This window comes from Iodobacter fluviatilis, assembly GCF_004194535.1.
GTDB lineage: Bacteria > Pseudomonadota > Gammaproteobacteria > Burkholderiales > Chitinibacteraceae > Iodobacter > Iodobacter fluviatilis_A.
In genome coordinates this window covers 2,245,145-2,302,815 of sequence record NZ_CP025781.1, presented here as the reverse complement: position 1 = coordinate 2,302,815, position 57,671 = coordinate 2,245,145, and the positions used below count along the sequence as shown (strand labels likewise).

At 49.6% G+C, this 57,671-nt stretch carries 53 protein-coding genes and 1 tRNA gene (1 of these 54 cut by a window edge); 28 read left to right on the top strand and 26 right to left on the bottom strand.

Annotated features, from left to right (window positions below; genetic code table 11):
- From C1H71_RS10355 to C1H71_RS10340, 4 genes are all read right to left on the bottom strand, one after another.
- Positions 1–566: the 5' portion of a fused MFS/spermidine synthase gene (locus tag C1H71_RS10355; RefSeq protein ID WP_130106492.1), read on the bottom strand. Its footprint begins 217 nt before the window's first position; only the first 566 of its 783 coding nucleotides appear in the window; it begins with the start codon at positions 564–566; its stop codon lies off the left edge, out of view.
- The gene (gene ttcA / locus C1H71_RS10350; RefSeq protein ID WP_130106491.1) at positions 566–1,498 is read right to left on the bottom strand and encodes a tRNA 2-thiocytidine(32) synthetase TtcA; all 933 of its coding nucleotides are present in this window, start codon (positions 1,496–1,498) and stop codon (positions 566–568) included. The genes C1H71_RS10355 and ttcA overlap by 1 nt, the downstream gene beginning before the upstream one ends.
- A gap of 211 nt (positions 1,499–1,709) precedes the next feature.
- The gene (locus C1H71_RS10345; RefSeq protein WP_223145842.1) at positions 1,710–2,111 is read right to left on the bottom strand and encodes an OsmC family protein; all 402 of its coding nucleotides are present in this window, start codon (positions 2,109–2,111) and stop codon (positions 1,710–1,712) included.
- A gap of 107 nt (positions 2,112–2,218) precedes the next feature.
- Positions 2,219–3,085 carry a pirin family protein gene (locus C1H71_RS10340; RefSeq protein WP_130106489.1) on the bottom strand — a complete coding sequence of 289 codons (867 nt, stop codon included), beginning with the start codon at positions 3,083–3,085 and terminating at the stop codon, positions 2,219–2,221.
- Between the two features lie 122 nt (positions 3,086–3,207).
- Here C1H71_RS10340 and C1H71_RS10335 point away from each other — a divergent pair, with 122 nt between their 5' ends.
- Positions 3,208–4,113 (top strand): LysR family transcriptional regulator, encoded by a 906-nt coding sequence (locus tag C1H71_RS10335; protein WP_130106488.1) that lies wholly within the window; start codon positions 3,208–3,210, stop codon positions 4,111–4,113.
- A 60-nt stretch (positions 4,114–4,173) separates the two neighbouring features.
- Here the strand turns inward: C1H71_RS10335 and C1H71_RS10330 are convergent, their stop codons facing one another.
- Positions 4,174–4,911 carry a pteridine reductase gene (locus C1H71_RS10330; protein WP_130106487.1) on the bottom strand — a complete coding sequence of 246 codons (738 nt, stop codon included), beginning with the start codon at positions 4,909–4,911 and terminating at the stop codon, positions 4,174–4,176.
- 55 nt (positions 4,912–4,966) lie between these two features.
- Here C1H71_RS10330 and C1H71_RS10325 point away from each other — a divergent pair, with 55 nt between their 5' ends.
- From C1H71_RS10325 to C1H71_RS10310, 4 genes are all read left to right on the top strand, one after another.
- Positions 4,967–6,124, top strand: a complete 1,158-nt coding sequence (locus C1H71_RS10325; protein WP_130106486.1) for a class I SAM-dependent methyltransferase — start codon at positions 4,967–4,969, stop codon at positions 6,122–6,124.
- Positions 6,125–6,172: 48 nt separating this feature from the next.
- Complete coding sequence (locus tag C1H71_RS10320) at positions 6,173–6,706, top strand: heme NO-binding domain-containing protein (RefSeq protein ID WP_130106485.1); 534 nt, start codon at positions 6,173–6,175, stop codon at positions 6,704–6,706.
- A 43-nt stretch (positions 6,707–6,749) separates the two neighbouring features.
- Positions 6,750–8,027: an ATP-binding protein gene (locus tag C1H71_RS10315; protein WP_188053182.1), complete on the top strand. Its 1,278-nt coding sequence runs from the start codon at positions 6,750–6,752 to the stop codon at positions 8,025–8,027.
- 78 nt (positions 8,028–8,105) lie between these two features.
- Positions 8,106–8,182: transfer RNA gene (locus C1H71_RS10310), tRNA-Met, on the top strand.
- Positions 8,183–9,332: 1,150 nt separating this feature from the next.
- On the opposite strand, the gene C1H71_RS10305 is transcribed toward C1H71_RS10310, so the two are convergent.
- The 3 genes from C1H71_RS10305 to C1H71_RS21435 form a co-directional block, all read right to left on the bottom strand.
- Positions 9,333–11,981 carry an AAA family ATPase gene (locus C1H71_RS10305; RefSeq protein WP_130106483.1) on the bottom strand — a complete coding sequence of 883 codons (2,649 nt, stop codon included), beginning with the start codon at positions 11,979–11,981 and terminating at the stop codon, positions 9,333–9,335.
- Positions 11,982–12,731: 750 nt separating this feature from the next.
- On the bottom strand, positions 12,732–12,893 hold the full coding sequence (locus C1H71_RS21030; RefSeq protein ID WP_223145840.1) for a hypothetical protein: 162 nt from the start codon (positions 12,891–12,893) through the stop codon (positions 12,732–12,734).
- A gap of 3 nt (positions 12,894–12,896) precedes the next feature.
- A complete protein-coding gene (locus C1H71_RS21435) occupies positions 12,897–13,031 on the bottom strand; it encodes a hypothetical protein (protein ID WP_262488264.1) in 135 nt (44 codons plus the stop codon).
- Positions 13,032–13,363: 332 nt separating this feature from the next.
- Here C1H71_RS21435 and C1H71_RS10295 point away from each other — a divergent pair, with 332 nt between their 5' ends.
- Positions 13,364–15,238, top strand: coding sequence for a flagellin N-terminal helical domain-containing protein (locus C1H71_RS10295; protein ID WP_188053180.1), 1,875 nt, complete (start codon positions 13,364–13,366; stop codon positions 15,236–15,238).
- A 70-nt stretch (positions 15,239–15,308) separates the two neighbouring features.
- Here C1H71_RS10295 and C1H71_RS10290 read toward each other — a convergent pair whose 3' ends face one another.
- Both C1H71_RS10290 and C1H71_RS10285 read right to left on the bottom strand, forming a co-directional pair.
- Positions 15,309–15,578: a hypothetical protein gene (locus C1H71_RS10290; RefSeq protein ID WP_130106481.1), complete on the bottom strand. Its 270-nt coding sequence runs from the start codon at positions 15,576–15,578 to the stop codon at positions 15,309–15,311.
- On the bottom strand, positions 15,575–15,802 hold the full coding sequence (locus tag C1H71_RS10285) for an SPFH domain-containing protein (RefSeq protein WP_130106480.1): 228 nt from the start codon (positions 15,800–15,802) through the stop codon (positions 15,575–15,577). Before C1H71_RS10285 ends, C1H71_RS10290 begins: the two co-directional genes overlap by 4 nt.
- Positions 15,803–15,979: 177 nt before the next feature.
- Here C1H71_RS10285 and C1H71_RS10280 point away from each other — a divergent pair, with 177 nt between their 5' ends.
- Entirely contained in the window at positions 15,980–17,212 is a 1,233-nt protein-coding gene (locus C1H71_RS10280) for a TIGR03862 family flavoprotein (protein WP_130106479.1), read from the top strand.
- Between the two features lie 816 nt (positions 17,213–18,028).
- On the opposite strand, the gene C1H71_RS10275 is transcribed toward C1H71_RS10280, so the two are convergent.
- From C1H71_RS10275 to C1H71_RS10255, 5 genes are all read right to left on the bottom strand, one after another.
- Positions 18,029–19,381 (bottom strand): efflux transporter outer membrane subunit, encoded by a 1,353-nt coding sequence (locus tag C1H71_RS10275; protein ID WP_130106478.1) that lies wholly within the window; start codon positions 19,379–19,381, stop codon positions 18,029–18,031.
- 2 nt (positions 19,382–19,383) lie between these two features.
- A complete protein-coding gene (gene macB / locus C1H71_RS10270; protein ID WP_130106477.1) occupies positions 19,384–21,336 on the bottom strand; it encodes a macrolide ABC transporter ATP-binding protein/permease MacB in 1,953 nt (650 codons plus the stop codon).
- A 2-nt stretch (positions 21,337–21,338) separates the two neighbouring features.
- The gene (gene macA / locus C1H71_RS10265; RefSeq protein WP_223146063.1) at positions 21,339–22,490 is read right to left on the bottom strand and encodes a macrolide transporter subunit MacA; all 1,152 of its coding nucleotides are present in this window, start codon (positions 22,488–22,490) and stop codon (positions 21,339–21,341) included.
- A 116-nt stretch (positions 22,491–22,606) separates the two neighbouring features.
- Complete coding sequence (locus tag C1H71_RS10260) at positions 22,607–22,951, bottom strand: antibiotic biosynthesis monooxygenase family protein (RefSeq protein ID WP_130106476.1); 345 nt, start codon at positions 22,949–22,951, stop codon at positions 22,607–22,609.
- Positions 22,952–22,962: 11 nt separating this feature from the next.
- Positions 22,963–24,006 carry a cytochrome P450 gene (locus C1H71_RS10255; protein ID WP_130106475.1) on the bottom strand — a complete coding sequence of 348 codons (1,044 nt, stop codon included), beginning with the start codon at positions 24,004–24,006 and terminating at the stop codon, positions 22,963–22,965.
- A gap of 74 nt (positions 24,007–24,080) precedes the next feature.
- On the opposite strand from C1H71_RS10255, the gene C1H71_RS10250 reads away from it, so the two are divergent.
- The 13 genes from C1H71_RS10250 (at position 24,081) to lnt (ending at position 38,120) form a co-directional block, all read left to right on the top strand.
- Positions 24,081–24,767 carry an ArsR/SmtB family transcription factor gene (locus C1H71_RS10250; RefSeq protein WP_130106474.1) on the top strand — a complete coding sequence of 229 codons (687 nt, stop codon included), beginning with the start codon at positions 24,081–24,083 and terminating at the stop codon, positions 24,765–24,767.
- A gap of 286 nt (positions 24,768–25,053) precedes the next feature.
- A complete protein-coding gene (locus C1H71_RS10245; RefSeq protein ID WP_130106473.1) occupies positions 25,054–26,199 on the top strand; it encodes a sugar diacid recognition domain-containing protein in 1,146 nt (381 codons plus the stop codon).
- 289 nt (positions 26,200–26,488) lie between these two features.
- Positions 26,489–27,745 (top strand): GntP family permease, encoded by a 1,257-nt coding sequence (locus tag C1H71_RS10240; protein ID WP_130106472.1) that lies wholly within the window; start codon positions 26,489–26,491, stop codon positions 27,743–27,745.
- A gap of 11 nt (positions 27,746–27,756) precedes the next feature.
- Entirely contained in the window at positions 27,757–28,899 is a 1,143-nt protein-coding gene (locus C1H71_RS10235; protein ID WP_130106471.1) for a glycerate kinase, read from the top strand.
- Positions 28,900–29,145: 246 nt separating this feature from the next.
- Positions 29,146–29,403: a hypothetical protein gene (locus C1H71_RS10230; RefSeq protein ID WP_130106470.1), complete on the top strand. Its 258-nt coding sequence runs from the start codon at positions 29,146–29,148 to the stop codon at positions 29,401–29,403.
- 86 nt (positions 29,404–29,489) lie between these two features.
- On the top strand, positions 29,490–30,824 hold the full coding sequence (gene miaB, locus C1H71_RS10225; protein ID WP_130106469.1) for a tRNA (N6-isopentenyl adenosine(37)-C2)-methylthiotransferase MiaB: 1,335 nt from the start codon (positions 29,490–29,492) through the stop codon (positions 30,822–30,824).
- A 648-nt stretch (positions 30,825–31,472) separates the two neighbouring features.
- A complete protein-coding gene (locus C1H71_RS10220; RefSeq protein ID WP_130106468.1) occupies positions 31,473–32,369 on the top strand; it encodes a substrate-binding domain-containing protein in 897 nt (298 codons plus the stop codon).
- A 319-nt stretch (positions 32,370–32,688) separates the two neighbouring features.
- Positions 32,689–33,306, top strand: coding sequence for a UPF0149 family protein (locus tag C1H71_RS10215; RefSeq protein WP_130106467.1), 618 nt, complete (start codon positions 32,689–32,691; stop codon positions 33,304–33,306).
- Positions 33,307–33,588: 282 nt separating this feature from the next.
- A complete protein-coding gene (locus C1H71_RS10210) occupies positions 33,589–34,605 on the top strand; it encodes a PhoH family protein (protein ID WP_188053178.1) in 1,017 nt (338 codons plus the stop codon).
- Positions 34,606–34,716: 111 nt separating this feature from the next.
- Positions 34,717–35,007: an rRNA maturation RNase YbeY gene (gene ybeY / locus C1H71_RS21430; RefSeq protein ID WP_262488263.1), complete on the top strand. Its 291-nt coding sequence runs from the start codon at positions 34,717–34,719 to the stop codon at positions 35,005–35,007.
- A complete protein-coding gene (ybeY, locus tag C1H71_RS21425; protein WP_262488262.1) occupies positions 34,986–35,192 on the top strand; it encodes an rRNA maturation RNase YbeY in 207 nt (68 codons plus the stop codon). Before ybeY (C1H71_RS21430) ends, ybeY (C1H71_RS21425) begins: the two co-directional genes overlap by 22 nt.
- A gap of 143 nt (positions 35,193–35,335) precedes the next feature.
- Positions 35,336–36,202, top strand: coding sequence for an HlyC/CorC family transporter (locus tag C1H71_RS10200; RefSeq protein WP_130106466.1), 867 nt, complete (start codon positions 35,336–35,338; stop codon positions 36,200–36,202).
- 427 nt (positions 36,203–36,629) lie between these two features.
- Positions 36,630–38,120, top strand: coding sequence for an apolipoprotein N-acyltransferase (gene lnt, locus C1H71_RS10195; protein WP_130106465.1), 1,491 nt, complete (start codon positions 36,630–36,632; stop codon positions 38,118–38,120).
- Between the two features lie 251 nt (positions 38,121–38,371).
- On the opposite strand, the gene C1H71_RS10190 is transcribed toward lnt, so the two are convergent.
- Positions 38,372–38,902, bottom strand: coding sequence for an RDD family protein (locus C1H71_RS10190; protein WP_130106464.1), 531 nt, complete (start codon positions 38,900–38,902; stop codon positions 38,372–38,374).
- Positions 38,903–39,380: 478 nt separating this feature from the next.
- On the opposite strand from C1H71_RS10190, the gene ilvB reads away from it, so the two are divergent.
- The 5 genes from ilvB (at position 39,381) to C1H71_RS10165 (ending at position 44,008) form a co-directional block, all read left to right on the top strand.
- Positions 39,381–41,147, top strand: coding sequence for a biosynthetic-type acetolactate synthase large subunit (gene ilvB, locus C1H71_RS10185; protein WP_130106463.1), 1,767 nt, complete (start codon positions 39,381–39,383; stop codon positions 41,145–41,147).
- A gap of 12 nt (positions 41,148–41,159) precedes the next feature.
- Complete coding sequence (ilvN, locus tag C1H71_RS10180) at positions 41,160–41,651, top strand: acetolactate synthase small subunit (protein WP_130106462.1); 492 nt, start codon at positions 41,160–41,162, stop codon at positions 41,649–41,651.
- A 54-nt stretch (positions 41,652–41,705) separates the two neighbouring features.
- Positions 41,706–42,722, top strand: coding sequence for a ketol-acid reductoisomerase (gene ilvC / locus C1H71_RS10175; RefSeq protein WP_046351916.1), 1,017 nt, complete (start codon positions 41,706–41,708; stop codon positions 42,720–42,722).
- A gap of 123 nt (positions 42,723–42,845) precedes the next feature.
- On the top strand, positions 42,846–43,379 hold the full coding sequence (locus tag C1H71_RS10170; protein ID WP_130106461.1) for a GNAT family N-acetyltransferase: 534 nt from the start codon (positions 42,846–42,848) through the stop codon (positions 43,377–43,379).
- Between the two features lie 44 nt (positions 43,380–43,423).
- Positions 43,424–44,008 carry a hypothetical protein gene (locus C1H71_RS10165; protein ID WP_130106460.1) on the top strand — a complete coding sequence of 195 codons (585 nt, stop codon included), beginning with the start codon at positions 43,424–43,426 and terminating at the stop codon, positions 44,006–44,008.
- Positions 44,009–44,156: 148 nt separating this feature from the next.
- On the opposite strand, the gene asd is transcribed toward C1H71_RS10165, so the two are convergent.
- Complete coding sequence (gene asd, locus C1H71_RS10160) at positions 44,157–45,038, bottom strand: archaetidylserine decarboxylase (RefSeq protein WP_262488261.1); 882 nt, start codon at positions 45,036–45,038, stop codon at positions 44,157–44,159.
- Between the two features lie 73 nt (positions 45,039–45,111).
- Here asd and pssA point away from each other — a divergent pair, with 73 nt between their 5' ends.
- The gene (gene pssA / locus C1H71_RS10155; protein WP_130106459.1) at positions 45,112–45,852 is read left to right on the top strand and encodes a CDP-diacylglycerol--serine O-phosphatidyltransferase; all 741 of its coding nucleotides are present in this window, start codon (positions 45,112–45,114) and stop codon (positions 45,850–45,852) included.
- A 254-nt stretch (positions 45,853–46,106) separates the two neighbouring features.
- The gene (locus C1H71_RS10150) at positions 46,107–47,900 is read left to right on the top strand and encodes a 2-isopropylmalate synthase (protein ID WP_130106458.1); all 1,794 of its coding nucleotides are present in this window, start codon (positions 46,107–46,109) and stop codon (positions 47,898–47,900) included.
- Positions 47,901–48,124: 224 nt separating this feature from the next.
- On the opposite strand, the gene C1H71_RS10145 is transcribed toward C1H71_RS10150, so the two are convergent.
- Positions 48,125–48,499: a DUF2069 domain-containing protein gene (locus C1H71_RS10145; protein WP_130106457.1), complete on the bottom strand. Its 375-nt coding sequence runs from the start codon at positions 48,497–48,499 to the stop codon at positions 48,125–48,127.
- Entirely contained in the window at positions 48,496–49,095 is a 600-nt protein-coding gene (gene wrbA / locus C1H71_RS10140) for an NAD(P)H:quinone oxidoreductase (protein WP_130106456.1), read from the bottom strand. Before wrbA ends, C1H71_RS10145 begins: the two co-directional genes overlap by 4 nt.
- A gap of 63 nt (positions 49,096–49,158) precedes the next feature.
- Between wrbA and C1H71_RS10135 the strand changes: the two genes are divergently transcribed.
- Complete coding sequence (locus tag C1H71_RS10135) at positions 49,159–50,382, top strand: YihY family inner membrane protein (protein ID WP_188053176.1); 1,224 nt, start codon at positions 49,159–49,161, stop codon at positions 50,380–50,382.
- Between the two features lie 263 nt (positions 50,383–50,645).
- Here the strand turns inward: C1H71_RS10135 and aroB are convergent, their stop codons facing one another.
- From aroB to C1H71_RS10100, 7 genes are all read right to left on the bottom strand, one after another.
- Positions 50,646–51,728, bottom strand: coding sequence for a 3-dehydroquinate synthase (gene aroB / locus C1H71_RS10130; protein ID WP_130106454.1), 1,083 nt, complete (start codon positions 51,726–51,728; stop codon positions 50,646–50,648).
- Between the two features lie 221 nt (positions 51,729–51,949).
- Positions 51,950–52,486, bottom strand: coding sequence for a shikimate kinase (locus tag C1H71_RS10125; RefSeq protein ID WP_130106453.1), 537 nt, complete (start codon positions 52,484–52,486; stop codon positions 51,950–51,952).
- A gap of 64 nt (positions 52,487–52,550) precedes the next feature.
- Positions 52,551–54,671 carry a type IV pilus secretin PilQ gene (gene pilQ, locus C1H71_RS10120; RefSeq protein ID WP_130106452.1) on the bottom strand — a complete coding sequence of 707 codons (2,121 nt, stop codon included), beginning with the start codon at positions 54,669–54,671 and terminating at the stop codon, positions 52,551–52,553.
- Entirely contained in the window at positions 54,668–55,213 is a 546-nt protein-coding gene (locus C1H71_RS10115) for a pilus assembly protein PilP (RefSeq protein WP_188053173.1), read from the bottom strand. Before C1H71_RS10115 ends, pilQ begins: the two co-directional genes overlap by 4 nt.
- Complete coding sequence (locus C1H71_RS10110) at positions 55,210–55,842, bottom strand: type IV pilus inner membrane component PilO (protein ID WP_130106451.1); 633 nt, start codon at positions 55,840–55,842, stop codon at positions 55,210–55,212. The genes C1H71_RS10115 and C1H71_RS10110 overlap by 4 nt, the downstream gene beginning before the upstream one ends.
- A 1-nt stretch (position 55,843) precedes the next feature.
- Positions 55,844–56,440 (bottom strand): PilN domain-containing protein, encoded by a 597-nt coding sequence (locus C1H71_RS10105; protein WP_188053171.1) that lies wholly within the window; start codon positions 56,438–56,440, stop codon positions 55,844–55,846.
- The gene (locus C1H71_RS10100) at positions 56,437–57,510 is read right to left on the bottom strand and encodes a pilus assembly protein PilM (RefSeq protein WP_130106450.1); all 1,074 of its coding nucleotides are present in this window, start codon (positions 57,508–57,510) and stop codon (positions 56,437–56,439) included. Before C1H71_RS10100 ends, C1H71_RS10105 begins: the two co-directional genes overlap by 4 nt.
- Positions 57,511–57,671 lie beyond the last annotated feature (161 nt).

Genomic DNA, 57,671 nt, shown 5'->3' with positions numbered 1-57,671 from the left:
AAACGCTCTAAATAGTGATTAAAACGCCGGTCTGCACCCCATAGATTCACCGCCAACACGCCGTTATCTGTAAGCCTTTGCTTGCAAGCAGAGAAAAAATCAACGGTCGCCAGTGGCTCGGCAATGCCCGTGGCAGAATACGCATCCATCATAATTAAATCGCTTGAACCCTCTGCCATATTGTAGACATAGGCCGCGCCGTCTGTGCATAACACTTCTAAGCGATCATCATCTGGCGGCAGGCAAAACATAGAGCGCGCCACCGAAATCACCTGTGGATGCAGCTCCGCACAGGTCAGCTTAGTATCGACTAGCTTGTGATGCACCCATTTGGCAATTGATCCGCCACCCAAGCCAATCAAAAGCGCCGCTTTGGGCAACTCGGTAAACAATAAATAGCCAAACATGCAGCGCGAATACGAAAGAATCATTTCATTGGGGTCGGAAATCCGCATCGCGCTTTGCGTATCGTCCGCACCAAAATGTAGTTTACGAACGCCTTGCGATTCAGACACATCGATCATAATTTCATCGCCACCACGGCGGGGAGTGCGTCTACCCAGCATTAGGCTTCTCCACAGGCGGCTTCAACTTGGATCGGCTTTCGGCTATCCATAATAGAAATTCGCGCCGGATCGCTAAAGACTTCCTTATCAAAAGCCTTATCGCCGTCCGCTCGCGGCTGGCCATCGGCCTTGATATTGGCAAAGTCGTAGCGCTTAGGATCAGCCAAATGCGAAGGCACTACATTGCATACGGCAGTAAACATGGTTTCTAAGCGACCAGGGAAGCGCTTATCCCAATCACGCAGCATGTCCGCAATAATTTGCCGCTGTAAATTCGGCTGAGAGCCGCATAAATTACACGGAATAATAGGAAATTCACGCGCCTCAGCATAACGAACAATGTCTTTTTCTTTACAATAAGCCAGCGGGCGAATCACCACATGCTTACCGTTATCCGACACCAGCTTAGGCGGCATGCCTTTTAGCTTGCCACCGTAAAACATATTTAAGAATAGTGTGCTGAGAATATCGTCGCGATGATGGCCCAAGGCAATCTTAGTCGCGCCAATTTCCTCTGCTACGCGGTACAAGATGCCACGGCGTAAACGCGAACACAGGCTACAGGTGGTTTTACCTTCTTCGATCACCCGAGTCACGATACTGTAGGTGTCTTCCTCGATAATCCGGTAATCAACGCCAATGCCTGCTAGGTAAGTCGGCAAAATTTCTTCGGGAAAGCCCGGCTGCTTCTGATCCAAATTAACCGCAACAATGCTGAAGTTAATCGGCGCAGATTTTTGCAAGCCCAGCAAGATATCCAGCATGGTATAGCTGTCCTTACCGCCAGACAGGCATACCATCACCTTATCGCCCTCCTCTATCATATTGAAATGATTGATCGCATCACCCACATTGTGGCGTAAGCGTTTAGCGAGCTTATTGAAATTGTACTGCTGTTTTTTTTCGACTTCGGAAAGCGTTGAATCAGTCATACGGGGCACCAATGCAGAGCAGGGCGCATCGCGCCCTGCTGTAGATTCTTGAATTAATGCGGATTTTACCCGATTCGGGCCAATTGCCGTAGATTCAGTGCTACTTTTTCCCAATAAATATCAACCGCCAGCACCAATAATCGCAGCCACCCCACCCTATTCAGCACCTGAGTTCTGTGCTTATCCAAGGCTTCCTCACAGCGTGAAGTACTTACTCGCTCAAGCTGCTGCTAATTTCAATCGTGCCCGTCAGCAATTTATGTACCGGACAGGCATTGGCGATTTTTAGCAATTGCTCGCGCTGCTCTGCACTTAAATCCCCCGTCAGGGTGATCTTGCGGCTGATCACACTGTGCTGCGGTGCAGGCTTGCCATCAGGATTAAACTGCAGCTCAACATGCACATCAGTAAGCGGCCACTGCTTACGTTCTGCATACATTTGCAAAGTAATTGCAGTACAAGATCCCAGGCTGGATAAGAGCAAATGAACCGGCGAAGGCCCGGCATTGGCCCCGCCCATTTGAACAGGCTCGTCTGCCAGCCAGTGATGGCTGGACTCATCTGCAACTGAAATGGTATAAGGCGTTTGGCCCGTCCTGGCGTTAACAGTCATCGAGCTTTCCATAGATATACTCCCGTTTTATGTTTTGGATTAAGGGGCAAAGCGCCCCCGTTCCGATTCCTTCGCAGCTAGCTGCCATTGCAAAAAAAGCAGCGCAGTTAAACAGGCATTTGTCCAAATTTACCGCTATTAAAATCAGCCATGGCCTGCATGATTTCTTCCTGTGTATTCATCACAAACGGCCCGTGCCCGACTACAGGCTCATCAATCGGCGCTCCACTTAACAGCAGCACCACGGCATCGCTATTGGCCTCGATCGCCACGCTGCTGCCAGCGCGATCCAGCAGCACCATTTGTGTTTCATTCGCCACCGTATTGCCATTGACCGATATCGAGCCGTGCAACACAAAGAGCCCCGCGTTCCAGCCCTCAGGGATAGCCAAATCACTGATACCGCCCTGATTCAGGCGTAAATCCAAAACATTCATTGCGGTAAACGTGCGTGCAGGGCCCGTTTTTCCATCGTACTGGCCTGCAATGACCCGCAACGTGCCTGCTGCATCTGCCAAGGCCAGTGTTGGAATCTGCTGATTAAGGATGGCTTGGTAGCCCGGTTCAGTCATTTTGTCTTTGGCAGGCAGATTGACCCAAAGCTGAACCATCTCCAGTACACCGCCCGAGCGGGTAAACGCTTCGGAATGAAACTCATCATGCAAAATACCCGAGCCAGCCGTCATCCATTGCACATCTCCTGGGCCAATCACACCGCCACTCCCCGCGGAATCCCGATGCGCCACTTCGCCCTTATAAACAATCGTGACCGTTTCAAAACCACGGTGCGGATGCTGGCCAACACCGGCCGGCTTAGCAGATGCAGGAAACTCTGCAGGCCCCGCGTAATCCAGTAGCAAAAAGGGGCTTAAATGCTTGCCGTGATTTGCATAAGAAAACATGGAGCGCACAGGAAAACCATTACCAACCCAATGCTGACGGGGTGCGCTGTAGAGGCCGAGAATATTTTTCATGTAAATCTCCTTGCTTGCTGGACCAAAGTTGAACGATGCATGAAGCATAAACCGGGCAAGTTTCGCTGAATAGATAGTAAAATCTATACTCATAGTCCTATTTTTAGAACGACAAGGCAGATATGCAGGATTTAAATGACCTTTACTACTATGTGCAGGCTGTAGATCATGGTGGTTTTGCCCCCGCTGGGCGGGCACTCGGCATTCCTAAATCCAAATTAAGCAGGCGGATTGCAATGCTTGAGGAGCGATTAGGAGTAAGGCTGATTCAGCGCTCCACACGGCAATTTTCTGTAACTGAGCTGGGCCAAACTTACTATGAGCACTGCAAAGCCATGCTGGTGGAGGCAGAAGCGGCGCAAGATGTGATTGAGCAAACGCAGGCCGAGCCATGCGGAGTCGTAAGGGTGAGCTGCCCCATAGCGCTACTGCAAGTGAGCGTTGCCCCGATGATTGCAGACTTTATGGCTCAGCACCGCCGAGTAACAGTGCAATTAGAAGCCACCAACCGCCGGGTCGACCTCATCGAAGAAGGCATTGATTTAGCCATCCGAGTGCTGCCGCCCCCCATCAGGGACAGCGATCTGGTGATGCGCATCTTAGGCGAGCGCAAGCAGTGCTTAGTAGCCAGCCCTGCACTGCTGGCTGAAAAAGGGATGCCCGATGTTGCCGCAGACTTATCAGGCTGGCCCAGCCTTGCCTTAGGCGTGCCACAGCAAGAATTTATCTGGTGCTTATTAGGGCCCGATGGCTCAAGAGCCGAAATTCATCACCGGCCTAAGCTGACTTGCAACGACATGATGGCCTTAAGAAACGCCGCACAAGCGGGTATTGGTATTGTGCAGCTGCCCACAATGATGATGCGTGAGCAACTGGCTGATGGCTCTTTAGTTCAGCTGATTCCGGGCTGGGCCCCTAGGCGGGAAATCATTCATGCTGTGTTTCCATCCCGCCGTGGATTACTGCCATCAGTACGCGCTTTGATTGATCACCTAACGCAGTGTTTTGCACAGCTGGACGAGGATTAGCCCTCCAATCATCCAGCAAATGAGCACCGCTAACGGGGATGCAATTCAAACAAACTCCAATTACAGCACCACACTCCTCCCCCCATCCACCGGCAAAATCACCCCAGTTAAATAAGGTGCTTCCAGCAAAAAGTGGATGGCTTGGGCGAGATCTTCGGGGCTGCCATTACGGGCTAAAGGAATGGTATCAATAATGCGCTCGCGCTCGGCTTCATCAAACACCGATTCACCTTCAGGCCAAATATTTGCACCAGGGGCAACGGCGTTCACACGCACTTCGGGGGCCAGATCTCTAGCTAGCGATTTGGTCATGGCAACCAAGCCTGCTTTAGCGATTGTGTAGATCGTGTGATTTTTATAGGGGCGGTCGGCGTGAATATCAGCAATCGAGACAATGGCCCCGCCGGTTTTTTTAAGCTCTGCCGCCGCCGCTTGGGCTAAAAATAAGGGCGCTTTTAAATTAGAGCCGAGTAAATCCAGCCATGCCAGCTCGCTAAACTCCCCCATCGGCGTAGGGAAAAAAGACGAGGCGTTGTTCACGACCGCATCTAAGCGCCCAAAAGCGGCCACGGCCGCGGTGACTAATTCCGGCAATCTGGCCGTATCCAGTAAATCTAATTGCGCCAGTGCAACAGATGCGGGGCGTATGGCGTTTAGCTCATCGGCCAGCTGCTCTGCAGCAAGTGCAGATGAACGATAGTGCAGCAGCACTTTCCAGCCACGGGCGTGCAAATATCGCGCCAAACCTGCGCCTACTCTTTTCGCGCCACCGGTAATCAAAACCACTTTGTGCTGCATATTCTGTCCCTGCCCCATACAATATTGTTTTTATGCCCACGATTTTCCCGCCCCGATGACTAATCCGCAACTCCCCACGCCATCTGATGAGGCGCTGCAAGCCAGCCTGGCTTTAATCTTACATATCCGCCAAGCGATTCATGCCAGCGGTGGCTGGATTTCTTTTGCTGACTATATGCGAATGGCACTCTACACGCCGGGCCTTGGCTATTACAGCGGGGGTGCGGCCAAATTTGGCGGCGCGGGTGATTTTATTACCGCCCCAGAGATCTCACCGCTATTTGGTACCTGCGTTGCCAACACTATCCAACACGTCTTACAGGAATGTGGTGGTGATGTGTTAGAAATTGGTGCAGGTACGGGGCAACTCGCCGCGCAAATTTTACTAGAACTAGAGCGCTTAGATGCCCTGCCCAGCGAATACTTTATTCTGGAGCTATCTGGCGAATTACGCGAGCGCCAGCGTAAAACACTACAAACCCTTGTGCCACATCTGGCCCACAAGGCCAAATGGCTGGATGAGCTACCCAAGCAATTTGTGGGCGTAATAGTTGGAAATGAAGTACTCGACGCCATGCCCTGCGAGCTAGTGCGCTTTGACGGCTATAACTGGCTGCAATGCGGTGTAGTAGAAAACGGCAGCGATCTGGCTTTTGAACACCGTGCCATCGAAAATTTAAAGCTAGAAGTCGCTTGCGAAGGCTTTCCGCATATCCCGCAATACACCACCGAAATCCAGCTAGAAGCACAGGGCTTTATTGCAGCACTGGCTGCCAGCCTGCAGTTTGGCATGATTTTACTGATCGATTACGGCTTCCCCGCTGCCGAGTTTTATCACCCAGAGCGCAGCATGGGTACGCTGATGGGCCATTACCGCCACCACAGCATTCACAATCCTTTCTTTTTGCCTGGCCTGACCGATATAACCTGCCACGTGGATTTCTCCGCGATTTACCACGCGGCCAATCAGGCAGGGCTGAGCCTTGAAGGCTACACCTCGCAAGCTAGCTACCTGATCGACGCAGGCATTTTAGACCGAGCGGCACAAATGGAAATCGGCAGCGTGGAATACCTAAGAATGTCGACCGCATTACAAAAGCTCACCAGCAACGCTGAAATGGGCGAGCTATTTAAAGTCATTGCCTTTTCTAAAGAGCTACAAGGAAAAACTGCCCCAGGACTGGGCGGGCGGGATCGCTCAGGTGAGCTTTAAGTAGAGTTTACTTCTATATTGGGGAGACGCAGCCACGGAGCCCTTCTCATGAAAGGCATTATTTTTACTGAGTTTCTAGAGCTTGTTGAGCAAACTTGGGGCGATGCAATGGCAGATCAGTTGCTAGATGAAACTGATTTGCCATCTGGCGGCATTTATACAGCGGTGGGCACTTATCAGCACAGCGAAATCATCAGCCTAGTCAACGCGCTAAGCGAAAAATCCCAATTACCAGTCGCTAAGCTCTTACATATATTTGGCGAACATCTTTTTGGCCGTTTTGTAGCACTCTATCCCTCATTTTTTATTGATACACAAAACCCTTTAGACTTTTTACAGGGCATAGAACAAATCATCCACGCCGAAGTGCTTAAGCTATACCCCGATGCAGAGTTACCCCACTTTAGCGCCGAGCGCTTAAGCCCAAACGCACTTATCCTTAAATACAATTCACCACGAAAAATGGGCGACTTTGCCCAAGGCCTGCTCACAGGCTGTATCCACTACTTTGGCCAGCCCATTACCTTAACTACAGAAAATCACGGCGATTTCGTTCTATTTAAATTAAACCACCATGGATGAGCAAGAACTTCAGCGGCTACAAAAACGAAGCCAAAGAGAAAGATTGGCCCGCAAAGAGGCCGAAGCGCTATTAGAAGCCAAAAGCCTAGATCTCTACACCGCCAACCAAGCCTTGCAACGGCTAGCCGAACAGCTAGAAGCAAGGGTTGCACAAAGAACAGAGCAACTCGAAGCCGCCCTTGATGCCAGCCAAGCTGCCACGCGGGCCAAAAGCAGTTTTTTGGCCATTATGAGCCACGAAATTCGCACGCCGCTGAATGGCATTTTGGGCATTGCTCAATTATTGGAAGATAGTCCGCTTAACGAAGACCAAGCCAGCTTGCTGGCCACACTCAGCCGCTGCGGAGATTCCCTTTTAACGCTCATCAATGAGATTTTGGATTACTCCAAGCTAGAAGCCAGCCAAATGACGCTGGAATCCACGCCGGTAAACCTGCCAGAATTACTGCACGATATCGTCAAGCTCTACCACCCTATCGCCAGCCAAAAACAATTATCGCTTACATTAGAAATCAACAGCAATGTAGAGCATTGGATCAAAAGTGACCCGTTACGCCTTAGGCAGATATTACAAAATCTCTTAGGTAACGCGATTAAATTTACCCAGCACGGCTATGTCTCCATCCTTGCAGAGCAATCACAACAAACGCTCATGCTTAAAATAAGCGATAGTGGCATAGGCATCAGGCAAGAACAGCTCACCACATTATTTAAACCCTTCTCACAAGCCGATAGCACGATCACCCGCCAATATGGAGGTACCGGCCTAGGGCTGGCGATTGTTTCGCGCATCATCGAACTCATGGGCGGCGATATCCAGCTAACAAGCGAGTACGGATCGGGCAGCGTTTTTTTAATCCATTTACCGCTGCAAAGCAGCGAGAGCACCACGCCTAGCCGCCCTAGCAAAGCCGCCACCCCCCAACTGCCGGTAGATTTGCATGTACTCATTGCAGAAGACAACGCCGTCAATCAATTTGTAGCCCAACGCTGTATTGAGCAAGCCGGCGCACGCGCCACCGTGGTGGACAACGGCGAAGCGGCGCTGCAAATACTAAAAATCATTCGTTTCCCGGTTGTGCTAATGGATTTATCCATGCCCATCTTAGACGGACTAAGCGCATGCCGGGCCATACGCGCCCAACCAGAATGCTACGGCCAGCCCTGGATTATCGCCCTCACCGCCAATTCACTCATCGACGATCGCGCTGCCTGCCTTGAAGCAGGCATGGATGATTTCATCGCAAAACCATTTAATTTTGAACAAATTCAAGCCGCTATCAGCAGAGCCATCACCTCACAGCAAAGTACAAAAAAATAAAACAACAAAATATCGCCGAATCCCCATCAAGGGTGTTGACAGCTAAAATAAAAGAAACCATAATGCGTCCCTCTTTAAGGCTATGTAGCTCAGTTGGTTAGAGCACAGCACTCATAATGCTGGGGTCGCAGGTTCGAGTCCCGCCATAGCCACCAGATACCCGTTTTTAGCAGTTCGCTAAAGACCTGAAACCCCCGAATAGCCTAGCTTTCGGGGGTTTTTTACGTCCGCCGTCGTTCGCCCAAGTACCAACAAAGCCGGCCACCATTGTTGGTATATTTGTTGGTATCAAATCCACATACCAACAATCCATTTTCAGGGGATATTCCTCCCTCAAATCGCGCTGCTGAGGGCTGGCAGAAATATGCCCGCGCTGCATTTTGGCTTTTGATAGCAATCCCCCGATTTCCTCCCAATACCATAGCCTATCTCTATTTTAAGAACGACCATGTACTTAAGGTATGACCGGTGTGCCTTCATATTTCACCTGCCTGCATATTTCACTTACTTCACAGTGCAGCCACTGAAATGAAACTGCGAGTCTTAGGCCCCGTAGTGGCATGTAAACCTCTAGGGTCCCCGGCTCCTTTTCTGATGCGGATTGCCAAGCCGTGGTCATTGCGCTAATGAATCGAATGCAACAGCCCCGAAATCCAATCGAGGGCGACGCTGTCATACCAGTCATACCTTAAGTACATGGTCGAATTAAAAATAGAGTTATAGGCCCTGTCCCTTGTCGGGTGACTATCGTCTTCAATAAGTTATTAAACCCCTCAATATCCCCCATACCTTTAGTAAGCTTTCACCTCACCCCATGCCTCTGGTTAAAGATTAGTGGCTAAATATTTCACCTGAAATTGAGAATTTAATTCTTCAATACGCCAATTAAAACAATTCAATTCTTACAATATTCAAATAGCAAAAATGCAGCGCGAAGGATTTCCCCTTGTGCGCCACGGCAGCACCTCGGGGGTAGGGTTGGGGTGTTTTTTTGGTGTAACCGGTGTGACCAGTGTGACCACGTTGTTTTATAAGGTTTTTTTGTTGTTACCCATGTAAAACCAAGGTATGACCGGTGTGACCAAATCCGCAGGAAGTCAGAAATAAAAAAGAGATGAAACCCTTTTAAACAAAGGGCTTAGCAAGGAAACAGGCAGATTATTGAGGATTCTGAGACGCAATAATTCTAGTCTAACTGAGTGCCTGCAATGACTCCTATTGCAGGCACTCGTAGTTGTGTCGCAAGCTCCAGCCGCTCGGACATAACCGGCCGTTTTTAAGTTATCTGCTTACTGGTAGCTTTAGTCAAAGTGTCAACTCTGTAGTAAAGAGGGCTGATCTACTAGCCGAGCCTTTAGCAATGGCATCCACACGCTTATTGAGTATCTCGCGCCACGTGGCCAAGCGCTCAATGTCCTTGCTGAGGTCGTCTGGGGCCGGTATGGGAAGCCTTCCGACAGTTGAGGCGGCATCATGCTCGAACTTCGAAGCTTTGGTCATGCCAGCATCAATTTCTAAATAGTCGGTGTCCGTGATAGTCACCCCTTTGAGACGTTGGGTCAAAACACCCTCACCGAAGCGCTGCACTGCTCCGTTAAGCAGGACCTCCTCTATGCAACGCTCCCATGCGAGTCGTAGCTGACCATAGCATTTTGCTGTCTCTTGGCGCTGAAGGTCTTCATCGCCCTCCTTCGCTGCCTTACGTACATCGACCAATAACTTCCGCAGGCGACTCAAGCGATCTTTTGTGCCAAGAACGTCAAAGGGTAAGTCCTCGGAATGGACGCCAGTGCCATTTGCGGTTCTGCGGATGTAGTTCTTAGTTAGCTGGGCTCCGACCTCTTTCGCCTTTTGCTCCAAAATCAGGAGAAAGTAAATGTCATGAGTGAAGATAATCACCTGTCGGATCAGCGACTCCTTCGCCAAACGCTCAGCAACCTCCCAGCGGCGGCGATGATCTAACGACGAGACAGGGTCATCAAGAACGATGCCACCGCGCCCCTTGCTAAGTTGGATCTCCGCCATAAAGGATGCGATAGCAATGGCCCGCTGCTCACCTTCACTGAGGATGGTCGTCGGTGTTCCACCACCTGGCAACTGCATTGTTAGCTTAAACTGGGTTTTACCTCCCGGCGACCCGGGCTTCATGGTAACGTTGAGGTGATGAACCTTGAGTTGCCTGAGTTCAGAGTTTAGGGCATCAGCTAACTCTTGACTGGCCATAGTGCGAGAAAGCTCAGTCGACTTCCGCGATATGCTCCGTGTATCCATGCCCTCAATACAAACTTGCAATTTTCGGCAGAACTCATACTTAGTCATGGCCTCAAGTACAGCCCCCTTTACCTCTGCCAGCCTACGACGAGCATCGAGTTCCGCCTGCTCTGAGACTAGGACCCCCTTGAAGTTCTCGTCAGTAATGGCATCGAGTGCATTTGACTGTTCTTGCAGGTTATTAATTATCTCGGCTAAGCTTGGCTGTGGGTCGAGGGATAGTTTTGTAAGCCCATCCCAGGCCAGTTTGCCTGCAGCGGCCTGAAGTACGGCCTCTTGGCGCTTTTTGAGGGAGGACTGAAGTGCTGCACAAACAACCGCGACCTCTGGACGGAGCTCCGTAACCTCTTCGACCAAATCGTCGCGGAACATCAGATCTACGTTTGCCTGTTGAATAACCCTAAATGGAATGGCCGCGGCCTCGCGTGCATCCTTCGCGGCCTTTTCAGCAGCTGCTTTGATGAAAGTATCAAATCGCAATAACCGCACTGAGCCTTCTTGACCAAGGGTATTCTGGCAAAGTGGACATGCCGCATCTGCTGGCAAATATGGAAATTCGTTATCCACGTAGCTGATTTCGGCAAAAGTCCTAGCAGCCTCGAAGAGTGTCTTCCACTCCTCGCCGCCGGTTCCGACCAGTTGGCCGGGGGTCGCCTTGAATTCGGTTGCAGCAAGCTCAGCTGCTGTTTTGGCCGCATTTGATTTATCGATTAGGACTCTGAGCGAAGCGACCGTCGCTTCGCTCACGACGTCGATCGCTGTTGCTACTCGACCCGCTAGTGAGGTAAGTCGGCTGGCCTTTTGCCGCAGCGCTAAAGCCTTCTGCTTGGGATCAGTTTCGGCCAAGGTTTTGTTCAGAAACGTGAGCCGTTCCAACTCCGCCTCACTGAGAGAGGCCAAAGCCTCAATATCTTCGACCTTGGTCTTGCTTGGGATTCCGACCAAAGTCTTGGCAACCTTCGTTTGTTCTCCTGCAAGAACCACATAAGCGGCGTCGCTTGGAGCATTCGCTGCTTTTTCTGCGAGGGCCCGAACCTTTAGTGCATTGCATGCCCCAACCAGCCCTTCTAAGATATCCAGCCCGTATGGGGCGTAAGCGAAGTCGCCTTGATTATCGATATAGGCACGAGCACAGTGCGTATCAAAGATCGCAATGTCCGAAAGAGGTTCGGGCGGATCGACGTCAGCTTTCCATTGCAGATCAATCGGGGTGCCGTCGATCTCCGTTTCAAACGTCGCAAATGCTGATCCGCACTGTCTAAGCTCTAGATTCGCATTGGGAAGAATGGGTTCGCGCCTATCACGTGCTCGGCAAGCCTTCTTGAACACTCTCGAATAGCCTGATTTCCCGACGCCGTTCTCACCATAGATGGCAGTAACGCCAGTTTTCGCAATGGGTAGGCGCACATCGTTTGCCAAGGCATTGACGTTAGTAAGTGCCTTGATGGCCGTAAGCAACACAACTCGTGTTGGATTTACCGGCAGAGCTACTTCGGCATCCTGAAGTTTTTTGCACACACGACCTTCCATGTCAGGGATACCAACCTCAGTCTTGGCCAATGCGTAGAGGTCGTCCAAATCAGCAGCACTAAGCGACCGGTCGGAGTATAGCCTTGCGATTGCGTCTTGTTGCCATGCAGTGAGGTCCTTAGACCACGTATGGATTTCTTGCAGAATCGTCACGACCTTATCCCTTATTCTCTGGTTTAACAGAAGACAAAGTTGACTTCTGCCTTCCTTTTTGCTGTCGGAAAAAGAAATATACTATTCATTTAGTGCATGTGGAAGCGTGTAGCATCCACCAACTGCGAATGCTCAAGGGAGTTAATCAAAAGGCTGTAGATGATTGGGAGTATGAGTCCGTCGCCTAGAGAAAATCCTAGTTAACTAAATCTGCATTTGAGCGGCCGCTAACCAGTACATTGGGACTTAATATGGCCAAGGTCGGCTTTGACCAAGCTGTTGACGCTCGGTAGATATAATTTTTTAAAGCTAGTTTTAATTGAGCTGGTGGTTGGGCCATCACCCGTACAGAGAGAAACGCGAGCAGAGCCACAGCACCTGCCAATGGCGTCTAAATAACTGGGGTCAGAGCAAATTTAAATCTACTTTCTTCGGCTCTAAAGGCATGAAATATAGCAGGATTTAGGTTTGCTCTGTCCCCAGTTATTCCGTAATCCCTATGCAGGTGTTAGCACCTTGTAACCATTCGCAAGAAATCCGCAAGCAGTGCAAGCTTTTATAGGAACACTTCTTACCGTTCAGGGCCATATCTCGCGCGGCTTGAGCCTTCCTCATGCAGGTGCATAAAAAATAGTGTGTTAAGTGGGTAGGCGTGGTGGGGTCACGAGGGCGCGTGCTGGGGGCTGAGTGCGGATTCCTCTCAAAATGCAGACGCAAAAAACCCCGCGCTTGCTGTTTGCTTGGCTTTGTTTAGGGCACTGCGTAAGGTTTGAACCGGATCACCTCCCCCCCTAGCCAGTCGATTAACTCCTTCATACGCTCCTGCAATGGCTCAATCTCGTTATACGCAAACACGGGGGCGGCTTTTTCTACATCCCCCAAGCCGCCAGTATTGTTGAGAATGATGCCCATCAGTTACGCCGGTACGCGGTGGGCGCTGAGTTGGTCGTCACGAGTTACATTTTTGATATTCCAGAAGTCATCTTTAGCCGCCACTTCTGAGATGGGCAAGATTTGCATGCCGTCTTTAGGCGGGGTAAGTACGCCCATGTCAAGCCGCAGCTTATTGGCCCGCTTAAATCACAGTTTTTCCTCACTTTATTAACCCATGATTCACGGTAAGCATCTTGTGGCCGTTAATTCTGCTGCCTCAGCAAAATATGCTTAAGTCCTCCACATTTTGTCCGATATAGCGGATGACGCTGGCTTTAATTTCGCCTTTAAAATGGTCAGCTAGGCGTATTTTCTTAGTTAATGTACGCGAGAAGTTTTAAATACGCGGCTTGCTGATGCTGGTTTTAAAACCGTGAATTAGATCAACAAGGGCCTGAGGCGCGTGCTTTGTTTTATAGGGCATGAGGCGGATAAATCAGGATAGGAAGATGGCGATAAGCCTTAATACCAACCTTACGGCGATCAGTACTCAGCGCAATTTGAGTACGTCGCAAAGCGCTTTGGCTATTTCCTTAAATCGCCTTTCATCCGGCCTGCGCATCAATCGCGCACAAGACGATGCTGCGGGGCTGGGCATTAGCAGCCGGATGACGGCTCAAATCAAGGGCACCACCCAAGCGGTTCGCAATGCCAATGATGGTATTTCTATGGTGCAAACCGCTGAAGGGGCAATGGGCAGTATTAGCGATAACCTGCAACGCATGCGCGAATTAGCCGTGCAAGCGGCCAATGCGCCAGTATCCAATTCAGATCGCAAACTGATTGATGCTGAAGTACAAATGCTTAGCTTAGAAATCCAGCGCATCGCCAGCTCAACTCAATTTAATGGTATCCGCCTACTCGATGGCAGTTTTAATTCGCACTCTTTCTTTGTGGGCGCTCATTCTGGCGATGCCATTAGCATCAGCCATATTAGTAATATGCAAACCACCCATTTGGGTAGCACTGGCTCATCTTTTAAAGCTTCAATAAGCAGCGGTGCAACCACCGCCACACTACTTGCTGGTGATTTATTACTGAATGCAAGTGTAATTGGTGCATCCACACAAGGCGCGGCGATCGGTCAAGCAGCAGATAGCGCCTTCGCCATTGCAGCAGCCATTAATGCGAGTACAGCCACATCAGGGGTTAGCGCCACGGCCAGCACAAAAATCATCAGCGCGGCCGCCAGCTCATTCACCACCATTGCAGCATTTAACATTAATGGCGTGGATATTGGCTCGGTCACGTCAGGCTCAGATGCAAATAGCCAAAGTACTAATTTGGCCAATGCCATTACAGGCTTTGCCGCTCAAACGGGCGTCACGGCGACGGCCAGCGCTGGCAAGGTGACGCTAAGCGCCGCAGATGGCCGCGATATTGAGATTGGATTAAATGGTACCGTCGCCAATGCAACAATTGCAGCCGCTAACAAAACGGCCTTTCTTAATCAAACAGGCTTAGCTGCGGCCATGGTGGGGCAGCAAGGCACAGCGGCAGTGGCGGCGCAAAACACCTTTAATATTGCGGCCAACGTTGGGGCTGGAGCGCAGTTTTCTGTAAACGGGATTAACTTTACCGTCCGCAATTCAGCGCTCGCCTCAGCAGTGGTCAATGCCAGCAATGTTAATTTAAACATCCTTGGGGCCAGTAATAATGCGGCAACGGTATCGTCTGCGCTCAGTGGTGCGATTGCGATGGCGCAAGGCGACCCACTCACGGCCGCTGCGCTAAGTGCTTTTAGTGCTGCAGACGGTGGTGGCTCGGTTGTGCTAAATGACAATACCCCTGGCGCATCCAGCACCGGCATTTCCACTACCGCAGGTTCTGTAACGCGCAATATCGCCGGAGCCGCCTTAACCGCCGCCAGTGCCACATCCAATCATGGCACGGTTACCGTTTCTAGCAGTAATGCAGACGGCCTGACTATCGCAGGGGCCGCCCCAGAAAAAGCGGGGTTAACGGCGGGCTTTACCGCAGCCACGGCCATTGCCAGTATTGTAGGGATTACCTCGCTCAATACCTTGACAGCCGCCAGCGCACAAACGGCCATCGCTTCACTCGATAGCGCACTAGATATTGTCAGTGCCGCTCGGGGGTCAATGGGCGCTTACCAAAATCGTTTTATTTTGGCGGTATCCAATATGCAGACCAGCTTAGAAAGCCTGAGCGCATCACGCAGCCGCATTCTTGATGCCGATTTTGCAGCGGAAACGGGCAGCATAACCCGCGAAAATATCTTGCAAAAAGCAGGCACAGCGATGCTGGCTCAGGCCAACACCACCCCCTATATGGTAATGGCCCTGCTCAAAGGTGCGCTCTGAGCACTTATTTACCCACACCAATCATCACCATTGTATTGGCTCCTAAGCTGTTGGTTGGCAACTGCCCATTTCACTTTTCCATCCATAGCGTTTGGTTTTTAAGCTGGGCGGCTTCTGCGCCGTACTCCTTAATGGCCTCACCCACGGTTTTTAAGGCCCGAGCATTACCTTGGGCGGCTGCGATTTTGGCATCGGCTTGGCCTTTAGTAACGGCAACCGCATTGGCTGCATCGGCTAAGTTTTTGCGCAGCATGGCTTCTAATCTTAAGGCTTCTTGGGTAGCTTGCAGCTTGGCATTGATGGCGGTTTGGATATTTGCTGGCAGGCGCAGCTCATTCACAAAACCAAATTGCTCAGTCCTTCGGCATCGTATTTGCTGCCGTAATTATTCAGCACATTGCGAATGCCATTACGGATAATCTGGCTGATGATTTCCTCAAAACCACGCTTGTATTTCTGGTACAAAACCGGCGCTGCGCCCGAATCGATGCGGAATGAAATGCTGATATCGGCGTTGATCACAACAAACAGAATAAAAAGACAACACTCTGAAAAACGCCCCACAGAGAATGCCCATTTATGCCGACCATATAAGGCGCGCTAATCTGCTAAAATGCAGCGCATTCATGCTATGCAATTGATAGCCGCAGCCGCTTTTACACATGCTGTATCGTCCCTCATATAGTCCGCTCTACCCGCCCAAAATCAGCAGATTTCGGCGCTTTTACCGTAAGGCTCGTCATGACCACTACTTCTACTCCGCGCAAATCTGTCACCATCATTGGTGGCGGCCCTGCTGGCCTAATGGCCGCTGAAATTCTTAGCCAAGGCGGGGTAGACGTGGATATTTTCGACGCCATGCCATCGGTAGGCCGTAAATTTTTATTAGCCGGTGTGGGCGGCTTAAATATCACTCACTCTGAAGCTGCCGAGCCATTTTTAGCCCGCTACGGCCAGCGCAGTGCCGAGTTGCAACCTTTACTGGCGGCCTTTGGTAACGAAGCCCTGCAAGAATGGGTACACGGGCTGGGTATTGAGACCTTTGTAGGCAGCTCTGGCCGCGTGTTTCCAAAAGAAATGAAAGCAGCGCCACTATTGCGCGCATGGATTTCTAGATTGCGTAGCAGCGGCGTGCGTATTCATGTGCGCCATCGCTGGCTGGGCTGGAATGAAGCGGGGCAAATGCGTTTTGCAACGCCAGAAGGCGAAATCAGCCGCAGCAGCGACGCCACCATTCTGGCCTTGGGCGGCGCAAGCTGGGCCAAGCTAGGCTCCGATGGCCTATGGCAGCCGCTGCTGGCAGAAAAAGACATCGCGATCGAGCCTTTAACACCCGCCAACTGTGGCTTTGATATTGGCTGGAGCGATCACTTAAGCGAGCGCTTTGCTGGCTCGCCACTGAAAGCCGTCGCCATTGAATTTAAAGGCGTACGTAAACTAGGTGAATTTGTGCTGACTAAGGGCGGCGTAGAAGGCAGCTTGATTTACACTTTTTCAGCGGCCATCCGTGATGAAATAAAAGCCAATGGCAACGCCGATATTCTGCTGGATCTAGCCCCAGGCAAATCGCTGGAACGCGTATTGGAAGACCTGAAACGCCCACGCGGTGCGGATTCAATGGCCAGCCATTTGCGCCGTAAATTAGGTATCGAGGGGGTAAAAGCGGGCTTGCTGCGTGAAGAAATTTCCCGCAACGACTTTAACGATATGAATAAGCTAGCCACCGCGATTAAAGGCCTGCCGCTCAAACTATTAGCCACGCGGCCAATCGACGAAGCCATCAGCAGCGCAGGCGGCGTACGCTTTGATGCCATGAGCCCAGAACTGATGCTGGAAAAAATACCCGGCGTATTTTGCGCAGGTGAAATGCTGGATTGGGAAGCGCCCACCGGCGGCTATTTAATTACCGCCTGCCTTGCCAGCGGCAGACAAGCTGGATTAGGTGCTTTGGCTTGGTTGAATCAAATTAATTAAATTTAAAAAGCCAGCTCAATCACTTGAGCTGGCTCATCCTTAATCAATCTATCTCGCCATTCCACTATTCGTATTTTTATAATCACACTACACCCAGTCAATTAGTCTAACGTCATATTTACGATGATGATCTATGCCGGATGTCATAGTGGTGATATACATACACGCTAATACACCACCCCATTCCCCCAATGAGTAGGTTTAGGGTAACGATCAAAACTATTGGCTGTGCATTTGTACTTTTCTCATCATTCGCTCAGGCAGAAACAGAAAAAATAAATGTGGGGCAACGGGCAGTGAGCGAAGCAATTGCTCAATGGACACAATGTATCAACACCGAATTAACCGAAAAAATTCAATTTATTGCATCCCCCAGCTATATTGCTAAGCAAATACTGGAACAATGTGACGAGCGTTATTTAAAATAAAAACAACTGATGCTCGAAGATATGATGAATAGAAACCAATATTAAGACGATCAGAAAACAGCGCAAATTGTGCTCGATAGCCTTAGCGACACCAAAGATCATCACCGCGCCAAAATTATTTCCTTGGTCATTACCCATCGCCAAGCTAAATAAATAAGCTTAGATCGTAAAAAACCCCGCTCATGTACCACAAAAATAACCAATAGCTGGAACCGTGAAGGGATGATTTTGTCCATTTTTGTATGGATTCCGCTATTTTTGCAAAGCCTAAGCAATTACAAAACTCATTAAAAACCAGCTCGGCAAGGGCAAAAACTCCGCTACCCAAGCTGGTTTTTAGCTAAATTTGACTTGTTGCCCTGCATATTTCCCCAAAATAGCAACTCCCCTACTTCACAGCCCCGCCCAAAGCCTTATAAATAGCCAGCAAATTACTCGCCTGATCGAAGCGATTTTGTAGCAGGCTGGTTTGAGCGCTGCGGCGGCGGGCGGCGGCGTCTAACCAAGGCTGGATATCTGTGGCCCCTGCTTCAAAACGCGCTTGGGCGATGCCATCTAGCTTAGCCGCCAATTGCAAGGATTTCGCCAATTGCTGATTTTGTTCGCCGAAGCGGACTCTAGCATCCAGCGCTTGTTCGGTTTCGGCCAGCGCCTTATAGAGGCCCTGCCTAAATGTGGTGAGCAATTCTTCATACTGCGTGCGGCTGATATCCAGATTAAGCTGATGCTTTTCCCAATCTAAAAAAGGCAGCGCCAAATTCAGCCCAGCGGATGCAACAGGGTTCTGAAATAGCTCGGCTAAAGCAGAGCTACTACTACCTAGGCTGGTAGTGAGCGAAAAGCTGGGGTAAAACGCCGCTCTAGCCACATCAATTTGCGCCAAGCTCGCCCTTAATCTGGCCTCCATCGCTTGCAAATCAGGGCGGCGGCCCAGCACTTCGCTAGGCACGCCAGCGGCAATCGCCGGTAAATCACCCTGCGGCAAGCTGGCCCCAGCCAGAGTAAAGCTCTGCGGTGGCCGGTCAAACAATAAACTCAGGTTATAAAACGCAGCTTTCCGTTGCTGCAAAAGCTGGGTATGGCTGGCTTCTTCACTCAGCAAGCTTTGCTCGGCGCTCAGCACCTCGCTTTTTGCCAAAGCACCGGCCTGATTTTTAGCCTGAGCAATGGCCATCACCTGCCTGAGCTGCTGTAAATTAAGCAAGCTAGCGGCTAGCTTCTGATCCAATAAGGCGATCGTCCAATATTGGCTTGCGACCGAGGTAGAGATCGATAATTTAAGTGCCTGCCTATCGGCTTCAGTCGCAATACGCTCTTCTCTGGCGGCGGCTCTGTCACTCGCCAAACGTCCCCACAGATCAAACTCATAGCTGGCCGTGGCCGATAGGTTGTAGCTCTGGCGATTTACCACCGGATCAAAACTGCGATTCACACTCGCCCCGCCAACGCCACCCAAAACCGGCAAGGCCGCATGCTCACTGACGCCCTCTCTTAGATGAGCACGGCGTAGCCTGATGGCCGCGATAGATAAATCAGCATTGCTTTGCAAAGCATCGCCGATTAGCTGAGTTAGCGCCGCATCATGAAACGCCAGCCACCATGCACCCTGATACATGCCAGCAGCCTGAATTTGCTCAGCCCATTGGGCGGGCATGGCGGGCAAGGGTGCGCTAGAGCTAGGGCTTAGCAAGGAGCCACAGGCACTGAGGAAAACCGTTGAAAGTAATAAGATTCTTTTCATTTTTATTCTCGCGCCAAGGCTTCAATCGGGTCTAAGCGCGCGGCATTGCGAGCGGGCAAAAAGCCAAAGAACACACCAATCAGGGTCGAACAGATAAAGGCCGCGATAAAAGATCCTAGAGAGAAAATCATTTTCCAATCGGGCACAAAAAACTGCACCAAAGCGCCAATACCTAGGGAAAGCAGCACGCCGATCACGCCACCAATCAAGCAAACCAGCACCGATTCGGTTAGAAACTGCTGCATAACATCGCTTTGCCTTGCACCTACCGCCATACGAATGCCAATTTCACGCGTTCGCTCGGTGACCGACACCAGCATAATATTCATCACACCTATCCCGCCCACCACAAGGGAAATCAACGCAATCATCGATAACAACAGCGCCAGCATCTGGCTGGTTTGCTCGATTTTTTTAACGATGCTATCCATGTTGTAGATAAAGAAATCCTTGCTGCCATGGCGCAAGGTGAGCAGCTTTTCTATGCTCTGCTCGGCAGCGGCTGACGATTGGCCATCCTTTACCCGCACGGTGATATTGTTAAAATATTGCTGACCAAACAGGCGATTAGCCGTGGTGGTAAAGGGTAGCCAGACTTGCAAGGTTTGCCCGCCGCCGCCAAAGCCGCTCTTATTTTCTGCCGCCACACCAATTACGGTGGCAGGCAGATTACCCACTAAAATCACCTGCCCCAGCGGATTACGTCCATTCGGAAACAATTTGCGCTGGGTGTTGTGATCAAGCACCACCAATTGCGCCTGTCTTGCAACATCTTCGCTATTAAAAAATCGCCCCAGCGCAGGCTTCAGCCCACTCACGCGAAAATAAAACTCCCCTACCCCGCTCACATTACTACCGACATCCAAAGCATGATGACGTAAGCGAAAACTAGAGCTAGTACTGGGAGTCACACTATCAATAAAAGGCATGGCCTGCAGCGCGGTAATATCCCCCGGCAGTAGGGAGCGCAAGCTACCCGCCCTGTCATCCCCCAAATCTTTACCTGGGAAAATATTCATCGTATTGCTGCCGATTTCGCCAATATTTTGCAAAATTTTGCGCTTAGCACCCTCGCCAATCGCCACAATCGACACCACCGAGGTAATGCCAATCACCACACCCAGCATGGTGAGTAAAGTACGCATCCGGTTGGCCGACATGGCCCGCCAAGCCATATTTAAAGCGGCCCCAAAACGATCAAAGATCACTCGCAGTGATTTAACTTCCCGCCCATGCGGCGCAATTTTTCCTTCCACCAAGACTTCAACTGGCTTACTGCGATCGCTAATAATACGGCCATCGCTGATCTCTACAATGCGCTCGGCGCAATCGGCGACTTTATGATCGTGGGTAACAATAATCACGGTGTGGCCCTGCGCGTGCAGCTCGCGCAGGATATTCATGACTTCTTCGCCGCTATGGCTATCGAGCGCGCCAGTTGGCTCGTCGGCCAAAATCACTTCGCCACCGTTCATCAAAGCGCGGGCAATACTCACCCGCTGCTGCTGGCCACCTGAAAGCTGGCTGGGGCGGTGCTCAAATTTCTCGCTTAAACCAAGGCGGCTGAGCAAAGCTTTGGCTCTGTCCTGCCGCGCATCTTTAGCCAGCCCCGAATAAACCGCAGGCATTTCCACATTGCCCTGTGCGGATAAATGCGGCAATAAATGGTAGCGCTGAAAAATAAAACCAAACCGATCCCGCCGCAGCCCAGCCAGCTCGTCGCTATCAAGGCCAGATACATCGCGGCTATTCACCAGATAAGTGCCCGAAGTCGGCTTATCTAGGCACCCCAAGATATTCATTAAGGTGGATTTGCCCGAGCCAGAAGCCCCCACAATCGCCACCATTTCACCGGCATGAATACACAGATTCACTTGATCCAGCACCACGGCCACATCATCACCAGCCGGAAAGCTGCGCACAATATTGCTGAGTTCTAATAGAGGCTTACGCACGACTAGCCTCCAATGCTTACAGACGCTTCTGATTTACCCAAGGCAGCGTCCCCAGTCACCACCAGATCGCCTTCTTTCAGGCCAGCCAGCACTTGCACCTGCACATTATTATTCAGGCCGGTTTTGATCTGCCGATCAACCGCAATGCCATCCACGCCTACCACCCGCACGGTGTAGCGCCCATCTTTGGCCTTGGCCCCTAAGGCAATAGTGGGAATACTTAAAACGCTTTTTGCATGCTCAAGCACAATCGCCACCTGCGCGGTCATATCCTGACGTAGCGCGTGTGTTGGGTTGGGCACTTCAAACAGTGCATTATAAAAAATCGCGTTATTTACTTTTTCTGGAGTTGGCTGAATCGCACGCAGCTTGCCGTAATAGCGCTTATCCGGCTGGCCCAAGGTGGTGAAATACACCATTTGCCCGGCATGGATTTTCATCACATCCGCCTCAGAAATCTGCGCTTTAACGGTAATGGTGTCTAAATCGGCAAGGGTTAAAAGATTAGGCGCTTGCTGGGCCGCAATCACGGTCTGGCCCTCTAGCGTCGTAATCGCCGCTACTTCGCCATCAATCGGCGCAAGAATACGGGTGTAGCCAAGACGGGTTTTTGCTGAATCAAGTGTGAGCTTGGCTTTTTTGATATCGGCATCACGCTGCGCCAAATCGGATTGCAACGTTTTTTGCTTTAAGCTTGCGTCTTCTACCGCCTGCCTTGAAGTGGCTTCGCGGCTCAGCATGGTTTGCTGCCGAGTAACTTCAATTTTGGCCTGTTCTAATTGCAACAGCGTTGATTGCCTTTGTGCGAGCAATCCTTCCAAAGAAGCCTCGGCATTGAGCGCCTCGTTTTGCGCCAGCTCGGGATCAATTGTTGCCAACAGCTGGCCTTTCTTTACCCTGTCCCCCAGCTCTACTTCCAGCTTTTGCAACTGCCCGGAAACCTGCGCGCCCACGTCCACCTTGCGAAAAGCCTGCAAAGTGCCCGTCGCCAGTACCGCGCTTTCTAAATCAGCCTTAGCAGCCTTCGCCGTGGTGTATTGCGGCACAGCTTTAGTAGGGAAAACAATTGCTTTAACTCCCCAAGCAATCAGGGCCAATAGCATGGCGGTCATCAGTATACGAAACCATGACCAACGCTTAATTTTCCAAACCATCACGCATCATTCCTTACAGCCAACAGGGCGAAGCGAACAGCATAACATCGGTGCAACTATTCTTTTGTCGTAAAAAAGTGGCACGTCAGTATGTAAATATGGCCACCCCTTATTATTTAGCCATGTAGAGACAAGCTATCTGCCGGAGCCTGCCCCCGTTCAGCCATGCCATAATCCCGCGCCACCTTAGCTACACGCAGCCGATAATTTTTAAACACGCTCTTGCGCCCCAGCAGCTGCGCATCGCGATGCATGGCACTACAGCGCCACGCTTTAACCGCTGACTCGTCACGCCAGAACGAGAGCGAAAGCATCTTGCCCGCCTCGCTAATACTGCTAAAGCGCTCAATCGAAATAAAACCATCCTGTAGCACCAGCTCATCGCGTAAATCTGCCGCAAGGTTTAAGTATTCCGTCATCTGCTCAGGGGCAAGCCACACTTCAAAAATAACAGCAATCATGGGAAGTCCTATTAATTAAATTGAGGGATACGGGCATTAGCTGAAGCCTGATAAGCCCAACGAACAGGGAGCGGCCTATTTTCACCGCAAAGGTAAGCATCAAGAATCACCGTTGCCAGCCTGGTTGCCAGCGCTTGCCCTGGGCAAGCATGCCTGCCATAACCAAAACTAAAGTGCTCGCTGCTACTGGCATCATGATTAGCAGACGCCAGCAGCAGCAAAATCGTGTCGCCCACTGCAAGCTGCTGGCCGTAGATTTCTATTGCTTGAGTAACAACGCGGCGGGTGTTTTGCACGCTAGGGTCCTGAACCGCGACGCTTTCTACCAACGCACTTATTGGCTCTATTCCGGCCAGAATGCGCTGATAAACCTCAGGATTTTGCGCAAGGGCAATCAGGCTATTGCCCAATAAACCTGCCGTGGCTTCATAGCTTTGCGTCAGCAAGCCGATTAAATTTGCCAGCACCACCTGCTGATTAAACTCCTGCAGCAGCAGGCTGCAATGCTCCGGCCTAAGCCCTGAAAAATGTGCAAGCAGATGCTCTGCCGCCACGCTGGCCTGAAGCCGCTCAGCTTCAGAACTAAAGGCCGATAAGTAGGCAACCAATTGGCTGATCCACTCTACCAGCCGCAGCTGAGGCGCAAAACCCAGCGCATCCGCCAGCACCAGTACTGGCAGGTGGCGACAGAGCGTATTTAAGGACGGCCCCTCGGGCAGACGCTTTAGCCATCGTTGCGTCAGTAGCAGTAAGTGGGTTGCAGATAAATCCAGCTCTGCCAGCCCCTGCTGCAAACGCCGTTTTAAAGGCGCATGTGCCTCTCCCTCATTCATACGGATCAAACGGGAAAACAATTCTGCAGCCCTCGATGCACTAGCAGGCGCAAGCACTTGGCAATGCGGGTTTTGCATAATTTGCCCGACCAACTCTGCCGTGCTGGCCACCCAGCAAGCCAGCTCCGTATCAAAGAAAAAAGGCGTCGTGGCACGCAGGCTTGCGTAATAAGGGTAAGGATTTGGATGCGTCGCTGCGGCTATAGCATGGATGGGGGGCATGAATCATCTCGCTGGTACTTAAAAACATTATTGTGTAGATTAACCCCACCCCTTACTTCGCCCCGGACCGAAATATGCAAGACAGCCGACTCGCCAGTGTCGCCGCCGCCATTGCCGAGCCAGCACGGGCAAAAATGCTCTGCTGCCTGCTTGATGGCAAAGCGCGCACCGCAACCGAGCTGGCCATTGTGGGAGAAGTCAGCGCATCCACCGCCAGCGAGCATCTGGCACGGCTCAAAGCAGAGCAATTACTCAGCATGCTGGCGCAGGGCAGGCATCGCTACTACCGCCTGCATAATCACGATGTGGCATCGGCGCTAGAAGCCCTGCTACTGATTGCTGCGCCGCCCAAAAACACATTCACACCCAATACACCGCATTATCTGCACGCCGCCCGCACCTGTTACGACCATATGGCCGGAACGCTTGCCGTTCGTCTTCATAACCGCTTATTTGAGCTGGGCTGGCTACAGCCAGACCCCAGTGATACAGCACAATATTTATTAAGCAGCGATGGCAAGGCTGCCATGGAAAAATTAGGCCTAGATATCGCTGAGATCAGCAAAAAACGCCGACATTTTGCCTGTGCCTGCCTCGACTGGAGCGAGCGCAGCCCACATATCGGCGGAGCACTTGGCGCAGCACTGCTGCAATTAGCCAAACAACGCGGCTGGGTTGCACAGGATTTAGACAGCCGCCGCCTACAAATCAACTCTGCGGGAAAAAATGCACTGCAATCTCTGTTCGGAATTAGTATCTAATAGGGTCTGTTGACCTTTCATTCACAGCTGCGTTTGGCCCAGTTTTGGGGCTGAACAAGGAGAAAATTGCGATATGGCACGAGTACCATCAGCGATTTTTAACTTTCGTTCCGCCCCCAAAATGGGCTAAACCCGAAGGGCAGAGCCGGAAAATGGCCATTCACTGCGTTATGCTCCTCGACAATAACCCGTTATTACCTTCGTCACATGCCTTGTGTCTGGCCGTTTTCCGGCTCAGCGCAATGGCGAATGAAACGTCAACAGACCCTAAGACCACAGGCCTTTTATGTCGCTGCTCAATGCCCGCCTTGCGCAAGAAATCGTCGATCGCACCATGGCGATCATCAGCTGTAACGTCAATGTGATCGATGCCTCCGGCACATTGATCGGCAGCGGTGAGCGCTCCAGAATCGGCCAGCAGCATGAAGGGGCTTTGCTGGTGTTGTCGCAGCAGCGCACGGTAGAAATTGATGATGCGATGGCACTACAGCTGCACGGTGTTCGCCCTGGCGTGAATTTACCGCTGCGCCTTGCCGGGCAAATTGTGGGCGTGGTCGGTATCACCGGCCAGCCCGATGCGGTGCGCCACTATGGCGAGCTGGTGCGGATGACGGCGGAAATGAGCTTAGAACAAGCAAGGCTGATTCAGGCTCTGGGGCGCGACACTCGCTACCGCGAAGAGTTGGTTTTGCAACTCATCAAAGGTGAAGCCGCGCTGCATTCAGACCTAGAAGCTTGGGCGCAAAAGCTAGGCGTCGATATCCAGCGCCCACGCGTGGTGGCCGTGATCGAGGTAGATAGCGGAGCATTAGGCATTGATGCTGCACTGGCCGAGTTGCAAGAGCTACAAACCCTACTGAGTACGCCAGAGCGCGACAATCTAGTTGCCACCGTTTCTTTAACCGAATTAGTGGTACTCAAACCAGCGCTAGATCATCAAGGGCGCTGGAATCCGCAAGAGCACCGGCTCCGCGTGCACGATTTACTCACACGGGTCGCCAACAAAAGTAGGCTGGGGGTACGCATTGCGCTAGGGCAATATTTTAGTACCGCCAATGCCGTGGCGCTGTCTTATCAAAGCGCGATCACTACCCTGCAAATTGGCAAAACACGCAAGCCGGAGCAGGCCTGCTTTTTTTATCAGGATTTAAGCTTGCCCGTGCTACTGGCCGGATTAAATTCAGGCTGGCAAGCCGCGCAGCTGCGTATCCCGCTTAAAAACCTTGAGCGCCAGGATAGCAATGGCCAACTGCGTAAAACATTGCAGGCATGGTTTGCCTGCGATACCCGCCTCGGAGAAACAGCGCAGTTTTTGCACATTCACCGCAACACTCTGGATTATCGACTGAGCCGGATTGAGGTCATTACCGGCCTTACCCTCAGCAAAACAGATGAGCGATTTTTGCTCTACGCCGCTTTGCAAATTGGCTGAAGCCGGCATTTGGCTATGGCTCTAAATGATTTCCCGAGCTGAAGAGTCGTCATCCCCGAGTGATTTTATCGGAGATCCAGCCCAGCGCTACTGGATTCCCGCCTGCGCGGGAATGACGAAAACAGAGAACGTATTGCGGATAAAACCTTGAGTTGTGATAAAGCACTTAAAACAATGCAATTACCGCATTAATTTATAGGCATCCGCACGAAGATCTCCCCACATAGGGCGTTTATCCTGTTCAACATCCACTATCCGCAATACTCAGCCTGAACAGGAGTTTCAAGCGATGGAAGTCAGCACTCTAGGCGCGCTCAGTGCGCTCGTTGTTGCCATTTTTCTGATTTTACGAAAAGTGCCGCCCGCCTACGGCATGATCGTTGGCGCTTTAGTTGGCGGGATTGTGGGGGGCGTGGATTTATCCAGCACCGTTAATCTAATGATGGGCGGCGCAAAAGGCATTATCCCTGCCGTGATGCGGATTCTAGCGGCCGGTGTGCTAGCGGGGGTGCTAATCGAATCAGGTGCTGCAGCCAGTATCGCTGACACCATCGTCAAAAAAGTGGGCGAAACCCGCGCCCTGCTGGCCTTAGCGATCGCCACCATGATTTTAACCGCCGTTGGCGTATTTATTGATGTGGCGGTAATTACCGTTGCCCCAATTGCCCTCGCGATTGCGCGCCAAGCCGATCTATCCAAAATGGCGATTTTGCTGGCCATGATAGGTGGCGGTAAGGCGGGCAATGTGATGTCGCCCAATCCGAATGCGATTGCGGCGGCCGATGCTTTTCATGTGCCGCTCACCTCAGTGATGGCGGCGGGGATAGTGCCAGGCTTGGTTGGCCTGGTGGTTGCCTATTTCATTGCCAAAAAGCTGGTCAATAAAGGCAGCAAGGTAGAGGCCAGCGAAGTGGTCGCTTTTGACCGCAAGGCCCTGCCTTCATTTGCCACCGCCATTGTTGCCCCGCTGGTGGCGATTATCCTGCTCTCACTTCGGCCCGTGTTTGGCATTGTGATCGACCCGCTGCTCGCCCTCCCCCTCGGCGGCTTACTCGGCGCGCTGGCGATGGGCCGCTTTAAAGACAGCAATCAATTTGCCGTAGCGGGCTTAGGCCGCATGGCTCCGGTGGCGATTATGCTGCTGGGCACGGGCACTTTGGCAGGGATTATCGGCGCGTCCAGCCTTAAAACCGTGCTGATCGAAGCATTGCAAGGCTCAGGCCTGCCCGCCTATATGCTGGCCCCCATTTCTGGGGCGTTAATGTCGCTGGCTACCGCCTCCACCACCGCTGGCACCGTTGTAGCTGCGCAGGTATTCAGTAGCACCCTACTAGAGCTAGGTGTGCCCGCCCTTGCCGGTGCAGCCATGATCCACGCAGGCTCTACCGTGTTTGATCATATGCCGCACGGTAGTTTCTTTCACGCCACGGGTGGTGCGGTCAATATGAGCATTACCGAACGGCTTAAAGTTATTCCTTACGAAACAGCGGTTGGTTTGTCAATTACGATTGTCTCTACGCTGATTTTTGGTGTGTTTAAATTTTAAGGTTTGCGATCATGAAAATTATCATTGCCCCCGATTCCTACAAAGAAAGCCTTTCAGCTCTAGACGTTGCCACGCAAATTGAAGCGGGCTTTAGGGAAGTTCTACCCCATGCCCAATATATAAAAATCCCCGTGGCAGACGGCGGCGAGGGCACGGTTGAAGCCTTAGTGGCCGCCACCGGCGGGCGCATGATCCAGCAATCAGTAACTGGCCCGCTGGGCGAATGCGTCAGTGCTTTTTTTGGCTTATCGGGCGATGGCCAAACCGCCATTATCGAGATGGCGGCGGCCAGCGGCTTAACGCTGGTTTCTCCTGCCCTGCGCAACCCTATGCTCACCACCAGCTACGGTACCGGCGAGCTGATTTTGGCCGCACTGGATAACGGTGCCACTCATATTATTCTGGGCATAGGCGGCAGTGCGACGGTAGATGGCGGCATGGGAATGATCCAAGCGCTAGGTGGGCGCTTTTTAACCGAGAGCGGAGCAGCACTGGGCTTTGGAGCGGCTGGTTTAGATCAACTGGCTAAGATTGATCTATCCAGGCTTGATCCGCGCATCGCGGAATGCAAAATAGAAGTGGCTTGCGATGTGGATAACCCGCTCACCGGCGAGCATGGTGCGGCTGCCGTTTTTGGCCCACAAAAAGGCGCCACGCCAGAGATGGTCAAAATCCTCGACGCTAACCTTAGCCATTACGCCCGCATCATTAAAGAGCAAATCGGCGTAGATATTGTTGCGGCCAAGGGGAGTGGCGCTGCGGGAGGCATGGGAGCAGCAGCACTGGCTTTTTTAAGCGCCAGCCTGCGCCCGGGGGTAGAAATTGTGCTGGAAGCCGTACAATTTGCCGCCCTTTTACAAAACGCAGATCTAGTCATCACGGGCGAGGGCCGTATGGATAGCCAAACCATATACGGCAAAACTCCAATGGGCGTCGCGCAAATGGCCAAGGTTTTTGATATCCCAGTGATTGGCATCGCAGGCTGCCTGAGCCCCGACGTGGGCGTGGTGCATCAGCATGGCATTGAAGCGGTATTCAGCGTTTTAAATCGTGCGGTATCTATAGAAGAAGCACTGGTACATGCCGCAGAAAACATACGCCTTTGCGCCAGAAATATTGCTGCCACTATTAAAATTGGCCAATCTCTGCAATAAACAACGCCGCAAATCACCTTCCTTAGCCCGCCTCAAGCACTCTATTGCCTTAAGCCCATCAGCCACCACTACGCCACGGTGGCTTGGGCATAAAACACGCAATCTTCCCGATGGCGGTGCTTTCAATGCGGGCACCATGTTACCATTGCGGTTTTTCCATCACGTGGAAAGTAACTCATGCATAAGTGCTTGTTTTGGCTGGCCCTTGTTACGGCAATCCCATGCTATGCAGCAAGAACCATTCCTATGGACGGGCAGCTCGGCGAACTCAAAGCCGCAGCTATCCCAGAAATTAAAATTGACGACAAAATTTACCGTACTTCCCCTGGCCTACGCGTCTACGGGCAGAATAACGCGCTCATCATGCAAAGCCATATACCGCAGCAAGCCGCCGTCTGGTTTCAGATTGAAGCCACCTCGGGCAATGTATGGCGGCTATGGCTATTAAATGCCGATGAAGTCAGCGCGATAAAAAAACGCCCAAAAATACAGGCCACAGAATAAGCTGGCAGCCATTAAATCTATTGAGCTTTAATACCAGCGATTTACACCTGCCCTACAGCAGTATTTACAGATATGAGTAAGTATTAATGAGTAAAAAAGTATTTATCAAAACCTTCGGCTGCCAAATGAACGAATACGATTCGGACAAAATGGCCGATGTATTGCACGCTTCCGAAGGCTTAACGCAGACCGACAATGTCGAAGAAGCCGATGTGATTTTGTTTAATACCTGTAGCGTGCGCGAAAAAGCGCAGGAAAAAGTTTTTTCCGATCTTGGCCGTGTGCGTGAACTCAAGCTTAAAAACCCAAACCTATTGATTGGTGTGGGCGGCTGCGTGGCCTCGCAAGAAGGCGCGGCGATTGTAAAACGCGCGCCCTATGTGGATATGGTATTTGGCCCGCAAACCCTGCACCGCCTGCCTGATTTGATTGCCCAGCGCCGTAGCAGCGGTGTTTCTCAGGTGGATATTTCTTTCCCTGAAATTGAGAAATTCGACAATATGCCGCCAGCCCGCGTTGAAGGCGCAACGGCTTTTGTTTCGATCATGGAAGGTTGCAGCAAGTATTGCTCCTTCTGCGTGGTGCCTTACACACGCGGCACCGAGTTTAGCCGCCCGTTTGAAGAAGTGCTGGCCGAAGTGGCTGGCCTTGCCGCGCAAGGCGTTAAAGAAATCACCCTGCTAGGGCAAAACGTCAACGCCTATCGCGGACCGATAGAAGACGGCGAAATTGCCGACTTTGCTACCCTGCTCGAATACGTGCACGAGATCCCCGGCATCGAGCGTATGCGCTACACCACCAGCCATCCACGTGAAATGACGCAGCGGATTGTGGATTGCTATCGCACCCTGCCTAAACTGGTTTCGCATCTGCACTTGCCTGTGCAGGCTGGCTCAGATCGCGTATTAGTGAATATGAAGCGCGGCTACACCACGCTGGAATTCAAATCGCTGGTGCGCAAACTTAAAGACGCTCGCCCAGATATTTGCTTGAGCTCTGACTTTATTGTGGGCTTTCCTGGCGAGACCGAAGACGATTTTGAACGCACCATGAAGCTGATTAACGATGTGGGCTTTGATGCCTCGTTCAGCTTTGTTTACAGCCGCCGCCCCGGCACACCTGCTGCCGATTTATCGGACGATGTGCCTGAAGAGCTGAAACTCACTCGCCTCAGACGCCTGCAAGCCCGCATCGATGAGCTAGCGCTAAACGTAAACAAAAACATGATCGGCACCTTGCAACGCGTGCTGGTAGAAGGTATGGCTCGTAAAAATCCTGAGTTGCAAGAGCTGGCAGGCCGCACAGATAACAACCGCATCGTCAACTTTGCTGGCAATCCACGCCTGATCAATCAGTTTGTAGAAGTACTAATTACTGAAACCTTTCCGCATAGTCTGAAGGGCGAAATTGTTGTGAAATAAAGACGTGCAAGCCAAGCGCCTAGCAGCCTGTCGGACTTAAGCGATCGTAGCGAGGGAAAGACCGGTTTGAGACAGATTTCGCGGGCTTTTGAGGCGAATAGCTGGCTATTCAACGAAAAAATGCGTGAAAGTATGGCCAAATCCGGCTTTTCCGTAGTAGATCAGTCTTAAGCCCGACAGGCTGCTAAGGTCTGCTGACGTTTCATTCTCCATTGCGCTTAGCCGGAAAACGGCTAGGCACAAGGTATGTGACGAAGGCAATAACGGGTTATTGTCGAGGAGCATAGCGCAGTGAATGGCCATTTTCCGGCTCAGCCCTTCGGGTTTAGCCCCTTTTTGGGACTGCACTGCGTTAATGAAACGTCAACAGACCCTAGCCTCGCTTGATAGAAAAAAAAAAGTGTTTTACTATCTTCGTAGAGATTATGAAATTTTGAAGTCAAGTTTTGTAATATTTAGCGGGGGTCACACTATCGGCCAAGCGCTTAATTGAAAGTGGTTCTAAGTTTAAAACCACCTCTACGACTCTCTCACTTTTTTAATAGCTAACATTATTTTTATTTTTTACTAAATTCTCTGTTTATTATTTAAATAGGTGATGTTTTAATTAGTATTAAATAGTTAATATGTTATTGTTGGATTTAATCTATGAAACCATTAAAAACACTCATTCTTTTTCTAGCACTTTCTTTTAACATAACCGAAGCAAAACAATCAAACCAAATAAATGAAACATCAAAAGAAATTTATGGCGACCACACTAGTAATTTAACAATAAAAATCAGCAATGGAGGTGCTGGCCCTACTGGAATTTTAAAAGCACTTGCAGAAGATTATTTATCCATCAATAAAGAAAGAAAAATTGCAATCGCATGGTATCAAAACATTTCATCACTTAGCTTAAATCTTCTAAAAGAAAACAAAGTTGACATAGCTCTTATCTATGAGCCAGTTGATGCAAAAAAAGCGATAACGCAAAATTTAGCCAGTAATTACAGCCTTATTTTTAACGATCATTTTTTAATTGTTGGCCCTGAAAAAAATGAAGCCGATATTTTACCAACCGATTCCGCCAGCAAAGCTTTTGCAAAAATAGCTCAATACGGTAAAAAGAATCCAGACGAAAAAAAATTCCTAACAAGAGACGACTCATCGGGTACAAATATAAAAGAAAAACTACTTTGGACACTTATTCATCAAGCTCCTTTTGATGAAAACAACCAATGGTATTTTAAATATCAAAAATTCCCAAGTGATGCTCTTTTAAAAGCAGATCAAGAGGGAATGTATACAATAACCGATTGGGGTACTTGGATATCAAATAAACATACAATTAAAAACACAAAAATACTTGTGAGGGGGGGCGAAGATCTCGTAAATCCATGTCTTGCATTATTGCAAAAAAACCCAACCCCAGAAACGCTCCATTTTTTGGAGTATTTAAAAAGCTCGAAAGCTCAAGAATTAATTGCTAAATATGGCCAAGAAAAACCACAAAAGAAAGCATTTTTCACCCCCGCTAACCAGCTTGATTTTGAAAATTAAACTATTTACTTATCATTTAGCGCACCTATCATTTAGAATAATATGAAAAAGTGCCTTGCTGGATGATATTTTTGATCTCCTACATGAGGATTGATGTCAAAATTTAGTGTATTTTGATACCAATCCTCTAAATTAATAAAGCCTTGGCTTATTTATTTTTCCTTCATCACTATGACTGGGCTGAATCAGTTTGTTAGCCCATAAAAGCCTTAATAAGATATTAAATTACTGCGACGATTGTCATCAACGCGCCCGCCAAAAGTATTAGGATGTAGTCCTATCAACATTGCCCTAATACGTATTATCCAAGGAAAACACCATGCTATCGCCAAAAGATGCTGAACTTTTTGCCGCTCTAAGCGACGACGACCTCGACCTGCTGGCCGATTTTTTAGAATCTGATGCGGCTCCGGAACAGGCGATGGACTTATCCATGTTGCATGGTTTCCTGACTGCACAACTCGTAGGCCCAGAAGAAATCCCTGCTGACCAGTGGTTTTCCCAAGTATGGGGCGAAAACGGCGAGCGCCCTAAATTTACATCAAATGTAGAACAAGAAAAAATCGAAGGTCTGATTCTGCGCCTGTATAACCAGCTGATGGACGAGCTAGCCGATACCGAAAACGTTTTTAGCCCTATTGTTTATGTCGATGAAGAAAGCGGCCAAGATATCTCGCAGCAATGGTGCTATGGCTTTACGCTTGCAACATCCATGAACCCAGACGGCTGGCAAGAAATGATGGACGATGACGAATACGCCCAACTGGTTTATCCAATTCTGGTTTGCGCCGACGACGAAGGCCGTGCCGATCTAGAGAAAGATGGCCAAGACATGGCCGAATTCGAACACGAAGTGGCCGCATCCTTGGTCGATATCATCCCAGAAATCCGCGACTTCTGGATCGACCGCCGTGGTGTACCAAAGCTCAAACATTAAAAACTTTAGGGTGAGCAGGTTTTTCTGCCCACCCTAGAGTCTGTTGACGTTTCATTCGCCATTGCGCTGAGCCGGAAAACGGCTAGGCACAAGGCATGTGACGAAGGCAATAACGAGTTATTGTCGAGGAGCATAACGCAGTGAATGACCATTTTCCGGCTCAGCCCTTCGGGTTTAGCCCATTTTTGGGGGTGCACGGCGTTAAAAATCGCTCATGGTACTCGTACCATGTCGCAATTTTCTCCTTGTTCAGCCCCAAAAATGGGCCAAACGCAGCCGTGAATGAAACGTCAACAGACCCTAGCACCTCTCTACAGTGAGCCGCTTTTGAATAGCCAAATTATCCACTTCACGCCTGTCGATAACCGCCGCTTAAGCAACCTTTGCGGCTCACTCGACGAAAATCTAAAACAAATCGAAAACGCATTAGATATCACCATCGTGCGACGTAATGAGCAGTTTCGGGTTAGCGGCAGCGCCAAAAACCTGCAGCAGGGCATCAGCCTGTTAGAGCATTTTTATGCAATGGCTGAAGAGCCGCTAGAGCGGGATGATTTGCAGCTGTCGATTATCGAACACACACAAAACACCCCGCCCGCATATATCGAAGATAACACCACCCCACTGCGCACCAAGCGCCATGACCTGCGAGGCAGAACACCACGCCAAACCCGCTATATTAAAGCTATTCAAGATCACGATATTACTTTTGGGATTGGCCCAGCGGGTACGGGTAAAACTTATCTGGCCGTAGCCTGCGCCGTAGATGCACTGGAGCGTGATTTAGTAAAACGGCTGGTACTGGTTCGCCCAGCGGTGGAAGCAGGGGAAAAGCTAGGCTTTTTACCTGGCGATTTAGTACAAAAAATCGATCCCTATCTGCGCCCGCTTTACGATGCACTTTACGATCTAATGGGCTTTGATAAAGTCACCAAGCTGTTTGAAAAAGGCATTATTGAAATCGCCCCATTGGCATTTATGCGTGGCAGAACACTGAATAACAGCTTTATTATTTTGGACGAAGCACAAAACAGCTCGCCAGAACAAATGATGATGTTTTTAACCCGCATTGGCTTTGGCTCTAAAGCCGTTATCACGGGCGACCCAACCCAGATTGATTTACCTAAGCACCAAAAATCTGGATTAATTGATGCCCAAGACGTACTGCAAGAGATCAACGGCATTGCTCTGCACTACTTCACTAGCGAAGACGTAGTACGCCACCCGCTGGTGCAAAAAATCGTCAATGCCTATGCTAAAAAACTAAGAGAGCGTGATACAGCATCGCGCAAAGAATAAAAAACCAAAATCTGTAGGGTGGCCAAGTTTTTTGCCCAAGCGCCCATGCACGATTCGCCGCGTGGCACGATGAAACCTATGCCCACCCTACACGTATTTACAAAGACTACTATGAGCCCGCGTTTAGAAATCTGCCATCAAATAGAAAGCACCTCCACCGGCCTACCTAGCACGGCGCAATTTCAAGCTTGGGCGGAAGCTGCGCTACAGCCTGATGTCGCCACAGCAGAAATCACACTCAGAATTGTAGATACGGCAGAAGGTCAGCAACTTAACCGTGATTACCGTGGCAAAGACTACGCCACCAATGTGCTAACGTTTACTTTTAACGACGATGACGGCATGCCGCCCCCCCCAGCCTGCCACTCATGGGCGATATTGTGTTCTGTGCACAGGTGGTAGAAAAAGAAGCGCTGGAGCAGAACATCAGCCTGATTGATCACTACGCTCACCTTACCATCCACGGCGTTTTACATTTGCAAGGCTATGATCACATCGAAGAGGCCGAGGCAGAAGCGATGGAAGCACTGGAAACCAAGCTGCTGGCAACGCTAGGGATTAGCGATCCTTACGCGGCAGAAAAATAACACCTGCTCAATGTGTACGGAGAAATGATGCGCCAAATCACCAAAATTACATCATCCCCACTATCACCAATACCGCTGTAACCCAAAAAGCTCGATCTTCCGGTATCATTCGCTCTTCTTTATCATTGGATCTTTACGCCATAATGGATGATTACCCCTCGGTATCACCGAAAACGAACACCCCTAAGTCATCATGGCTTGAACGTTTGACCCATTTCCTATTACGAGAGCCAGAAGATCGTGGTCAGCTCGTAGAAATTCTCCACTCAGCATTTGAGCGCCAACTGCTCGATGCCGACGCACTGGGCATGATCGAAGGCGTGTTAAATGTCGGCGATATGCAGGTGCGCGATGTCATGGTGCCGCGCAGCCAAATGGATATCATCGATATCAATGATGCTCCCGCCAAATTTATTCCCTACGTGATTGAAACCGCTCACTCGCGCTTTCCAGTGATTGATGGCAGCAAAGACAAAGTCTTAGGCGTCTTACTGGCTAAAGACTTGCTGCGTTATTACGCCAGCGATGAGGAATTTGACGTGCGCGATATGCTGCGCCCCGCGGTGTATATCCCAGAAGCCAAGCGTCTGAATGTGCTGCTCAAAGATTTTCGCAATAACCGCAACCATATGGCGATTGTGGTCGATGAATACGGTGGCGTAGCAGGCTTAGTCACGATTGAAGACGTGATAGAGCAAATTGTTGGCGATATCGAAGACGAATTCGATTACGACGAAGCCGAAGACAATATCATTCCAGACCGGCGCGGCAACTGGCGAGTTAAAGGCCTCACCGAGATCAGCGATCTGAACGAAGAAATTGGCTCTGAATTCTCTGATCAGGAATTTGATACCGTAGCAGGCTTAATCACCCAGCACTTTGGCCACCTGCCAAAACGCGGCGAGATCGTGGCTTTTGATGGCTACCGCTTCCAAATCCTCCGCGCAGACAGCCGCCGAATATATTCTGTGTTGATAGAGAAATTAGCAGATGTGCCTGCTGAAGAGTAAAACTGAGGGTGGGTGGAACCTAATCCTATCAACTCAAGCAAGAACATAGGATTTGGCTCATATTAACTTCCCGCTACGAAACATCGTCATTCCCGCGTGTCTTTGGCGGGAATCCTGTTGCGCTGCTGGATCCCCGATAAAAGCGCTCGGGGATAACGGTTTGGTTTGATCCGTCCAGCGAGAAGTTATTTCGCCCCCATCCATCATGTTTTTCGTAGGAGCGGCTTTAACCGCGAAAGCTGTGTATAAAAACATTCGCGGCTGAAGCAGCTCCTACGATATCGATCCTACGTTGATAACATTGGGCTAAAACCCACCAAGATACCGCATCGCCATAAGTAAAATAGCGCTTGCACTCGCCTTATGGTTCTATGTTTTACTCTTTGAAATACCACCCCCAAACAGGAACGGTCACAGGCCGTGTTGCATGATTTCAAAACTTAAACCCCTCCTGCCCCACCTCCTGCTGGCCCTGTTTGGCGCGATCAGTGTTTTTTCTTTTGCCCCGCTGTATTTGTTCCCCATCATGTGGCTGTCATTAGCCGCGCTGACTTTTTCCATACAAAAATCCCTCTCCCCCAAGGCCGCTGCATGGCGTGGTTTTAGTTTTGGGCTGGGATTTTTTCTAGCCAATATCCACTGGATTTTTATCAGCCTAAATACCTTTGGCGGCATGCCTGCACCGATGGCAGCAGGCGGGATTTTGGTACTGGCCGCCTATATGGCGCTGTTTCCCGCATTGGCTGGCTGGCTAACGCTCAGGCTGCCCTGCCCCGAAGCTCTGCGCGTTTTACTCCTGCCCACGGTATTTATTCTGACGGAATGGCTGCGTGGCTGGCTTTTTACAGGCTTTCCTTGGGCCAGCGTAGGCTACTCGCAAAGCCCAATGACGCTACTTGCGGGCTACGCGCCTATTGGCGGCGTGTATCTGATCGGCTGGCTGCTTTGCCTAAGTATTGCGCTGATTGTCAACAAACCTAAGTGGCTGAAGGGCTGGGCCATTGTGGCCGGAATTTGGATTGCAGGCTGGGGATTGAACCAGCTGGAATGGACAACAAAGGTAGGCGCGCCAGTTAGAGTCAGCTTGGTGCAGGGTAATATTCCGCAAAATATTAAATGGGACAATGCCTTTTATCTAGACAGCCTAAAAACCTATCTAGATCTAACTAACAAGGCGCGTGGCCAGTTAGTAGTTTTGCCCGAAACAGCCATCCCCTCATTTATCAGCGATGTACCCGACTGGTATCCACAAATGCTGCGCGATGCCGTTGCCCCACGCAAAGCAGATTTAATCCTCGGCATTCCTATTTTAGGCAAGCATGAAGCGGAGTATTACAACGCCGTCACTGTCATGTCTGACCCTAAGCTTCCTCTGTACAAAAAGCAGCATCTAGTCCCTTTTGGCGAGTTTATTCCACTGCCGTGGCTGTTTAATTGGATTTACAGCTTTATGGATATGCCGCTGTCCGGCTTTAGCCGAGGCGCAGTAAAACAAGCGCCGTTTGCTCTGGCCTCCGGCCAGATTGCCGCCAATATTTGCTACGAAGATGTGTTTGGCCGAGAAATTATTAATGCTTTGCCCGAGGCCACCATGCTGGTCAATCTATCTAATCTGGCATGGTTTGATGGTTCTTGGGCAGCAGCACAGCACACGCAAATGAGCCAAACCCGCGCCTTAGAAACCGGCCGCTATATGCTGCGCTCAACCAATACCGGCGTAACAGCCATCATTGATGAAAAAGGCCGCTTTAAAGCGCTATTACCAGAACGAGTCGCAGGCATTTTGGAAGGCACCGCTCAAAACCGCAGTGGCATGCCCCCCTACGCTTGGTTCGGCGATACGCCATTGCTGCTGGCTTTGTGTGCTTTAGTGCTTGGACTGGGCGGGTGGAAAAGACGCGTTGAGCAATCAATCTAGGATGAGCAAGTGTCTAGCAGCCTGTCGGGCTTAGACGATCGAAGCGAAAAATCGCATGGTCGAGACCAGATTTTGCCGGATTTGCAGCGCCAATAACGAGTTATTGGTCAAAAATCTGGTGAAATATAGGCCGATCAGGTGATTTTGCAGCTAACTGATGCTAAGTCCGACAGGTTGCTAGGCGGCAAGGACGATATCGCTGTGTGGACAAGCGCTTTTGCCCACACTACAAAACTAGTTGGCATTTAGCACTAAACATCTGATCGAGGAGGGGCAATTAATAGCTGTGTACCTGCCAATCTATCGTGCAAGAATCGGCGTTCACGATCGAATAAGGCCCAAAGAAAGGGCAGAAAAAATAAAGCCGTCAACAGCCATGCCACAATCCGTAAATCGGCATGATGTCTAGCCAAAACCCAAAATGGCGCACAAGGCAGCATACACACGCCACCCACGGCAAAGCGCAACGCTACTTCACGCCAGCCCAAGGGCTGACCATCCGCCTTTACCAAGCAAATTCGCCAAGTACGCATTGCTAGCGTTTGCCCTCCACGCCAACACCACGCAAAGTAGGCAAACGCAACACCCATAATCCACACAAAATTAAGCGCACGCACGATTAAATCATCGCTCATTGCGGTAACTGGTAGCTTAGTGATGAGCTGAAACACGCCCTGAAACAAGCCTTCAGCAAGTAGTACTACGGCAATCAGCAGCAGCAATTCGTACAAAAAAGCAAACATCCGTCGCCACCAGCCTGCTGGCCCAGTCTTTATCTTCACACACTATCCTTGTTAATGAATGTCAGCCAAACGCAGCTAAGCCCCAGCCACTAAATATGTATTTTAAACATCAGAATACTTACGTAAAAATATCATTTAACTTTTGTACTATAAATAAAATACAAAAATAACCTTACAGTAAGAATAAAAAATAAAATGCGACTTAGTCGCAGAGATAAAAGCACAGAAACGCAAGACTGCGATACTAACAAAGTCAATAAGTTAATAACCAGAAGAACTTGCCATTTATACCGCAGTGCGGTAACTTTCTAGTGCAATATCCAGCCAACAATGCAGGCGGCACTTACATAGTTAGCCTGCGCCGAAAGGTCACCGCCAGCGAACACACACTGGTCGTCAAATACAGGTCACAAACCTGTTTGAAACGGTGGAAGACTCGGTAAATCATTTGCAAACAGTTGGGCGAAGCCAATTTGGCCCCAGCTGTTTATCTATCGTTCTGACCTAGGGAATACCCATGGAAATTTCGGGCGCAGAAATCATTACGCGCTGCTTGCAGGAAGAAGGGGTTGAATTTATTTTCGGCTACCCTGGCGGCGCAGTTTTATCTATTTACGATGCAATCTTCAAACAAGATTATTTTAAGCATGTGCTGGTTCGCCATGAACAAGCTGCCGTGCATGCTGCCGATGCTTACTCCCGCTCTAGCAAAAAGGTGGGCGTAGCGCTGGTTACATCCGGCCCTGGCGCCACCAATGCGATTACTGGGATTGCCACCGCCTATATGGATTCGATTCCTATGGTGGTGTTTTCCGGCCAAGTTGCAACTGATGCGATTGGTCTAGATGCTTTTCAAGAAGTAGATATGGTTGGCTGCTCACGCCCAATCGTAAAACACAACTTCTTGGTAAAAGACATTCGTGATCTGGCTCCCACCATTAAAAAAGCCTTTCACCTCGCCACCACGGGTAGGCCAGGCCCCGTTGTAATCGATGTGCCTAAAGATATTGCGGCTCAAACAACAAAGTTTATTTATCCAGCATCGGTTTCAATTCGCAGCTATACCCCGCCAACCAAGGGCCATCCTGGCCAGATTAAGAAAGCGGCGCAGTTACTTGGTGAAGCCAAGCGCCCGTTTCTGTATGTAGGCGGCGGCGCCATCTTAAGCAATGCAAGTGCAGAAGTCACCGAGCTGGCAAAAATGCTCAACCTGCCCTGCACCAACACCCTGATGGGCCTAGGTGCGCTTGATGGTACAGACCCGCATTTCCTTGGCATGCTGGGAATGCACGGCACGTACGAAGCCAATATGGCGATGCAGTACAGTGATGTGATTATTGCGATTGGTGCGCGCTTTGACGACCGGGTTATTTCATCGCCAGAGCACTTCCTTTCGCAAACTAAAAAGATTGTGCATATCGATATCGACCCATCGTCGATTGCCAAGCGCGTAAAAGTCGATGTGCCTATCGTTGGCGATGTAAAACATGTGCTGATTGACCTGATCGCCATCCTGAAAGAAACCGGCATCAAGCCACAGGCCGAGGCTTTGGCAGACTGGTGGAAACAGATCGAAGCATGGCGCAAACCAAACAGCCTTTGGTATGAGCAATCTGACCTCGTCATCAAGCCGCAATTTGTGGTGCAAAAGCTGTGGGAAGTGACCGGTGGCGATGCCATCATTACTTCCGACGTGGGCCAGCACCAGATGTTTGCCGCGCAATACTATCCGTTTAAACGCCCACGTCAGTGGATTAACTCGGGTGGGCTGGGCACTATGGGCTTTGGTCTGCCTGCGGCTATGGGCGCTCAACTGGCAAACCCGGATGCCATCGTCGCTTGTATTACTGGCGAAGGCTCGATCCAAATGAATATCCAAGAGCTTTCAACCTGTAAGCAATACCATATTCCGACCAAGATTATTAATCTGAACAACCGCTATCTGGGCATGGTTCGTCAGTGGCAGCAGTTCTTTTACGGCAATCGCTATTCCGAGTCCTATATGGATGCGCTGCCTGATTTTGTAAAACTAGCCGAAGCCTATGGCCACGTTGGTATGAAAATCGAAAAACCGTCTGATGTAGAGCCGGCACTACGCGAAGCATTTAGCGACAAGCTAAAAGATCGCCTCGTGTTTATGGACTTTATTACCGACAGAGAAGTAAATGTCTTCCCGATGATTCAAAATGGGAAAGGCTTGAGCCAAATGGATTTACCGCCGCATATGCAAGACATGCAATTGGTGCCGTTTGAAAATAACCGTGATTACGGCAATCTGTGCTGAGAGGAGATAAAAATGCGACATATTCTTTCAGTACTGATCGAAAACGAAGCTGGTGCATTATCCCGTGTGACTGGCTTATTTTCAGCGCGTGGCTACAACATCGACTCGTTAACAGTGCAAACCACTGAAGACACCACGATGAGCCGGATGACCATCGTCACCCATGGCTCTGAAGACGTTATCGAACAAATCACCAAACAGCTCAACAAGCTGGTAGAAGTGGTGAAAGTGATCGACCTGAACGAGGCCGATCACATCGAGCGTGAACTGATGTTGATTAAAGTACGGGCAACCGGCAAGGAAAGAGACGAGATGAAGCGGATGGCGGATATTTTCCGTGGCCGCATTATCGACGTCACAGAAAAAGCCTATACCGTAGAGCTAACCGGAACAGGCGAAAAGCTGGATGCCTTTATCAAGGCGCTTGATCCAGCCGCCATTCTGGAAACCGTACGCACCGGTGCTTCTGGCATCGGTCGCGGCGAGCGTATTTTAAAAATTTGATGCGTGCAAAGCACGCAGAATAGACAAATCTAAACACTAATCAGGAATTCAGCCATGAAAGTTTTTTACGATAAAGACTGTGATCTTTCCATCATCAAATCCAAAAAAGTAGCCATCATCGGTTACGGCTCACAAGGCCATGCCCACGCTTGCAACTTGCAAGAGTCTGGCGTTGATATCGTTGTTGGCCTGCGTAAAGGCTCGGCCACTGTTGCTAAAGCTGAAGCACACGGCTTAAAAGTAACTGACGTTGCAACAGCTGTTGCCTCTGCCGATGTAGTGATGATTCTAACTCCAGATGAATTTCAGTCAAAACTATATAAAGACGAAATCGAGCCGAACATCAAGCAAGGCGCAACACTGGCTTTTGCTCACGGCTTTGCGATTCATTACAACCAAGTTGTGCCACGCAAAGACCTCGACGTGATCATGATCGCGCCAAAAGCACCTGGCCACACTGTACGTTCCGAATTCGTTCGTGGCGGCGGCGTACCTGATTTGATCGCCATCTACCAAGACGCATCGGGCAAAGCCCGCGACATCGCCATGTCTTATGCTTCCGGCGTGGGTGGTGGTCGTACTGGTATTATCGAAACCACATTCAAAGACGAAACCGAAACCGATTTATTCGGCGAGCAAGCCGTATTGTGTGGCGGCGCGGTTGAGTTGGTTAAAATGGGCTTTGAAACACTGGTTGAAGCCGGCTACGAGCCAGAAATGGCTTACTTCGAGTGCCTGCACGAGCTGAAGTTGATCGTTGATCTGATGTTCGAAGGCGGCATCGCCAATATGAACTACTCAATCTCAAACAACGCAGAATACGGCGAATACGTGACTGGCCCTAAGGTCATCAACGAAGAATCCCGTAAAGCGATGCGCCAAGCACTGAAAGACATTCAAAACGGCGAATACGCGAAGAAATTCATCGTTGAAGGCGCAACTAACTACCCATCCATGACTGCTTACCGCCGCAACAACGCAGCGCACGGCATCGAAGTAGTGGGTAACAAACTGCGTGCCATGATGCCTTGGATTCAAGCGAATAAAATCGTAGATCAAACTAAGAACTAATTGACCTTGATTTAAAACGCAAAAAGCCAGCTTTCGAGCTGGCTTTTTTTGGGCATTTACTTGGGAATGATGGGGATCGCTAACGCTTAACCCATCCTACACGCTGATTTTTTTGGAGCAGAGATGCCCTCACTTGAAACCCCTCGCCTTATCCTCAGCCCCTTTAGCTTTGACGACGCGCCAGCAGTGCAAAGGCTAGCAGGTGACTTTGCCATTGCCGATACCACCGCCACCATTCCTCACCCCTACCCCGATGGCGCAGCAGAAAGCTGGATCGCCAGCACCGCCAGCCTGTGGCTAGTGCAGCAAACACTAGCCCTCGCCATACGCCGCAAAGAAGATGGAGCCTTGCTAGGCGCAATCAGCTTATTTGATATTTTACCTGAGCACCGAGCCGAGCTAGGCTACTGGATAGGCAAGCCTTTCTGGGGCGAAGGCTACGCCAGCGAGGCAGGCCACGCAATCCTGGAGTTTGGCTTTACCCAGCTAAAACTACAGCGCATCCACGCCGAACACCTCGTCAGAAACCCAGCATCTGGAAGAGTGATGGCGAAAATTGGCCTTAAGCAGGAAGGTATTTTGCGGCAGCACGCGATTAAATGGGGCAAGCTGGAGGATGTTGTTTGCTGGGGAATATTGAGGGAGGAGGTGCTGTAGAACGAACACCACTCCGCCCATTATTAATTGCAGGAGCATAGGCCTTGAGCGAATTTGAACTTACTATCTACAAATTGATATTAAAAGAGATCGAGCAAGGGGAATTCGAGCGCTGGGTATATTCAGAGAAAAAATTAGGCGAACTATTAGCATCAGATGAATACTCAGAATTAATTTCTTTAAACTACAAAACACCTTCATCTCTGTATGAGGCAGGGAAAATACTTCGTAATTATATTAATCTTGGAAAATGCTACGAGTGGTATTTAAAAGGAATCCTTCAAAAAATTGTAGATCACCCTTGCGATGCACATACATATATCGAACAACTCTATGATCTTTACTGCGATGGTTACTATTTTTTAGATAATCTTGGTTTGGGATATGGGCTCGCCATTACCGTTCCTCACCATAAATACAAGGTAGAGCGATGGTGCGAACTAAATTCGCAACAACAATCCGCACTCATAGATGAATTTTATCCAGCGGTTGCAGATGAAGCCAGAAAAGTGATTTTCTGGCTTGAATCTGGAAAAATCACTTTTACTGGGCACAGTGGCGAATACCAAGGCATCAAATATGAAGACCATAGAACCGCGCAGGATAAAGAACCAACTACTTATAAATAAATGAAGAAAAACGAGGGACAGTACAAGGTTAATTATTTGACTGTGGTTGACCTCATATTTTAAGTGGCTTCACACAGAACAACACAATAACTTAGCTCATGCCCATATTGGGCATGACACCCCCCAATATGAGCATTGTCACACAGCATCAATCCCCCATTTTCTCACCCATCTGCACGGCGCGTTCGGCCACCCAGAATGGGCTAAAGCGACATTTACCTTTGGGGAACAGCAGAACAACCGTGGAGCCAAGCAAGAAGCGGCCCATTTCTTCGCCTTTTTTCAGGGCAATATTCTGGCCGGTATAATCCCAACGGCGTACTGTTTTGCTACGTGGAGGGTTAACCACACCGTGCCACGTTGTTGCCATACTGCCAACAATGGTCGCGCCAACTAGCACCAGCGCAAACGGGCCAAAATCAGATTCAAACATGCAGACCACACGCTCATTGCGCGCGAATAAAGCGTCAACGCCGCGGGCGGTGGTGGGGTTAACAGAAAATAACTCACCCGGCACGTAAATCATCTGCGTTAGCCGCCCATCACAAGGCATATGGATGCGGTGGTAATCACGCGGGCTAAGGTAGATGGTGGCAAAGTTGCCATTGATAAACGGCTTAGCCAAGGCAGCATCCCCTCCCAGCAAAGCGCTGGTGGAGTACCCCCTGCCTTTAGCCTGAAAGATTTGATCTTGCTTTACAGCCCCAAGCTGGCTGATTGCACCATCTACGGGGCTAACAAAGCATGCAGCGTGAATTGGACGCACGCTCGGCTTTAGAGCGCGGGTAAAAAAATCATTAAAGGTTGTAAACGCGACGGGATCAGAATCAACCGCCTCGCTCATATTGACTTTATATTGGCCAATAAACCAGCGAATCACCCGCTGAGTTAAGCCGCCTGCTTTTAAGCCAGCAAACATGCCCAATAATTGCGTCAGTGCGACTTTGGGTAATACGTGTTGCAAAAGAACAAACAAACGCTCTGACACAGGCATTCCCCAGCAGAAATTAAACGACAGATTATAACGCATAGCTTGCCAATCAAAGCTTGCTTCACGGCTTGGTCAGCTACAATTAGATATCATTTCTGAGAGGCATGACAGAATGCAATTCAAACATCCTAATAATTTACGCCACCAAAGCATTTATTTACTCCCCAATCTATTCACCCTTTCCGCCCTGTTTGCGGGCTTTTATGCCATTGTGCAGGCAATGAATAAGAATTTTGATCAAGCCGCCGTCGCTATTTTTATTGCCATGGTGCTTGATGGCCTAGATGGTCGAGTGGCGCGTTTAACGCATACACAATCAGAGTTTGGCGCACAGTTTGATTCGCTGTCCGATATGGTGAGCTTTGGTGTGGCCCCCGCCTTGGTCGCCTATGAATGGATGTTGCGCGATTTTGGCAAGCTAGGCTGGATCGCCGCATTTATCTATTGTGCAGGCGCAGCAATGCGGCTAGCGCGCTTTAATGCCAATATTGAAGTTGTGGATAAACGCTGGTTTCAAGGCCTGCCATCCCCCGCTGCAGCGGCCATGGTGGCGGGTTTGGTGTGGATCAGCCATGAATACGCAGAAGAGCTCACCCCCATTAGCGGCGCACTGCCCTATCTTGCTTTGATCTTCACCCTATTTGCTGGCCTGACCATGGTTTCTAATGTGCGCTTTTGGAGCTTTAAAGAGCTGCATATGCGTAGAACCGTGCCCTTCTTTGCCCTGCTAATCACAACATTTGTCTTGCTGATCATCGTGGCCAAACCACCACTGATGCTATTTTGCTTTTTTATTGGCTATGGCTTATCAGGCTATGTTTACTGGCTGTATCGCTGGATTAAACCAATATAAAGAGCAGGGTGGGTACAGCCCACGCGCACAGATATCCATTACCTCACCTCAGCCTACTTACAACGAGCGCACGTGTGCCCACCCTACACGCTCATCACCAACCACACTACATTCAACCCAAATATCGGACAAAAAGTCCGATATTCTCAAAATCAAAATCATAAAAATAACTTATCCGTGATTTTCATTCAAAATATTTGACATATTGTCACTCCGCAGCTAATCTTGAGGACATAAACCCTGAGGAGATAGCTGTGGAATTAGACATTGAACGTCTAATCGCCGATTTTGGTGGACCAAGCGTGCTAAGCGAAGCAATTAATAGTCTATTTCCAGATGATTTAATTTCGCGAGCTGCGGTCTACAAATGGCGCGAACGCGGCAGCATCCCGCTCAGTGCCATTAATAAATTGGCGCTGTTGGCGGCCCATCAGGGGAAAAGCTTCAATATTCAGCACTATTTCTCGGGCAGCAGCCCTGCACCATTGATACAAGGAACCTCCGGCATGAGCGATCGTTTGTACATCTTTGACACCACCTTGCGTGATGGCGAGCAATCGCCTGGCGCGTCGATGACTAAAGAAGAAAAAATCCGCATCGCTCGCCAGCTAGAAAAACTCGGCGTAGACATTATTGAAGCGGGCTTTGCCGCGGCTAGCCCAGGCGACGCCGACGCGATCAAGGCCATTGCCAGCATTATCGAACACTCTGTCGTCTGTTCTTTGGCACGCGCTAATGAAAAAGATGTGCGTGCCGCAGGTGAAGCAATCAAACCGGCAAAACGTGGCCGTATCCATACTTTTATTGCCACCAGCCCCATTCATATGGAACACAAGCTGCGCATGAGCCCCGATCAGGTGGTGGATGCCGCCGTGAAGGCCGTTAAAATTGCGCTGGAATATACCGATGATGTGGAGTTCTCTGCCGAAGACGCCGTGCGCTCGGATATGGATTTCTTAATTCGTATTTTTGACGCAGTGATTCAAGCCGGTGCCAAAACCATTAACGTGCCAGATACCGTGGGCTATAGCATTCCATCAGTATGGGCGGCAAGGATGAGTGAGCTGATTGCCCGCGTCCCTAATTCAAATAGCGTGATCTGGTCTACCCACTGCCATAACGACTTGGGCATGGCCGTAGCCAACTCTTTAGCCGCTGTTCAAGCAGGCGCACGCCAAGTTGAATGTACGATCAACGGCCTTGGCGAGCGAGCGGGGAATGCCAGCTTGGAAGAAATCGTGATGGCAGTGCGTACTCGCCGTGATCTGTTTAATTTAGAAACCGGCATTGATCCGAAACAAATTGTGCCCGCATCCAAACTGGTTTCCACCATTACCGGCTACCCAGTACAACCCAATAAGGCGATTGTAGGCGCGAATGCTTTTGCTCACGAATCAGGCATCCACCAAGATGGCATGCTGAAAAATCGTGAAACTTACGAAATCATGAGCGCCGAGTCAGTAGGTTGGAGCGCCAACCGCCTGACGCTGGGTAAATTATCTGGCCGCAATGCCTTTAAAACAAAATTACACGAGTTGGGTATTGATTTGTCCAGCGAAGAAGCCTTAAACGCTGCCTTTGCCCGCTTTAAAGAGCTGGCCGACCGTAAACGCGAGATTTTTGATGAAGACTTGCATGCGCTGGTTTCTGATGAAATGGTTGCAATTGAGCATGAGCATTTCAAATTTACCGCTCTTAAAGTGATGTCAGAAACTGGCGAAATGCCATCTGCGCATATTGTGATGAGCGAAGATGGCGTAGAGAAAAGCGCAGAATCAAGCGGCTCCGGCCCCGTAGATGCGGTATTCAAAGCCATCGAAATTATGGCCAATAGCGCTGCAGAGCTGCAGCTTTATTCAGTCAATGCGATTACCCAAGGCACAGATAGCCAAGGGGAAGTGACCGTGCGTTTAGAAAAAGCAGGCCGTATCGTGAATGGCCAAGGCGCAGACACCGACATTATCGCCGCCAGCGCCAAAGCGTATATCTCGGCGCTGAACAAGCTGCACAACAAAGAAACACGGATTAACGCACAAGGCCCGGTTTAACCCTCACCAGCGTTTATCAAAACATTAGACCGAGATACGGCCGGCCAATCAGCCCCGCCGTCGGGATGGTTTTACTCAAACCTACCCCAATCTGCCACAGCAGGGCCACAAGCTTTGTGATGGACAGACACTCAACACAAAAGGCCAGCAACCAGAGCTAAAGTTAAGCCTCTGGTTTTTGGCCTTTTTGTTATGCAAAACTGCACTCCGTATTTAACGGCAGCTCAAGCCTGCACAGGCTTCCCCAAAGAGGGCCGTGTATACCAAGCAAACGCTACAAAGCTTGCAAAGCATAAGCTAGCTAAGGCGACCTCTGCTCCCGCTAGGATTTGCGATAAACCATGATCGCCCCAAGCCCGCATCACGCCTTCTACAAACCACAGCAAGATATACATCGAGCCCCATTGATAGGTATAACGTCGGCCTTTTAAAACCCCCATTAGCATTGGCAGTAACAATACCCCCTTTAAAGCCAACCAAGAGCCGCCTTCTTTCATGGGCGCAAGCCATAGTTCCCACGATATACATAGCGCAATCAACGCCACAAGGCTCGCCACCGAAAGCCAGTGCGATAGGGTAATTAAACGCTGATCTTTCATTCGGCCACCGCCAGTTTTAAAGCCACCTGAGCGAGGCGTTTGCCTTGAGCGATGCAAAGTTGTTTTTCATCTGCAGAGAGCGGCTGATTAGATTCGCTGCCCGCCACGTGGCTAGGCCCGTAGGGTGTCCCACCCGTAATGGTATGACTCAGCACGGTTTCCGAATAAGGCGTTCCCACAATCAACATGCCGTGATGCAGCAGTGGCAGCATCATGGTGAGCAGCGTGGCTTCATTGCCACCATGCATAGAGCCGGTACTGGTAAACACCGAGGCAGGCTTGCCGATTAAAGATCCTTGCAGCCAATCCCCCACTGTTCCATCCCAAAAATACTTCATTGGTGCGGCCATATTACCAAAACGAGTTGGGCTACCAAGCGCAAGACCGATGCATTCTTTTACATCAGCCAGCTCCGCATAGGGCGCTCCGGCATCAGGAACCACGGCTTCTACTGCCTCGCAAACCGTTGAAATACGAGGCACGGTGCGAATACGGGCGGTCACGCCCGCCACAGACTCAACTCCTCTGGCAATAAGCTGCGCCATCTGGCGTGTAGCACCATGCGTGCTGTAATAAAGGACAAGGATCTCTGGCATTACAATTCCAAAATAGTGGGGCTGCGGTATTATAAAGCTCATCCTTCATTTAATCGCAAAACCGTGAATCTAATCTCCCGATTTGATCTTGGCATTTTTCATCGTCTATTTGGCTTTTCCCGCTTTGTTGGCCGTAGATTGATTGCCGATCGCTGCTTGCAAACGGCAGGCAGCCTAACTTACACCACCTTGCTGGCGCTAATCCCCCTGCTGACCATTGCGCTATCGCTCTTTTCTGCGTTTCCAATGTTTGGGGACTACAGCAGTAAATTTAAGATTTTCCTGCTAACAAATTTAGTCCCAGATGCATCTGGCAAAGTAATCAGCGTGTATATGCGGCAGTTTTCTGATAATGCTGAGCGCCTAACTGCTCTAGGGATGATAGGCCTGCTGGTTACCGCCCTCTTACTGATTTTTACCATCGAAAAAACCTTCAATGAAATCTGGGGAATAAAACGCCCCAGAAAACTACTGCAAAGAACGATTATTTACTGGGCAGCGCTCACCCTTGGCCCGCTATTAATCGGTATTAGTATCTCGCTCACCTCTTGGCTTTACGCCCAAACTGGCTTGCATAGCAATGCCAATATACTGAACCTGATGCTGCTCAAGCTCGGCCCTTTACTCTTAATGCTTGGCTCTTTAACCCTGCTTTATCTCGCGGTGCCAAACTGCTATGTACCACGCAGCCATGCCCTCACCGCTGCCCTTGTCGTGGCCGCGGCCTTAGAGCTAATGAAGCGTGGCTTTGGGCTTTATATTCAGCAATTTGGTACGTTTAAGCTGATTTATGGCGCTTTTGCCAGTTTTCCTATTTTTCTGATGTGGCTGTACGTGAGTTGGGTAATTATTCTAGGGGGAGCGGTGCTCTCGGCGTGTCTTTCCTATTGGCATGCGTCGGCATGGCGCTGGGAAGGCCATCAGGGCACACGATTAGAACAATCGATCCGCCTGCTGCTGGTTTTGGCCGAAGCGCATAGCCAAGGCGAAATCCTGCATATCGATAAGCTACGTCGCCGGACTGAGCTGGGCTTAGATGCCAGCTACGCCCTGCTTGAAGAAATGGCTTTAAAGAATTGGGTGGAATCCACCCGTGATGGGGAATGGATTTTAGCGGTGGACCTAAATAAAATCACGCTAAGGAACGTGTTTGAAACCATGGTCACCCCCCTTTCCGCCCGTCTAGAGCAAGGACTAACGGCCGTTCACGAAGAGCTGAAAGGAGTACTAGAGATGACGCTAGCGGAGTATTCGGAAAAAAACAAAGCTTTGTATAAGGTAAGTTAAGTGGCTTACGTGCAAAGCTTATCTCCGCCTATGGTCGCCATAACCCACCACTTTACATGCACTATGGTGGATTATGACCAGCCCAAATCACTGAACTCAACCCACTAGGGTCTGTTGACATTTCATTCGCAATTACGCTGAACCGTGAATGAAACGTCAACAGATCCTAGTTGCCTGTCGGACTTAGACGGTCGAAGCGAAAAATCGCATGGTCGAGACCAGATTTTGCCGGATTTGCAGCGCCATGATTACAGCAATAATAATTACGCGGCGCAGCCCACATCTAATGCGGCAATAATCGTGTCACGGCTCAGCTCACCTACATAAGACTCACCAAGACACTGCATCAATACAAATTTGATTTTACCAGCGTCTACTTTTTTATCCTGCGCCATTAAATCTAAGTAGCGCTCATGCCCCAATACCGGTGCTTTAACCGGTAAACCCGCTTTAAGTAGCAGGGTTTTAATCCGCTCAATATCGTCATCGCTGATCTGATCCAGCTCGCGTGATGCATAAGCCGCCAGCATCATCCCCGCAGCAATCGCCTCACCATGCAGCCAAACGCCATAGCCAAGGCCAGATTCAATCGCATGGCCAAAGGTGTGGCCTAGGTTTAATAGCGCACGCTGGCCCTGCTCTTTTTCATCCCCAGCCACAATCCGCGCTTTATTCTGGCAGCAGCGCTCCACCGCATAGGCCAGCGCATCGGTTTCGCGCGCCATCAGCCGCTCGATATTGGCCTCCAGCCATTCAAAGAAAGCCAGATCATCAATCAAGCCATACTTAATCACTTCGGCCATGCCTGCAGATAGCTCACGCAGCGGCAAGGAGTCCAACGTAGCTAGATCAGCCAAAACCAACCTAGGCTGATAAAACGCGCCAATCATATTTTTACCGAGAGGATGATTAATCCCCGTTTTACCGCCAACCGATGAATCAACTTGCGCCAATAAAGTCGTCGGAATCTGAATAAACGGCACGCCACGCTGATACACCGCCGCCGCAAAACCGGTCATATCGCCAATCACACCACCACCCAAGGCAATCAGCGTGGTTTTACGTTCGCAGCGCTCCGTAAGCAGGGCATCAAAGATAAGATTGAGTGTTTCAGAGGTTTTATAAACTTCACCATCAGGCAAAATAATGCTGTGGCATTGAATATCTGCTGCTTCTAAAGCATCTTGCAGAGGTTTTAAATAAAGCGGAGCAACCGTTGCATTGCTGACAATCACAACCCGAGGCTGAAGCAATAAAGGCTTAATTAGCTCAACCTGAGTCAATAAATCACGGGCGATATGAATATCGTAAGGGGCATGGGCAAGGTCTAGTTTAACGGTCTGCATAGATCTCCAAAATCGGTTTTGCAAAATCTGTATTGTCAAATTGCGAATTAGCTTATGCCTCGAAATAAATCCAGAAATGGCACCCTCATTAAGATCGTCATTCCCGAGTGCTTTAGTCGGGAATCCAGTGACACTGCTGGATCCCCGATCAATACATTCGGGGATGACGGACATGCCAACTTGGGGGTTAATACGCACCCAATCCTTGCTGGAAACTCAGCTCAACGATCCGCGTGCAGCTCCAGCTCTTTCATCAATAATTGCAATAGCGAATGCACAGTCTGCCGGCTGGTATCAATCACCAGATCAGCAACTTCGCAATAGAGGGGATCTCGAATGGCATAAAACTCATGCAAGCGCTGTTTTGGGTTTTCAGTTTGCAAGAGTGGGCGATTTTTATCGTGGCAGGTGCGCAAATACAGCTCATCCACGCTGGCACGCAAATAAATCACAAAGCCTTCACGCCTCAGTACCGCACGGTTAGCAGGGTTCAGCACCGCACCGCCACCCGTTGCTAGCACGATATTTTTTTGCGCACCAAGCTCTTTAATCATCGCCACTTCACGGCGGCGAAATCCGGCCTCACCTTCTACTTCAAAGATGATTGGAATCTTTGCTCCGGTCCGAGATTCAATCTCGTGATCCGTATCATAGAAAACCTTACCGCTGACTTTAGCGAGTGCTCGCCCTACGGTGGTTTTGCCGGCACCCATCATGCCGACCAGAAAAAAATTGCCTGGCAGTTTCATGCCAAGCATTGTAGCGGAAAGCAGAGCGGGGCGCGATTTGCGCCCCGCTAATCTGACTAATAATTTTAAATTATCAACGTAATGACAAGTCTGATTGAATCACTTTAGGTGAAATAAAAATCAATAGCTCACGGCGTAGGTCTTTTTCTAGGGTGTTTTTAAATAGATTCCCCAGATAAGGAATATCTCCTAGCCACGGCACTTTAGTCACATCCGTACCTACTTCTTGCGTGTAGATACCGCCGATGACCACCGTGCCACCGTTTTCAACCAAAACCGTAGTATTGATTTGCTTGGTGTTAATCGATGGAATACCCAAGGTGACCGTGCCACGGCTATCTTTAGTTACGTTGAGCTTCATGATCACATTGCCATCAGGCGTGATCTGCGGCGTCACCTTTAATGACAAAGTCGCTTTCTTAAACGAAATCGTTGTAGCGCCGTTTTGTGAGCTTTCTTGGTAAGGAATCTCTTCCCCGCTTTCAATAGAGGCTTCAACTTGGTCAGCCGTTACAAGCCGTGGGCTAGAGATAATCTTACCTTTGTTGTCTGCAGCCAAAGCACTGATTTCTAAGCCTAGCAACCAATTAGCATTAGCAGCAATCAGCGCAAAAGTACCCGGTGCACCTACCCCAGAACCAATCGCAGGGAAGTTCACGTTATTGCCCATAGTTAAAATATTATTAACAGGAGTTGTTGCACTCGGTGTAGTCCCTGCCGTTGCAGGAATAACACCAATCCCTTTACCGGCATTATCTAAGCTATTACCCAAGCCTAAATCAGTGCTACCTAAGTGGCCTCGTGAGCCCCAACCCAACTTCACCCCCAGCTCGCGGCTAAAGCCATCGTTGGCCTCAACAATACGTGCTTCAATTTGCACTTGGCGCACCGCTACGTCGATCTTAGCAATAACCGAGCGCACTTGCTCTAGCTTGCTAGAGATATCCTGCACAAACAAAGTATTAGTCCGTGCATCAATCACAATGCTGCCGCGCTTTGAAAGCATTTGCTGCTTCTCGTCGGTAAGCATTTTCTTTAAGTCTTCAGCTTTTTGATAACGCAGCTGGAATGACTCAGTGCGGGTAGGCTCAAGTTCATCAATCTGCTTACGCGCTTCCAGCTCTTGCTTTTCCTTGCTGGCGAGTTCTTCACGAGGCGCAATCCACAATACGCTACCGTTTTTACGCTGATCCAGCCCCTTGGCTTGCAAGATAATATCCAGCGCTTGATCCCAAGGCACGTCTTTTAAACGCAAGGTTATATTGCCCGTTACTGTATCGCTAGTAATAAAGTTCAGGCCAGTAAACTCAGCAATCACTTGTAAAACAGCGCGAATTTCAACATTTTGGAAGTTCAACGAGAGCTTTTCGCCCTTAAATGCAGGCTTAATCCCAGCTTGTTTATTACGCTCGTCATTGACCTCGCGCACTTCAACAATAAAGCGATTTTCAGTTTGATAAGCCGAGTATTCCCAGTTGCCCTTAGGCTCGATAATCATCTTGCTGGTTTCACCTTGGCTGTACGCATCCACTTTTTGGATCGGCGTACCAAAGTCACTTACATCCATCCGGCGCTCTAATTTTTTAGGTAAGGCGGCCTTATTAAAATCAATCAACAAAGTTTTACCCTGCTGACGGATATCAATGCCCACATTGGGGCTGGATAGATCAATAACAACCTTTCCTTCACCATCTTTACCACGGCGAAAATCAATGTTCTCGATGCTATCCCGTTTATTTTTACTACTCGCCTCAGGCGCTTTGCTCTCAGCAAAATGCGTGGTCTTCGCCTGAGCGGTGACCGCACTGCTGGTGCCATCCACCGTAATATAAAAATCATTCCCTTCCGCTTTGGTTTGATACGCCGCTTGCTTTTGCATATTGAGCACAACGCGCGTACGCCCTGAGCCCTCAGCTAAGCTAATCAAGCGCAGCGCAGCGCCATTTACTTGCACCGAACTTTTACCCGCTGCATTGGTAGTATCCGCAAAATCAAAAGCAACCCGAGGCGGAGTGTTCACAGAAAAGCTGGTAGGAACAGGAGCTGGGCCACTAAAACTTAAACGAATAACCTGCTTATCTGCCGATACATTGCTAACATCAATGGCAGTAATGCTCGCTGCCGTAGCAGCAAAAGAGGAAAAACAAGCTATGCACATAAGACTTGCCAGCTTGATGACATTGAGTATTTTCATTTTTTTTGCTCCGCTTCATCAAGGGATAAATTCGTGGTGCGCTCCACCCAATCACCCCCACTGTCTTCAACGATTTCTTTGAGTTGAACTTCAATTTCTGTAATTGCTGTCACCATGCCAAAGTTTTGCCCCATATAACTCCCTACTTTCACCCGATAAATATTGCCATCGGGGGCGTGGATCAAACCATTCATCGTCTTACCCTGAGTAATGGTTCCTACCATGCGTAGTTTTTCTAGATCGTAATTTTCCAAAATCTCTTTGGCACGGTTGGTGTTAGGCGCAAGCCCACCCCCAGAGCCTTTTTTGGCTAATTCCATTTTTGCAGCGCGAAATGGATCACTTAAGTCAAACGCTTTATATTCAAACGAAACATAAGGCTTTGCCTCAGGCAATGGCTCCACTTTACCTCTCAGACCTTCAGCACTTTCTTTCATCCATGCTTTTAAATCACCATTTTCCTCGCCAAAACAAGCACTTAAAGAAAATGCGGTGAATACCATCAGCGCGCTTAATTTGATTGAGCTAGATCGAATTTTCATTTCTGTTTCTTCTTAGCGTCTAATGCAGCTTGATGTAACGCTTGCGCCTCGGCCTCATCTAACGAGCGATATGTTTTTGCAATCGCTTGCATTGAAATCACCTCAGGATCTTTCGTTGACGTAAGCGATAGGTTGCTTAAAGTAACAATACGCGATAGCTGAGCCACATCACTCACAAAAGCAGCTAAATCGTGATAGTTACCAGAGATTCGAATATCAATCGGTAATTCGGCAAACTCCGCCGTTTTTACTTCAGTACCTGGTTTAAATAGCTCAAAAAACAAACCACGCCCCACGCCCGCTTGGTTAATCTCGGTAAGCAAGGATTCCATCTCCGACTTATTAGGCAATTGTCGTAGTAAAGCACCAAAAGATTGTTGAATATCTTGTAATTGCTGGCGATAGGCGTCTAGATTTATCGCCTTGCGCTTTTTTTCTACGAAATCGACTTTTAGCTGCTCTTCTTTTGCCCTACCAGTTTCTAACTCATCCATTTGGCTACCCCAGACGTAAAAATACCCGCCCAAAGTAAGCGTAAAAAACAATACAACAATCAAACCAATTTGAGCTGCAATTGGCCAATTACCAATGTCTTTAGGGTCTAAATTTCGTAATTCGTCGAGAGTCATGCTAGCTCCCCTGCCGTCTACGTGAAGCTGGTACTGAAGCATTAGCAGCCTCATCTACAGTCCGCGTTATTTTAATCGTAAGGGTAAACTCCGATAATTTTTGATTACCCACTTGTGCGGCTTTCACCTCAATCAACACAGGTTGCTCAAAGATTTCAGAGTCGTTTAAATTACGCATTAGAGTAGAAACACGGGCATTGGATTGCGCATAACCCACCAGAGTTATTTGATCGTTAAGCGCTTTGGCTTCTTTTAAATAAATACCCTCAGGGGTCTGCCGAACCAGCTGATCCATCGCGATAACCACTTCTGATCGGCCAGACTGCAAGCGCTCAACAATTTTTTTACGATCAAGTAATGATTGTTTCTCTGATTTCAATTTTTCAATTTCAGAAATTTCACGATCTAACTTGATATTTTCGTCCGTCAAAAATTGATTGCGCTCATTTTGGGTTTCAATCCGAGCGGCATAAAAAAGATAGCCAGCCACAATCACGGCAATCGCCGCCAAAGCGGTTAACCCAAGTAAAACTAAATAGCGAGTCTGGCGTGCAACACGCTTTTGCTCACGGTGAGGAAGCAGATTAATCCGAATCATGAAGGGTCAAACCTCCGCATTGCCAATCCGCAGGCAATTAAAAGAGAAGGGGCATCCACTTGCACTTGTTTTCCACGTACTTTTCCGGTTGCCATTCCTTGAAATGGATTGGCACGCATGGCGCTGCTGACATTGGTGCGGCTAGACACCGCGTCATCTAGACCATAAATAGCACTGCAACCACCAGCCAGCAGAATATGATCCACCGCGTTGTAGTTACTGGAGGTATAGAAAAACTGCAAGGAGCGGGAGATTTCAAGAGCTAAAGTATCAATAAACGGCTGCAACACTTCTGGCTCGTAGTTTTCAGGCAATCCACCATGCTTTTTAGCCTGCTCGGCTTCGTCACTCGACATGTTGAATTTACGCTGAATTTCTTGCGTCAGTTGATTACCGGCATAAGCTTGATCACGGCTGTAGATAGACTGACCATCTTTAAAGATATTCATATGCATAGCAGTGGCACCGATATCCACCACTGCCACGATTTGTTTATCGCCATTATTGGGTAATTGTGGCTGCATCAATTCAAAAGCGGCTTGGGTGGCATACGACTCAACATCGAGCACCAGCGCACGTAAACCTGCGGCTTCAATCGCCGCGACGCGCTCATCCACTTTCTCTTTTTTTGCTGCCGCAATCAGTACTTCTTCTTCATCGGGCGCAACAGGAGAAACACCCAGCACCTGAAAATCGAGATTCACCTCGTCCAAAGAAAAAGGAATGTACTGATTTGCCTCAGTTTCAACCTGCATCTCAAGCTCACGCTCGGTCAAGCCGGCGGGGACCAAGATTTTTTTAGTAATCACCGCCGCTGGCGGCAGGGCAATCGCTACATTTTTGATCTTAGAGCCCATTTGCCGCCATGCACGTCTGATGGCTTCCACCACCAAATCCATATTGGCGATATTGCCATCACTCACGGCATCTTTAGGTAGGGGCTCAATCACATAGCGATCAAGGCTGTAGGTGGTGCCTGATAGACTCAACTCGACCATTTTCACGGACGAAGAGCTTATATCCACCCCAATCAGCGCAGGTGCTTTGGGTTTGAGGAAATCGAGATTCAACTCACTTTCCTTTTAAAAAAAATTATTAAATGTAAGCATTTGCTAATCTTCTGTAGATCGTAGCAGTGCGAGATATACCTGTAAAGCATGAAGCTGGTTCTCGGTTGTTGTGCAACATTATTACTAACATTAGTGCTTTTTTAACATTTGGCGAGAAAAAA

Coding starts and splice junctions, on each gene's coding strand:
- C1H71_RS10110 (WP_130106451.1), bottom strand. CDS start 55,842: ATGACTCTCGACGAATTACGAAATTTAGACCCTAAAGACATTGGTAAT.
- C1H71_RS10125 (WP_130106453.1), bottom strand. CDS start 52,486: ATGCTTGGCATGAAACTGCCAGGCAATTTTTTTCTGGTCGGCATGATG.
- C1H71_RS10345 (WP_223145842.1), bottom strand. CDS start 2,111: ATGACTGTTAACGCCAGGACGGGCCAAACGCCTTATACCATTTCAGTT.
- C1H71_RS10335 (WP_130106488.1), top strand. CDS start 3,208: ATGCAGGATTTAAATGACCTTTACTACTATGTGCAGGCTGTAGATCAT.
- C1H71_RS10235 (WP_130106471.1), top strand. CDS start 27,757: ATGAAAATTATCATTGCCCCCGATTCCTACAAAGAAAGCCTTTCAGCT.
- C1H71_RS10220 (WP_130106468.1), top strand. CDS start 31,473: ATGAAACCATTAAAAACACTCATTCTTTTTCTAGCACTTTCTTTTAAC.
- C1H71_RS10200 (WP_130106466.1), top strand. CDS start 35,336: ATGGATGATTACCCCTCGGTATCACCGAAAACGAACACCCCTAAGTCA.
- asd (WP_262488261.1), bottom strand. CDS start 45,038: ATGCGTTATAATCTGTCGTTTAATTTCTGCTGGGGAATGCCTGTGTCA.
- C1H71_RS21435 (WP_262488264.1), bottom strand. CDS start 13,031: ATGGGCGTACTTACCCCGCCTAAAGACGGCATGCAAATCTTGCCCATC.
- C1H71_RS10325 (WP_130106486.1), top strand. CDS start 4,967: ATGACTAATCCGCAACTCCCCACGCCATCTGATGAGGCGCTGCAAGCC.
- C1H71_RS10255 (WP_130106475.1), bottom strand. CDS start 24,006: ATGCCCCCCATCCATGCTATAGCCGCAGCGACGCATCCAAATCCTTAC.
- pssA (WP_130106459.1), top strand. CDS start 45,112: ATGCAATTCAAACATCCTAATAATTTACGCCACCAAAGCATTTATTTA.
- ilvN (WP_130106462.1), top strand. CDS start 41,160: ATGCGACATATTCTTTCAGTACTGATCGAAAACGAAGCTGGTGCATTA.
- wrbA (WP_130106456.1), bottom strand. CDS start 49,095: ATGCCAGAGATCCTTGTCCTTTATTACAGCACGCATGGTGCTACACGC.
- C1H71_RS10115 (WP_188053173.1), bottom strand. CDS start 55,213: ATGAAAATTCGATCTAGCTCAATCAAATTAAGCGCGCTGATGGTATTC.
- lnt (WP_130106465.1), top strand. CDS start 36,630: ATGATTTCAAAACTTAAACCCCTCCTGCCCCACCTCCTGCTGGCCCTG.
- C1H71_RS10295 (WP_188053180.1), top strand. CDS start 13,364: ATGGCGATAAGCCTTAATACCAACCTTACGGCGATCAGTACTCAGCGC.
- macA (WP_223146063.1), bottom strand. CDS start 22,490: ATGGTTTGGAAAATTAAGCGTTGGTCATGGTTTCGTATACTGATGACC.
- C1H71_RS10320 (WP_130106485.1), top strand. CDS start 6,173: ATGAAAGGCATTATTTTTACTGAGTTTCTAGAGCTTGTTGAGCAAACT.
- C1H71_RS10240 (WP_130106472.1), top strand. CDS start 26,489: ATGGAAGTCAGCACTCTAGGCGCGCTCAGTGCGCTCGTTGTTGCCATT.
- ilvC (WP_046351916.1), top strand. CDS start 41,706: ATGAAAGTTTTTTACGATAAAGACTGTGATCTTTCCATCATCAAATCC.
- C1H71_RS10210 (WP_188053178.1), top strand. CDS start 33,589: ATGAAACGTCAACAGACCCTAGCACCTCTCTACAGTGAGCCGCTTTTG.
- miaB (WP_130106469.1), top strand. CDS start 29,490: ATGAGTAAAAAAGTATTTATCAAAACCTTCGGCTGCCAAATGAACGAA.
- C1H71_RS21030 (WP_223145840.1), bottom strand. CDS start 12,893: ATGGGCATCATTCTCAACAATACTGGCGGCTTGGGGGATGTAGAAAAA.
- ilvB (WP_130106463.1), top strand. CDS start 39,381: ATGGAAATTTCGGGCGCAGAAATCATTACGCGCTGCTTGCAGGAAGAA.
- C1H71_RS10245 (WP_130106473.1), top strand. CDS start 25,054: ATGTCGCTGCTCAATGCCCGCCTTGCGCAAGAAATCGTCGATCGCACC.
- aroB (WP_130106454.1), bottom strand. CDS start 51,728: ATGCAGACCGTTAAACTAGACCTTGCCCATGCCCCTTACGATATTCAT.
- C1H71_RS10260 (WP_130106476.1), bottom strand. CDS start 22,951: ATGATTGCTGTTATTTTTGAAGTGTGGCTTGCCCCTGAGCAGATGACG.
- C1H71_RS10250 (WP_130106474.1), top strand. CDS start 24,081: ATGCAAGACAGCCGACTCGCCAGTGTCGCCGCCGCCATTGCCGAGCCA.
- pilQ (WP_130106452.1), bottom strand. CDS start 54,671: ATGAAAATACTCAATGTCATCAAGCTGGCAAGTCTTATGTGCATAGCT.
- C1H71_RS10170 (WP_130106461.1), top strand. CDS start 42,846: ATGCCCTCACTTGAAACCCCTCGCCTTATCCTCAGCCCCTTTAGCTTT.
- C1H71_RS10230 (WP_130106470.1), top strand. CDS start 29,146: ATGGACGGGCAGCTCGGCGAACTCAAAGCCGCAGCTATCCCAGAAATT.
- ttcA (WP_130106491.1), bottom strand. CDS start 1,498: ATGACTGATTCAACGCTTTCCGAAGTCGAAAAAAAACAGCAGTACAAT.
- ybeY (WP_262488263.1), top strand. CDS start 34,717: ATGAGCCCGCGTTTAGAAATCTGCCATCAAATAGAAAGCACCTCCACC.
- C1H71_RS10145 (WP_130106457.1), bottom strand. CDS start 48,499: ATGAAAGATCAGCGTTTAATTACCCTATCGCACTGGCTTTCGGTGGCG.
- C1H71_RS10215 (WP_130106467.1), top strand. CDS start 32,689: ATGCTATCGCCAAAAGATGCTGAACTTTTTGCCGCTCTAAGCGACGAC.
- C1H71_RS10330 (WP_130106487.1), bottom strand. CDS start 4,911: ATGCAGCACAAAGTGGTTTTGATTACCGGTGGCGCGAAAAGAGTAGGC.
- C1H71_RS10105 (WP_188053171.1), bottom strand. CDS start 56,440: ATGATTCGGATTAATCTGCTTCCTCACCGTGAGCAAAAGCGTGTTGCA.
- C1H71_RS10275 (WP_130106478.1), bottom strand. CDS start 19,381: ATGAAAAGAATCTTATTACTTTCAACGGTTTTCCTCAGTGCCTGTGGC.
- C1H71_RS10340 (WP_130106489.1), bottom strand. CDS start 3,085: ATGAAAAATATTCTCGGCCTCTACAGCGCACCCCGTCAGCATTGGGTT.
- C1H71_RS10280 (WP_130106479.1), top strand. CDS start 15,980: ATGACCACTACTTCTACTCCGCGCAAATCTGTCACCATCATTGGTGGC.